48 protein-coding genes and 1 pseudogene (1 of these 49 only partly in view) are annotated in these 57,177 nt (G+C 64.2%); 28 read left to right on the top strand and 21 right to left on the bottom strand.

The window, feature by feature from the left end; all coding sequences use genetic code 11:
• Nucleotides 1–91 precede the first annotated feature (91 nt).
• Complete coding sequence (locus ABD842_RS16220) at nucleotides 92–781, top strand: ATP-binding cassette domain-containing protein (protein ID WP_345116244.1); 690 nt, start codon at nucleotides 92–94, stop codon at nucleotides 779–781.
• Between the two features lie 21 nt (nucleotides 782–802).
• On the opposite strand, the gene ABD842_RS16225 is transcribed toward ABD842_RS16220, so the two are convergent.
• From ABD842_RS16225 to ABD842_RS16245, 5 genes are all read right to left on the bottom strand, one after another.
• Nucleotides 803–1,525, bottom strand: a complete 723-nt coding sequence (locus ABD842_RS16225; RefSeq protein ID WP_345116247.1) for a tRNA1(Val) (adenine(37)-N6)-methyltransferase — start codon at nucleotides 1,523–1,525, stop codon at nucleotides 803–805.
• A gap of 15 nt (nucleotides 1,526–1,540) precedes the next feature.
• Entirely contained in the window at nucleotides 1,541–2,011 is a 471-nt protein-coding gene (rnhA, locus tag ABD842_RS16230) for a ribonuclease HI (RefSeq protein ID WP_345116250.1), read from the bottom strand.
• 115 nt (nucleotides 2,012–2,126) lie between these two features.
• Nucleotides 2,127–2,687: a MarC family protein gene (locus ABD842_RS16235; protein WP_345116253.1), complete on the bottom strand. Its 561-nt coding sequence runs from the start codon at nucleotides 2,685–2,687 to the stop codon at nucleotides 2,127–2,129.
• 105 nt (nucleotides 2,688–2,792) lie between these two features.
• Complete coding sequence (locus ABD842_RS16240) at nucleotides 2,793–3,863, bottom strand: aminotransferase class V-fold PLP-dependent enzyme (protein WP_345116256.1); 1,071 nt, start codon at nucleotides 3,861–3,863, stop codon at nucleotides 2,793–2,795.
• Between the two features lie 217 nt (nucleotides 3,864–4,080).
• Complete coding sequence (locus ABD842_RS16245; protein WP_345116259.1) at nucleotides 4,081–4,527, bottom strand: type II 3-dehydroquinate dehydratase; 447 nt, start codon at nucleotides 4,525–4,527, stop codon at nucleotides 4,081–4,083.
• 73 nt (nucleotides 4,528–4,600) lie between these two features.
• Between ABD842_RS16245 and ABD842_RS16250 the strand changes: the two genes are divergently transcribed.
• From ABD842_RS16250 to ABD842_RS16310, 13 genes and pseudogenes are all read left to right on the top strand, one after another.
• Entirely contained in the window at nucleotides 4,601–5,182 is a 582-nt protein-coding gene (locus tag ABD842_RS16250) for a Riean_0653 family protein (protein ID WP_345116261.1), read from the top strand.
• A 173-nt stretch (nucleotides 5,183–5,355) separates the two neighbouring features.
• A complete protein-coding gene (locus ABD842_RS16255; RefSeq protein ID WP_345116263.1) occupies nucleotides 5,356–5,919 on the top strand; it encodes a Riean_0653 family protein in 564 nt (187 codons plus the stop codon).
• A gap of 21 nt (nucleotides 5,920–5,940) precedes the next feature.
• The gene (xerD, locus tag ABD842_RS16260) at nucleotides 5,941–6,846 is read left to right on the top strand and encodes a site-specific tyrosine recombinase XerD (RefSeq protein ID WP_345116265.1); all 906 of its coding nucleotides are present in this window, start codon (nucleotides 5,941–5,943) and stop codon (nucleotides 6,844–6,846) included.
• A 301-nt stretch (nucleotides 6,847–7,147) separates the two neighbouring features.
• Nucleotides 7,148–7,651, top strand: coding sequence for a hypothetical protein (locus tag ABD842_RS16265; RefSeq protein ID WP_345116267.1), 504 nt, complete (start codon nucleotides 7,148–7,150; stop codon nucleotides 7,649–7,651).
• Nucleotides 7,652–7,699: 48 nt separating this feature from the next.
• Nucleotides 7,700–7,888, top strand: a pseudogene (locus ABD842_RS16270) (tyrosine-type recombinase/integrase); the annotation flags it as partial.
• Nucleotides 7,889–8,251: 363 nt separating this feature from the next.
• A complete protein-coding gene (locus tag ABD842_RS16275; protein WP_345116269.1) occupies nucleotides 8,252–9,964 on the top strand; it encodes a DUF6044 family protein in 1,713 nt (570 codons plus the stop codon).
• Between the two features lie 73 nt (nucleotides 9,965–10,037).
• A complete protein-coding gene (locus tag ABD842_RS16280; protein ID WP_345116271.1) occupies nucleotides 10,038–12,998 on the top strand; it encodes an FtsK/SpoIIIE family DNA translocase in 2,961 nt (986 codons plus the stop codon).
• 120 nt (nucleotides 12,999–13,118) lie between these two features.
• A complete protein-coding gene (gene lolA1 / locus ABD842_RS16285; RefSeq protein WP_345116274.1) occupies nucleotides 13,119–13,763 on the top strand; it encodes an outer membrane lipoprotein periplasmic chaperone LolA1 in 645 nt (214 codons plus the stop codon).
• A 133-nt stretch (nucleotides 13,764–13,896) separates the two neighbouring features.
• Entirely contained in the window at nucleotides 13,897–15,189 is a 1,293-nt protein-coding gene (locus tag ABD842_RS16290; RefSeq protein ID WP_345116277.1) for a DUF2851 family protein, read from the top strand.
• Nucleotides 15,186–16,451 (top strand): hypothetical protein, encoded by a 1,266-nt coding sequence (locus ABD842_RS16295; RefSeq protein ID WP_345116279.1) that lies wholly within the window; start codon nucleotides 15,186–15,188, stop codon nucleotides 16,449–16,451. Before ABD842_RS16290 ends, ABD842_RS16295 begins: the two co-directional genes overlap by 4 nt.
• A gap of 91 nt (nucleotides 16,452–16,542) precedes the next feature.
• Entirely contained in the window at nucleotides 16,543–17,175 is a 633-nt protein-coding gene (locus ABD842_RS16300; protein ID WP_345116282.1) for an LbetaH domain-containing protein, read from the top strand.
• A 6-nt stretch (nucleotides 17,176–17,181) separates the two neighbouring features.
• Entirely contained in the window at nucleotides 17,182–18,135 is a 954-nt protein-coding gene (trhO, locus tag ABD842_RS16305) for an oxygen-dependent tRNA uridine(34) hydroxylase TrhO (protein WP_345116284.1), read from the top strand.
• A gap of 104 nt (nucleotides 18,136–18,239) precedes the next feature.
• A complete protein-coding gene (locus ABD842_RS16310; RefSeq protein WP_345116287.1) occupies nucleotides 18,240–19,112 on the top strand; it encodes a nucleoside phosphorylase in 873 nt (290 codons plus the stop codon).
• Between the two features lie 198 nt (nucleotides 19,113–19,310).
• Here the strand turns inward: ABD842_RS16310 and ABD842_RS16315 are convergent, their stop codons facing one another.
• Nucleotides 19,311–19,610: a hypothetical protein gene (locus ABD842_RS16315; RefSeq protein ID WP_345116290.1), complete on the bottom strand. Its 300-nt coding sequence runs from the start codon at nucleotides 19,608–19,610 to the stop codon at nucleotides 19,311–19,313.
• A gap of 121 nt (nucleotides 19,611–19,731) precedes the next feature.
• A complete protein-coding gene (locus ABD842_RS16320) occupies nucleotides 19,732–20,745 on the bottom strand; it encodes an acyl-CoA reductase (protein ID WP_345116293.1) in 1,014 nt (337 codons plus the stop codon).
• 210 nt (nucleotides 20,746–20,955) lie between these two features.
• On the opposite strand from ABD842_RS16320, the gene ABD842_RS16325 reads away from it, so the two are divergent.
• Nucleotides 20,956–21,306 carry a 4Fe-4S dicluster domain-containing protein gene (locus ABD842_RS16325; protein WP_345116296.1) on the top strand — a complete coding sequence of 117 codons (351 nt, stop codon included), beginning with the start codon at nucleotides 20,956–20,958 and terminating at the stop codon, nucleotides 21,304–21,306.
• Between the two features lie 121 nt (nucleotides 21,307–21,427).
• Here ABD842_RS16325 and ABD842_RS16330 read toward each other — a convergent pair whose 3' ends face one another.
• Both ABD842_RS16330 and ABD842_RS16335 read right to left on the bottom strand, forming a co-directional pair.
• Nucleotides 21,428–22,591, bottom strand: a complete 1,164-nt coding sequence (locus ABD842_RS16330; RefSeq protein WP_345116299.1) for an N-acetyl sugar amidotransferase — start codon at nucleotides 22,589–22,591, stop codon at nucleotides 21,428–21,430.
• A 54-nt stretch (nucleotides 22,592–22,645) separates the two neighbouring features.
• The gene (locus ABD842_RS16335) at nucleotides 22,646–23,473 is read right to left on the bottom strand and encodes a carbon-nitrogen hydrolase family protein (protein WP_345116302.1); all 828 of its coding nucleotides are present in this window, start codon (nucleotides 23,471–23,473) and stop codon (nucleotides 22,646–22,648) included.
• A gap of 318 nt (nucleotides 23,474–23,791) precedes the next feature.
• Between ABD842_RS16335 and ABD842_RS16340 the strand changes: the two genes are divergently transcribed.
• Together ABD842_RS16340 and ABD842_RS16345 are read left to right on the top strand one after the other, a co-directional pair.
• Entirely contained in the window at nucleotides 23,792–26,473 is a 2,682-nt protein-coding gene (locus ABD842_RS16340) for a valine--tRNA ligase (RefSeq protein WP_345116304.1), read from the top strand.
• Nucleotides 26,474–26,623: 150 nt separating this feature from the next.
• Entirely contained in the window at nucleotides 26,624–28,669 is a 2,046-nt protein-coding gene (locus ABD842_RS16345) for a S9 family peptidase (protein ID WP_345116307.1), read from the top strand.
• A gap of 94 nt (nucleotides 28,670–28,763) precedes the next feature.
• Here ABD842_RS16345 and ABD842_RS16350 read toward each other — a convergent pair whose 3' ends face one another.
• The 3 genes from ABD842_RS16350 to ABD842_RS16360 all read right to left on the bottom strand — a co-directional run bounded on the left by ABD842_RS16350 (nucleotide 28,764) and on the right by ABD842_RS16360 (nucleotide 31,947).
• Entirely contained in the window at nucleotides 28,764–28,976 is a 213-nt protein-coding gene (locus ABD842_RS16350; protein WP_345116310.1) for a hypothetical protein, read from the bottom strand.
• A 152-nt stretch (nucleotides 28,977–29,128) separates the two neighbouring features.
• Nucleotides 29,129–30,514 carry a dihydrolipoamide acetyltransferase family protein gene (locus ABD842_RS16355; protein ID WP_345116313.1) on the bottom strand — a complete coding sequence of 462 codons (1,386 nt, stop codon included), beginning with the start codon at nucleotides 30,512–30,514 and terminating at the stop codon, nucleotides 29,129–29,131.
• Nucleotides 30,515–30,684: 170 nt separating this feature from the next.
• Nucleotides 30,685–31,947, bottom strand: a complete 1,263-nt coding sequence (locus ABD842_RS16360) for a competence/damage-inducible protein A (RefSeq protein WP_345116316.1) — start codon at nucleotides 31,945–31,947, stop codon at nucleotides 30,685–30,687.
• A 100-nt stretch (nucleotides 31,948–32,047) separates the two neighbouring features.
• On the opposite strand from ABD842_RS16360, the gene ABD842_RS16365 reads away from it, so the two are divergent.
• Nucleotides 32,048–32,866, top strand: coding sequence for a DUF4197 domain-containing protein (locus ABD842_RS16365; protein WP_345116319.1), 819 nt, complete (start codon nucleotides 32,048–32,050; stop codon nucleotides 32,864–32,866).
• A gap of 159 nt (nucleotides 32,867–33,025) precedes the next feature.
• A complete protein-coding gene (locus ABD842_RS16370; RefSeq protein ID WP_345116322.1) occupies nucleotides 33,026–33,799 on the top strand; it encodes a DUF4197 domain-containing protein in 774 nt (257 codons plus the stop codon).
• A 117-nt stretch (nucleotides 33,800–33,916) separates the two neighbouring features.
• Here the strand turns inward: ABD842_RS16370 and ABD842_RS16375 are convergent, their stop codons facing one another.
• The 6 genes from ABD842_RS16375 to ABD842_RS16400 form a co-directional block, all read right to left on the bottom strand.
• The gene (locus tag ABD842_RS16375) at nucleotides 33,917–34,273 is read right to left on the bottom strand and encodes a hypothetical protein (RefSeq protein WP_345116325.1); all 357 of its coding nucleotides are present in this window, start codon (nucleotides 34,271–34,273) and stop codon (nucleotides 33,917–33,919) included.
• Nucleotides 34,274–34,561: 288 nt separating this feature from the next.
• On the bottom strand, nucleotides 34,562–35,194 hold the full coding sequence (locus tag ABD842_RS16380; RefSeq protein WP_345116328.1) for an ABC transporter ATP-binding protein: 633 nt from the start codon (nucleotides 35,192–35,194) through the stop codon (nucleotides 34,562–34,564).
• Nucleotides 35,195–35,197: 3 nt separating this feature from the next.
• On the bottom strand, nucleotides 35,198–35,995 hold the full coding sequence (lpxA, locus tag ABD842_RS16385) for an acyl-ACP--UDP-N-acetylglucosamine O-acyltransferase (RefSeq protein WP_345116331.1): 798 nt from the start codon (nucleotides 35,993–35,995) through the stop codon (nucleotides 35,198–35,200).
• A gap of 111 nt (nucleotides 35,996–36,106) precedes the next feature.
• The gene (locus tag ABD842_RS16390) at nucleotides 36,107–37,504 is read right to left on the bottom strand and encodes a bifunctional UDP-3-O-[3-hydroxymyristoyl] N-acetylglucosamine deacetylase/3-hydroxyacyl-ACP dehydratase (RefSeq protein ID WP_345116333.1); all 1,398 of its coding nucleotides are present in this window, start codon (nucleotides 37,502–37,504) and stop codon (nucleotides 36,107–36,109) included.
• Nucleotides 37,505–37,624: 120 nt separating this feature from the next.
• Complete coding sequence (lpxD, locus tag ABD842_RS16395; protein ID WP_345116336.1) at nucleotides 37,625–38,665, bottom strand: UDP-3-O-(3-hydroxymyristoyl)glucosamine N-acyltransferase; 1,041 nt, start codon at nucleotides 38,663–38,665, stop codon at nucleotides 37,625–37,627.
• 132 nt (nucleotides 38,666–38,797) lie between these two features.
• Nucleotides 38,798–40,030: an HD domain-containing protein gene (locus tag ABD842_RS16400; RefSeq protein ID WP_345116338.1), complete on the bottom strand. Its 1,233-nt coding sequence runs from the start codon at nucleotides 40,028–40,030 to the stop codon at nucleotides 38,798–38,800.
• Between the two features lie 361 nt (nucleotides 40,031–40,391).
• Here ABD842_RS16400 and porX point away from each other — a divergent pair, with 361 nt between their 5' ends.
• Nucleotides 40,392–41,957 carry a T9SS response regulator signal transducer PorX gene (porX, locus tag ABD842_RS16405; RefSeq protein ID WP_345116341.1) on the top strand — a complete coding sequence of 522 codons (1,566 nt, stop codon included), beginning with the start codon at nucleotides 40,392–40,394 and terminating at the stop codon, nucleotides 41,955–41,957.
• Nucleotides 41,958–42,193: 236 nt separating this feature from the next.
• Here the strand turns inward: porX and ABD842_RS16410 are convergent, their stop codons facing one another.
• Both ABD842_RS16410 and ABD842_RS16415 read right to left on the bottom strand, forming a co-directional pair.
• Entirely contained in the window at nucleotides 42,194–42,676 is a 483-nt protein-coding gene (locus ABD842_RS16410; protein ID WP_345116343.1) for a TonB-dependent receptor, read from the bottom strand.
• Nucleotides 42,677–43,315: 639 nt separating this feature from the next.
• Nucleotides 43,316–44,263, bottom strand: coding sequence for an isoaspartyl peptidase/L-asparaginase family protein (locus tag ABD842_RS16415; protein ID WP_345116346.1), 948 nt, complete (start codon nucleotides 44,261–44,263; stop codon nucleotides 43,316–43,318).
• Nucleotides 44,264–44,622: 359 nt separating this feature from the next.
• Between ABD842_RS16415 and ABD842_RS16420 the strand changes: the two genes are divergently transcribed.
• The 8 genes from ABD842_RS16420 (at nucleotide 44,623) to ABD842_RS16455 (ending at nucleotide 55,745) form a co-directional block, all read left to right on the top strand.
• Nucleotides 44,623–45,459: a hypothetical protein gene (locus ABD842_RS16420; protein WP_345116349.1), complete on the top strand. Its 837-nt coding sequence runs from the start codon at nucleotides 44,623–44,625 to the stop codon at nucleotides 45,457–45,459.
• 94 nt (nucleotides 45,460–45,553) lie between these two features.
• Entirely contained in the window at nucleotides 45,554–46,507 is a 954-nt protein-coding gene (locus tag ABD842_RS16425) for a hypothetical protein (RefSeq protein ID WP_345116352.1), read from the top strand.
• 3 nt (nucleotides 46,508–46,510) lie between these two features.
• Nucleotides 46,511–47,875 carry a hypothetical protein gene (locus ABD842_RS16430; protein WP_345116355.1) on the top strand — a complete coding sequence of 455 codons (1,365 nt, stop codon included), beginning with the start codon at nucleotides 46,511–46,513 and terminating at the stop codon, nucleotides 47,873–47,875.
• Entirely contained in the window at nucleotides 47,853–49,910 is a 2,058-nt protein-coding gene (locus ABD842_RS16435; protein WP_345116358.1) for a hypothetical protein, read from the top strand. Before ABD842_RS16430 ends, ABD842_RS16435 begins: the two co-directional genes overlap by 23 nt.
• A 121-nt stretch (nucleotides 49,911–50,031) precedes the next feature.
• Nucleotides 50,032–51,180 (top strand): PLP-dependent aminotransferase family protein, encoded by a 1,149-nt coding sequence (locus ABD842_RS16440; protein WP_345116361.1) that lies wholly within the window; start codon nucleotides 50,032–50,034, stop codon nucleotides 51,178–51,180.
• Entirely contained in the window at nucleotides 51,158–53,503 is a 2,346-nt protein-coding gene (locus tag ABD842_RS16445) for a peptidoglycan-binding domain-containing protein (protein ID WP_345116364.1), read from the top strand. The genes ABD842_RS16440 and ABD842_RS16445 overlap by 23 nt, the downstream gene beginning before the upstream one ends.
• Nucleotides 53,504–53,571: 68 nt before the next feature.
• Complete coding sequence (locus ABD842_RS16450) at nucleotides 53,572–55,005, top strand: dipeptidase (RefSeq protein WP_345116367.1); 1,434 nt, start codon at nucleotides 53,572–53,574, stop codon at nucleotides 55,003–55,005.
• Nucleotides 54,927–55,745 (top strand): amidohydrolase family protein, encoded by an 819-nt coding sequence (locus tag ABD842_RS16455; RefSeq protein ID WP_345116369.1) that lies wholly within the window; start codon nucleotides 54,927–54,929, stop codon nucleotides 55,743–55,745. The genes ABD842_RS16450 and ABD842_RS16455 overlap by 79 nt, the downstream gene beginning before the upstream one ends.
• A 226-nt stretch (nucleotides 55,746–55,971) precedes the next feature.
• Here ABD842_RS16455 and ABD842_RS16460 read toward each other — a convergent pair whose 3' ends face one another.
• Nucleotides 55,972–57,177, bottom strand: the 3' portion of a protein-coding gene (locus ABD842_RS16460; protein WP_345116372.1) for a sigma 54-interacting transcriptional regulator. The gene runs 165 nt beyond the window's last position; the window shows 1,206 of its 1,371 coding nt (coding positions 166–1,371); its start codon lies off the right edge, out of view; the stop codon is at nucleotides 55,972–55,974.

Below are 57,177 nucleotides of genomic sequence, written 5' to 3' on the forward strand. Positions count from 1 at the left end.
CACAAAACGCTTCCAAATCCAAGCCCGTCAACGCCCGCATTTGGCGGTCGTCTGTAATCGTATTCACATCTAGCATGCCCAAAAATGCTATTTGGGAACAACTCTAGTAGCTAAAGCGTTCGGGCCGAAGGTCGTGCTGCACGAGGTGAGCCTGCAGCTGCGGCCGGCTACCATCCATGGCCTGGTGGGTGTAAACGGGGCGGGCAAGACCACCTTGCTCAACTGCATCTACGGCCTGACCGCGCCCGACGCGGGCACCATCGGCGAAGCCAGCGGGCGGCGCGTGCGGGAGCTGACCGGCGTGCTGCCCTACGAGCCGTACTTTTATCCCCGCCTCACGGGCCTGGAGTATCTCACCTTCTGCCGGCAGGCCCGGCGGCAGCCCATGGTGGATGTAACCGGGTGGAACCAGCTGTTTGAGCTGCCGCTGAACCAGTACGCCGAGCAGTATTCGGCCGGCATGAAAAAGAAGCTGGCCCTGCTCGGGCTGCTGATCCAGGATTTCCGCTACCTCATTCTGGATGAGCCTTTCAACGGGCTGGACCTGGAAACCAACCTGCTGCTGCGCGAAATTCTGCTGGGCCTGCGGGGGCAGGGCCGGGGCATTCTGCTCACCTCCCACCTGCTGGGGGCCCTGACGGAAGTGTGCGACGAAGTAACCGTGCTGGCCGCGGGCACCGTGCAGCGGCACTACGCCGCCGCCGAATTCGGCCAGCTGGCCGCGGATCTGCAGAGCGGGGACTACCAGCAGAAGCTGGCCCTGCTGCGGCAGCTGCTGTAAGGGGCCGGATGCCCGGGCGGGCTAGAAAGCCAGATAAAACTCCCCCAGCAGCGCCCGAAACTCCGCTGAGTAGGCGGCACTTTCCGCTTCGTGAATCGCCAGCTCCCGGGTAGTGGCGGGCTGGGGCTGGCGGCCAAAGCGGGTGATGTGGCGCAGCACCTTGCTGCCCGGGCGGTGCTGCAGCAGGAGCCGGTCGGCGACGAACAGGCCCACCCGGGCCGCTTCCCGCTCGAAGTGCAGCATCTCGGGCGGCGGCAGCAGCACGGTCAGCCGGCCCGCGGGCGTCAGAAACCGGGCCGCAAACTGGGCCAGCTCCGCAAAGCTCAGCGTGTCGGGCGCGGTGTGGCGGGCGGTGGTGCGGGCCGCATCCGGGGAGCGGAGGGAGTCCCGGAAGAAGGGCGGGTTGCAGAGGATGTGGTCGAAGGGGGCGGGGGCGGCAGCGGCGTAGTGGGAGAGGCTGTGCGCGTGCACCCGCAGGCGGCTGGCCCACGGGCTGCGGGCCGCATTTTCGGCCGCCTGGGCCGCGGCCGCCGCATCCAGCTCCACGGCCTCGACCACCGCGGCGGGGTTGCGCTGGGCCGCCATCAATGCCAGCAGGCCCGTGCCGGTACCGACATCCAGGATGCGGGCGGCGCCGCTGAGGTCGGCGGCCGCGCCCAGCACGCAGGCATCGGTGCACACCTTCATGGCGCAGGCCTGCTGCTCGATGCGGAAGTGCTTGAACTGAAAGTAGGAGTTGGCCATCAGCTGCTTGCGGGGCTAGGCCGAGCGCCGGGCCTCCAGCAGCTCGTAGCCTTCGTCGATAAGCAGCCCCTTGCCCAGGGCACTGCCCACGGCCAGCTGGTCGCACCGCTCGTTTTCGGGGTGGCCGTTGTGGCCGCGCACCCATTTGAATTGCACCTGCCGCTGGGCGTAGATCTTGAGAAAGCGCCGCCACAGGTCCTCGTTGGCCTTCTTGCCGAAATCGGGCTTTTTTACCCAGCCAAACACCCACTTCTTCTCCACCGAGTCGACCACGTACTTCGAGTCGGTGACCACGGTAATCGGGATTTCGGGGCGCGTCACGGCTTCCAGGCCCACAATGATGGCCAGCAGCTCCATGCGGTTGTTGGTGGTGAGGCGGAAGCCCTGGGTGATTTCCTTTTCGTGGGGACCAAAGCGCAGAATGGTGCCGTAGCCACCCGGACCGGGGTTGCCGCGCGAGGAGCCGTCGGTGTATAAATGGATCATTATGGGGTCTTGGGGACTTAGGGTCTTGGGGACTTGGTTAGCAGGCTCCGGTTCACCGATGGCAGTTGAACAAAAACCAAGACCCTAAGTCCCCAAGTCCCCAAGACCCTGGAAATCAAAAATTCGCTTTAAACAGCTTGATGGCAATGGCCAGCAGAATCACGCCGAACACGCGGCGCAGGATGTCTTCGCCGGCTTTGCCCAGCTTGCGCTCAATCCAGGCCGAGCTTTTGAGCACGATAAACACAAACACCAGGTTCAGCCCGATGCCCACCAGCACGTTGGGCAGCGAGTAGGCCGCCCGCAAGGAAAGGAGCGTAGTCATGGTGCCGGCCCCCACGATGAGCGGAAACGCCAGCGGCACGATGGAGCCGGAGGCCGCCACCGGGTTGTGCTTGAAGAGCTCCACGCCCAGCACCATTTCCATCCCGATAAGAAAGATGATAACGGCTCCCGCCAGCGCAAACGACTGGTAGTCGACGCCGAACAGACTCAGGATGCTCTGGCCCAGAAACAGGAACACCACCATCAGCACCCCGGCCACCAGCGTGGCCTTCTCGGAGTGGATTTTGCCCTCGCGCTGCCGGATCTGGATGATAATCGGGATGGAGCCCAGAATATCAATCACGGCAAACAGCGTGAGCGTGACGGAGAAGATTTCCTTGAGACTGAGCATGGCGGAATAATTCTGAATGTTGAAGTATGAATTCTGAATTGGGGCCGGGCAGCGGCCGTCATGGCTAAATCAATTCATAAGTCAGCATTCATACTTCTGAATGCCTCAGGCAAACTCGCGGGCGAAGAACTGGACCAGCTGCTCGTAGGCCGCGTCGGGGATGGCGGGGAAGTTGGCGATGCGCAGGCTGCCGGCCTTCCAGGTGCCGTAGCCGTTGCCCAGCTGCAGGCCCTGGGCCTGAGCGCGCCGCTTTACCTCGTCGATGAGGGCCGGGGCGCCCTGCAGGGCCACCACGGTGGTAGAGCGGGTTTCGGGGTTCGTCACCAGCGGGGTGAGCTGGGTGGCCTGCTCGAAATACTCGTAGAGCTTGGCCGCGCGGTCCTGCAGGTGCTGGTGCACCACCTTGATGGGCTCCCGGTCGGCCAGCACCCGGCTCAGCAGGTAGAGGCCGAGCACGTTGGGCGTGTGGGTGGTCTGGAAGTTGAGCATCTTCTCGTACTGGGCCGTGAGCGAGTTGTAGTGGCCGCGCTCATTGATGCTGCGCGCCCGGGCCAGGGCCCGCGGCGACAGCACCATGATGCCCAGGCCGGCGGGCAGCCCGAAGCACTTCTGCACCGAGCCAAACCAGATGTCGGCCTTGATGTACTTGAGCTGGATGCCGGCCATCGACGAGGTGGCATCCACGGCCAGCAGGGCGTTGCCCAGGCGGTTGTAGAGGTTCAGGATGAAGCCGTCGCGCAGCTGAGTGGCGTTGGAGGTTTCGTTCTGGGTGATGCAGACCAGGTCCGTGTCGCCCGACTCGTCGGGCAGGGGCAGGGTGTAGATTTCGGGCAGCTCGTCGAGGCCGAACAGCTGGCCGGTGGAGGCGGGCCGCAGGGCTTTGGCGTACTCAAACCACTTCTCGCCGAAGGCCCCGCTGTAGAGGTGAAAGCTTTTGGTGGGCGTCAGGCTCTGGGCCAGCACCTCCCAGCACTCGGTGGCCGAGCTCAGAAAGAAGATGGTGTAGTCCTGGGGGATGTTGAGCTTGGCTTTCATGTCGGCCACGGTCTGGCGCAGCAGGCCCGTAAACCGCTCCCCGCGGTGGGGGGCCGACAGCCAGCCCTCGTCGAAAGCATCCTGCAGGTAGCCGCGCACGGCGGGGTACACCGCGGAAGGGCCGGGATTGAACGTATACATAGGTGTGGAAAGTCAGATGGGGAAGCGCAAAGGTAACGGCCCCGCCTGTCATTGCGAGGCGTAGGCCGAAGCAATCCGTCCCGTGCATTGCGAACCGCTTCGTTTTCGCCGCAAGCCCCGGTGGTAGCGTACCTCAGGGCGTGGCAGCTTCACCAAGCTTGGCTCCTTGTTCAGGACGGATTGCTTCGCCCTTTGTCCTCGCAATGACAGACGCTTGCTACACCTTAAACCCCACGCGCTTGGGCTTCAGGCCTTCGAAGTAGTGCAGGGCCAGGCGGTAGCTATCCAGCTTGAAGCCGCTGATGCTGCCCACGCAGTTTTTGCCGAGCAGGCTTTTTTGGCGGAACTCCTCCCGGGCGTGCAGGTTGCTCAGGTGCACTTCCACCACCGGGGTGTTGATGGCGGCCACCGCGTCGGCCAGGGCCACGCTGGTGTGGGTGTAGCCGCCGGCGTTGAGCACCACGCCAGCGTGGCTGAAGCCGACCTCGTGGAGCTTGTCGATCAGCTGGCCTTCGTGGTTGCTCTGGAAGTAGTCGAGGGTGAAGTCGGGGAAGGCGGCGCGCAGCTCGGGCAGGTAGTCGTCGAAGGAGCGGAGGCCGTAGATGCCCGGCTCGCGCTGCCCGAGCAGGTTGAGGTTGGGGCCATTGAGAATCAGAATGTGCATGGGGCGAAGATGGCAGGAAAGTCGGACACGGGCGCGGCCCGGCCCAATCCTTAAATTTTCTAACTTGCCGCCTATGAAAACCCTATTCACTACCCGCCGCCGCTTCGGCCCGGCTTCTATTGTTCTCGCCCTGGCCTTGCTGACGGGCAGCGGCTGCAAAAAAGTCGAAGATATCATCACTCCCAAGCTGCCCGAGGTCACCCAGGAAGGCAAGGGCACCTTCGGCTGCATGGTCGATGGCAAGCTGTGGCTGCCCTACGTGCAGCACACGCTCGACAGCGAGCTGGAAGCCGAGTATTCGTCCACCGGGGGCGGTATTTTTCACCTGCGCGCCGAGCAGGAGCCCGAAGGCAAGCCCTACCAGTACATTCACCTCAGCGTGCTCAACCAGCCGGGGGTGCTGCTCAAGCCCGGTACCTACACCGCGGCCACCGGCTTTGAGGGGCGCCTGCAAGCCGGCAACGAGTACGTGACGACGGCATCCGGGCCGGCCACGCTGACCATCACCAAGGTGGAGCCGCGCACGGTGAAGGTGCCCGGGGGCGGGGAGTCGCGCTCTACCATCGTGTCGGGCACGTTTTCGTTTGAAGCCACCCACGCCGGCGGGCACAAAGCCACGCTCACCGAGGGCCGGTTCGACGTACAAGCCTTCTAGGGTCCGCGCTCTAGCCTGTCCGGCCGGAATATGCGCATCGGGCAGTTTGCGGGCTGCTCAGCCGGGGGTACCCTTGCGGGAGCTGGTTGTATCGTCATCGTGTAAGATGAACGATTCGAGGTGAAGGGAGTGACTGATTGCGGTAGTAAGTCAGGAGTAAGCAGCTGTGCCCGATGAAAAGTATCTTCTGTCTACTGGTTTTGCTTGGTGGACTAACCGCCTGCAAAAAGGACGCGGCCTCCGGGCTGCCCAAGGCTACGCAGGAAGGCAAAGGCACCTTCGGCTGTCTGATAAACAATCGGCCCTTCATCCCGAGTCCAGGGGGAATATTCTCCAGCCGCCCGGTCAGTATCTGGTACTGGGGCGACAATCTGTTTCTGATGAAGGTGCGGGTGTGCCGGATGACGGAAGAGGGCAACCATTCCAGCAACGACGTGAGCTTCGTGCATCTGTACGTAAGCAAGCTGCTCGGTCCGGGCCGCTACCCGCTGGCCAGCACCACTGCGGTGCCTCCCTACTACCAGAATGGCGAGAACTACGGCATGTACGAGTTCCGCAACCCGAGCAAGGAGTACCATACCAACCGGGGACCGATGGGCTGGGTGGAGATTACCAAGGCAGGCAACCGGCAGAATGATATTATCAGCGGCACGTTTGAGTTCAAGGCCTTTGAGCCTGGCTCCGGCGAGGAAGTAAACATTACCAAGGGGCGGTTCGATTTGCGCAACGGGCAGTAAGCTTCGCCGTATCTTCGCCCCATGTCCGCCATCTGGAACACCAGCATCAAGCAGTTTGAGGGCTACCTCCAGCTCGAAAAGTCTTTGTCGGCCAACTCGGTGGAGGCCTACTCGCGCGACGTGTCCAAGCTGCGTCAGTACCTGGACATCTCGAAGCTGCCCGCCAGTCCGGCCCAGGTGACCACGCGCATCCTGCGCGACTTTCTGGGCTGGCTGGGCGAGTTGGGCCTGAGCGCCACCTCCCAGGCCCGTACGCTGTCGGGCATCAAGGCCTTCTACAGCTTCATGATCATGGAGGACTTGCTCACGCTGGACCCCACCGACACGCTGGAAGCCCCCAAAACCGGCCGCAAGCTGCCCGACACGCTCAGCTACGACGAAATCACCCAGCTGCTGGAGGCCATCGACCTGAGCACCAACGAGGGCACCCGCAACCGGGCCATGCTCGAAACGCTGTACTCCTCGGGCCTGCGGGTGAGCGAATTGATTACGCTGAAGCTGTCGAACCTGTACGCCGACCAGGGCTTCGTGCGCGTGACGGGCAAGGGCAACAAGGAGCGGCTGGTGCCCATCGGCCGCGACGCGCTCAAGCACATTGGCTTTTATATCAGCGGGGTGCGCTGCCACCTCGACATCCAGCGCGGCGCCGAGGACGTGGTCTTTCTGAACCGCCGCGGCACCGGCCTGTCGCGGGTCATGATTTTTACCATCATCAAAACGCTGGCCGCGCTGGCCGGCATCCGCAAAACCATCAGCCCGCACACGTTCCGCCACAGCTTTGCCACCCACCTCATCGAGGGCGGGGCCGACCTGCGGGCCGTGCAGGAGATGCTGGGCCACGAAAGCATCACGACCACCGAAATCTACACCCACCTCGACCGGGACTACCTCAAGCAGGTCATCACCGAGTTTCATCCCCGCAGCTGAGGCAGTCAGCCGCCACCGCCAGAAACAGTGGAATCGAGCTGTAGTCGCCAACTTAAACGGCCTGTTCAGTAAGCTGAGGTCACGCAGCCAGTAGCATATGATGCTGGAAAAAGCTTTTGCTGCAGCAGAAAATACTGCTTCCAGGCACCTGGCTAAGTCGGGGCGCAACAGCAGGCAGCAAATAAGTCAAACATCGGAAAGGCAGGAGAGAGTAGGACCGGAATCAGGAAATAAAACGTATTTTAGTGCAAGTTAATACCAGAAATGTGCTGATATTTTTTTACTCAACCCCCTCCTGGCTATGAAAAGCGTCCTTGTCCTCTGTCTTTTCTCTTTGCTGCTGGTATTGGGCTCCGCCATCAAGGCCCAGGCCCCCAAAGGCACGTTGCTGCGCGCTGGCACGCTGATAGTGCTCGAAACCACTAATCCGCTTTCTTCCCGGGATGCCCAAATGGGCCAGAATGTGTCGTTGCGGGTGAAGTATGATGTCATGGTGAGTGGCCGCGCCGTTATAAAGGCCGGGGCGCCGGGCAGCGCCCAGGTCATTAATGCTGAGCAACGCAAAGGCATGGGCAAGGAAGGCAGCCTGGCCATCCGGCCCAGCGTGGTGCAGGCCGTGGATGGCCAGATGATTCCGCTCACGGGCAGCGGTACCAGTAGCGCCGGTACCGATACCAAAGGGGCCGCTATTGGCCTGGCCGTGGTAGTGAGCCCGCTCTTTCTGCTAAAAAAAGGGAAAGACGCTACTATTGCTGCCGGCTACGAGCTGCAGGGCAGCGTGGCCTCCGAAACAACGATAGAATAACCGCCCGCGACGTGTAGCCGGCCGCTGGCTGCGCTCTACTGGCAGGAGTACTCCTGCGGGCTGCGGGTGTCGGAGCTCATTACGCTGAAGCTGTCGAACCTGTACGCCGACCAGGGCTTCGTGCGCGTGACGGGCAAGGGCAACAAGGAGCGGCTGGCGCCCATCGGCCGCGACGCGCTCAAGCACATTGGTTTTTATAGCAGCGGGGTGCGCTGCCACCTCGACATTCAGCGCGGCGCCAGATGGAGCATGACGTTCTTTTTCCTGTTCGGATAGGCGCTTAGTGGGACAGCCCGGCCTTTTAGCAGGAGGGAAGCAGCTTTTAGAGCTTCCGCAGGATCTTTTGCTTCCTGCGCAGCTCTTTCTACCAGCTCGCCAGGACTTTTTGCCGCCTCCGCACGACCTTTTAGTCGGTCTGCCCTGCTTTTTACTCCCTCCGCAGGACCTTTTACTGGGTCCGACCCACTTTTTAGGGCCTCAAAGGAAGTTTTTACTCCCGGGCTGGAAACGGGGGCGGCTCCCGGCGGGCCTTTTGGGGACGGGGCAAGGTAGGCCCGGGCCGGAAACCGTACTTTTGCCGGCTCCCGCTTCTGTCTGCCCATGCCCGCTGCTTCCCGTTTGCGCACGCCCCTGGCCGGGGCGCTGCTGGGGTTACTCCTGTTTCTACTCCCGGTGCTGCTGCTGCAGGAGCGCAGCTACGTGCTGATTGACGACAATCTGGACGTGGAGCTGACGATTCCCTACCTGCTCACCCGCCACCACGTCGCGCTCGACTACCGGGCATCCACGGTGCTGGCCCCCATTATGAACGGGCTGCCGCGCAATGCCCTGCGCCCGGGCCTGAGCGCCACGGTGCTGCTGTTTGGGCTGTTGGAGCCGCTGCCGGCCTACTGGGTGCAGCAGCTGCTGGTGCGGCTGCTGGGGCTGCTGGGCCTGTACGCGCTGCTGCGCCGCCATTTTCTGCCCGCCCCCGCCCAGCGCCGGCTGGTGGCGGGGCTGGCCCTGGGCTGGGCCGTGCTGCCCGCCTACACCATGTACGGCCTCACCGTGCTGGGGCAGCCCTGGCTGCTGCTGGCCTTCCTGAACCTGCGCCGGGGCCCCGCCCGCTGGACCGACTGGGCCATCCTGGCCGCTTTTCCGCTGTGGTCGATGTTCGTGTTCGTGGGGCCGTTTGCGCTGGCGGCCGGCGCGGCCCTGCTGCTGCTGGACTGGGCGCGGGGGCGGGGAGTGGCCTGGCGGGCGGCGGCCGGTCTGGCGCTGCTCACCACGTCATACCTGGTGGTCGAGTACCCGATGTTCTACTCCCTGCTAGTGGCCAAGCAGTTTACGCCCCACCGCCTGGAGTTTGACCTGAGCCGGCTCGGTGCGCCCGGCCTGCGGGCGGGGCTGCTCAGCGCGGGCCGCTACTTTTTTATGGGCCAGTACCACGCCAGCCAGTTTTTTCGCGGGGCGGGGCTGCTGGCGCTGGCCGTAGCCGGTTGGGCGCTATGGAACCGCCGGGCGGAGCGCGGACCCCTGCTGGAGCTGCTGACCGGGCTGGCCGGGCTGGCGCTGTTCTGCGGCTTCTACCCGCAGTTTGTGGAGCTGGTGCAGGACCGGCTGCCGCTGCTGCGGGCCTTCAACCTGAGCCGCTTTCACTTTCTTACCCCGCTGCTCTGGTTTGTGGTGCTGGCCCTGAGTCTGCGCGTGGTGCCGGCCGGCCGGCTGCGTGCCGGGCTGGTGGCCCTGCAGCTGCTCATCGGGCTGGGCATGAATACGGAGTGGACCAATAACCTGCGCGAGCTGGCCGGCCGGCCCCGGCCCACGGACCCAAACTACGCCGCCTACGTGGCCCCGGCGCTGTTTGCACAGGTGCAGCAGCGCATCCGGCAGCAAACCGGCCTGCCGCCCGCCGCCTACCGCGTGGCCTGCCTGGGCCTGCCGCCCGCCGTGGCCCAGCTCAACGGCTTCTACACCCTCGACAGCTACCAGAACAACTACCCCATCGAGTACAAGCACCGGTTCCGGCCCCTTATTGCCGGGGAGCTGGCCAAAAGCGCGGCCCTGCGCACTTACTTCGATGCCTGGGGCAACCGCTGCTACCTGTTTTCGGCTGAGCTGGGCAAGAATTTTCGGGTGGGTGCGCGGCCCCCCCGGGTGGTGCAGGATTTTGCCTTCGACGCCGCGGCGTTCCGGCGCCTGGGTGGGCGTTACGTGGTGTCGGCAGCCCGGCTGGCCACGCCGGCCCGGAGCGGGCTGGTGCCGCGCGGCGAGTTCGGGGCTAGGACGGCGTACTGGCACCTGTATCTTTACGAAGCGCCGCCCAAATCCTAGGGCGGCATTCCGGCCGGGGCGAGGCCAAAAAAACCGCTGAAAATCCCTAGATTTGGCCTTTTAGTGCGGGATAATGGCAAAGAATACCTACAGACAACCTTCCTCTCCGGAGCCGGCCCGGGCCAATGAGCCACGGCCGGTTCGCAACCAGCCCCGGCAAAACGCGGAGCCCGCGCGCGAACCGCGCCGCAACGATGCCAAGGCGGCCCCGAAGGCGGCCCCGAAAGCGCCGCGTCAGCCCCTGAAGCTGCCCTCAGTTTCGCTGGGCGGCATGTTCGGCTTTCTGCGCGACCGGCGCTTTCAGCTGTTTCTGGGCTTCTTCTTTCTGCTGACTTCCATCTACCTCACCATTGCCTTCGTCTCGTTCCTGTTTACGGGGCACGCCGACCAGAGCGTGGTAGAAAGCCTGGGCAACACGCCGGTGAAGGAGGCGGGCCAGGAATCCGGCAACTGGCTGGGGCTGCTGGGCGCCATGCTGGCCCAGCTGCTGATTCACAAGGGCTTCGGCGTCGCCGCGTTTGCCGTCATTCCCATTGTGTTCTTCCTGGGCTACAAAATCGTGTTCCGCCGGGCGGAGCTGTCCCTGAGCTACGTGCTGGCGCTGTGCCTGTTTACCATGGGCTGGCTGAGTCTGCTGCTGGGCTACGTGGTGCTGACCCTGGAAGCCCCCGACGCCGACCCCACCATGGCCCACAGCCTCGACTTTCTGAGCGGCGGCATCGGCTACGAAGCGGCCCTCTGGCTCGACAGCCTCATCGGCTGGGGCACGGTGCTGCTGCTGGCTTTCCTGCTGATTTCCTTCGTGGTGTACTTCTTCAACGTTACCAGCCTGAACCTGATGCGCAGCCGGGACGACGAGGAAGAGTCCGTATTTGGCTCGGAAGAGCAGGCCCACAACGCGGCCACCGCCATTCACAACTTCAACTCGGTCGTTTCGGACGACGAGGAGGAAGAGGCCGCCGCGGCCCCGGAAATGACCCTGCGCCGCGTGGGTCCCGTCGCCACGCCGGCCACTGCTGCTTCCCCCCAGCCCGCAGCTATTGCCCCGGAGCCGGAGCCGGAGCCGGACGACGAGCAGGAAGAGGAGGAAGAGCGGCCCACCCTGGCGTCCGGGCCCATCAACTCGCCCGCGCCGGCCTTCGGGTTGGCCGCGGCCGTGCCGCTTTCCGTAGCCTCGGTGGCGGGTACTTCCCTGGCCAGCGCCTCCGCCACCCTGGCGGCCGCCGGTGCGGCCGTGGCCACGGCTGCCGCCAGCGGCCCGAGCTTTTCCTTCGAGACGGCCGCCGACCCCGAGCCGGTAGCTGCCCCGCCGTCCCGGGTGCCCACACCGCTGTCGATGGCCGACCTGGCCGACGACGACGCCCCGCTGCCCGCCCCCACGCCCCGGGAGCCGGCCGCGGCAAGTCACACCCCGGCCCTGCAGATTGAAAGCAAGCCCGGCGAGCTGGACCCCGCCGCCGGCGCCGACATGGCCCGCATTGCCGACGACGACGAGGACATGGAAACCATGCCCGCCGTCAACTACGACCCCACGCTGGACCTCTCGCGCTACCAGTACCCCACGCTGGAGCTGCTCAACGACTACGGCGTGGCCAAGGCCCAGGTGAGCAAGGAGGAGCTGGAAGCCAACAAGGACCGCATCGTGGAGACGCTGGGCCACTACGGCATCAACATCGCCAGCATCAAGGCCACCATCGGGCCCACGGTCACGCTCTATGAAATCGTGCCCGACGCCGGGGTGCGCATCTCCAAGATCAAGAGCCTGGAAGACGACATTGCCCTGAGCCTGGCTGCCCTGGGCATCCGCATCATTGCCCCCATTCCGGGCAAGGGCACCATCGGCATCGAAGTGCCCAACACCAAGAAGGAAATGGTGAGCATCCGCTCGGTTTTCGCCACCGAGAAGTTTGCCAACACCGAAATGGATTTGCCCATCGCCTTCGGCCGCACCATCACCAACGAGGTGTTCGTCGTCGACCTGGCCAAGATGCCCCACCTGCTGATGGCCGGGGCCACGGGCCAGGGCAAGTCGGTGGGTCTGAACGTGATTCTGGCCTCGCTGCTCTACAAGCGCCACCCGGCCACGCTCAAGTTTGTGCTCGTCGACCCCAAAAAGGTGGAGCTGAGCATCTTCAACAAGATTGAGCGCCACTTCCTGGCCAAGCTGCCCGACACCGAGGAGGCCATCATCACCGACACCAAGAAGGTGGTGAACACGCTCAACTCGCTGTGCATGGAGATGGACAAGCGCTACGACCTGCTCAAGGACGCCGGCTGCCGCAACCTGAAGGAGTACAACCGCAAGTTCATCGAGCGGCGGCTCAACCCCAAGAAGGGCCACCGCTTCATGCCCTTCATCGTGCTGGTGATTGACGAGCTGGCCGACCTGATGATGACGGCCGGCAAGGAGGTCGAGACGCCCATTGCCCGCCTCGCCCAGCTGGCCCGCGCCATCGGTATTCACCTCATCGTGGCCACCCAGCGGCCGTCGGTGAACGTGATTACGGGTATCATCAAGGCTAACTTCCCCTGCCGGATTTCCTTCAAGGTGACCTCCAAAATCGACTCCCGCACCATCCTCGACGCCGGCGGCGCCGACCAGCTCGTGGGCCAGGGCGACATGCTGATTTCGCAGGGCTCCGACATTATCCGGGTGCAGTGCGCCTTTATCGACACGCCCGAGGTAGACCGCCTCTGCGACTACATCGGCGAGCAGCAGGGCTACCCCGACGCCTACCTGCTGCCCGAAGTGGTGGGGGAGAGCGGCGGGGGCAGCGGCGACGCCGAAGACTTCGACCCGTCCTCGCGCGACGCCATGTTTGAGGAAGCCGCCCGCGTTATCGTCACCCACCAGCAGGGCAGCACCTCGCTGCTGCAGCGCCGGCTGAAGCTGGGCTACAACCGCGCCGGCCGCCTGATCGATCAGCTCGAGCATTTCGGCATCGTGGGGCCGTTTGAGGGCAGCAAGGCCCGGGAGGTGTTAATTCCGGATGAGTACAGTTTGGAACAGTTGTTGAATACCCTGCCCAAATAGCGGGGACAACGCGGAATAAAACCGTGAAAAGCGACTTTTTTACCTGTTTCAGAGTTGCCGACTAAACAAACCGCCGATTCGTACGTCTCTTTACTAACTCCCGTATCACCTTTGATTGCAATGAAAAAAATCCTCTCCCTGCTGGCCCTTTCCGTGTCGCTCATCTCGACTGCCTCGGCGCAGCAGGACCCCAAAGCGGGCAAGATTCTCGACCAGATGAGCGCCAAGTACCAGGCGCTGAAGGCTTTTAAGGCCAACTTCACCCAGACCCTGGAGAATGATGCGGCCAAGCTGAAGGAGAATATCACCGGCGACATCACCGTGAGCGGGCAGAAATTCCGGGTGAAGCTCAACGGCCAGGAAATCATCAACAACGGCCAGACCATGTGGACCTACATGAAGGCCGAGAACGAGGTGAATATTTCCGACTACGATCCGGAAGACCAGGACGTGTCGCCCACGCAGATCTTCACGCTCTACAAAAAGGGCTACAAGTACGCCTACATCCAGGAAACCAAGGAAGCCGGCGAGGCCTGCGACGTTATTGAGCTTTCGCCCGAGAACAAGGACAACCCCGTGTTCAAGGTGCGCGTGACGGTCAGCAAGGTGGATAAGTCGGTGAAAAGCTGGAAGATGTTCAAGAAGAACGGCAACCGCTACACCTACACCATCCGCAAGTTCCAGCCCAACCCGCCGATTGACGCCACCACCTTCAACTTCGACAAGACGAAGTACAAAGGCGTGAAAGTTATCGACCTGCGCTAGTCCTCAAGACGGCCCCCGCCGTTTTGACCGGCCCGCTTCCGCTTCGTGCGGGGGCGGGCCGGTTTTGTTTCTGGGGCTGAATAGATTTCTTATCTTACCTGCCTGCCTTCCTGTTACCACTATCCTATTCGTTATGAAAGAAGATTTCCTCCATTACGTCTGGCAGCACCAGTATTTCGACAAGACCAGCCTGCAAACCGAAACCGGGGAGCTGATCACCGTGCTGCGCCCCGGCTACCGCAATGCCGATGCCGGCCCCGACTTCCTCAATGCCCGGCTGCAGCTGGGGGAGGTGGAGTGGAACGGGGCCGTTGAGATTCACCTGCGGGCTTCCGACTGGCACCGCCACCAGCACCAGACCGACGCCAAGTACGACCAGGTGGTGCTGCACGTCGTGTACACCGCCGATCAGGACGTGCGGCGCACCAACGGCTCCGTCATCCCGGCGCTGGCGCTGGCGGCGCGCATCTCGCCCGGCATGCTGCTCACCTACCAGCGGCTGATGGGGCCGCCCGCGCCGGTGGCTTTGCCCTGCGCGCCGCTGCTGCCCGTGGTGCCCGATATTACCCGCACCATGATGATGGAGCGGGCCCTGCTGGAGCGGGTGGAGCAGAAAGCCGGGGTGGTGGCCGCGCTGCACGAAGCCCTGGGCCACGACTGGGAAGCTACCGCCTACCACGCGCTGGCGGCGGGCTTCGGCTTCCGCAAAAACAGTGAGCCCCTGGCCCGCCTGGCCAAAGTTCTGCCGCTGGCCGTGCTGCGCCGCCACCGCCACGACCTGTGCCAGACCGAAGCCCTGCTGTTTGGGCAGGCCGGCTTCCTGGCCGAACAGGACGCCGCCGACGAATACCTGCTCCGCCTGCGGGAAGAGTACGCGTTTCTGCGGCACAAATACGGCCTGCCGGCCGGGCTGGCCGAACACGAGTGGAATTTTCTGCGGCTGCGGCCGGCCAACTTTCCGCCGGTGCGCCTGGCGCAGCTGGCCGCCCTGCTCCACGCGCGGCCGACGCTGTTTGCGGCGCTACTGAGCGCGCAGAGCGTGGCCGCCCTGGAACAGTTTTTCCAGGCTCCCGTGTCCGACTACTGGCGGCAGCACTACCGCCCCGGCAAGCCCGGTAAAGTGCCCGCGCTGGGCCGCAGCAGCGTGCAGCTGCTGCTAATCAACGTGGTGGTGCCCCTGCGCGTGGCCTACGCCCGCCACGTGGGGCAGCCCGACCTGGTGGAGGCGGCGGTGGGGCTGCTGGAGCAGGTGCCGGCCGAGCACAACCACCTCACCGCACCCTATGAGGCGCTGGGCTTTTGCCACCGCACCGCCGCCGACTCGCAGGGGCTGCTGGCGCTGAGCCATTTATACTGCCAGCCGCGGCGTTGTCTGCATTGTGCGGTGGGAAGCCGTATTTTGCAGCCAAATAGCGTTGTTAGATGAGAGTATCCCTGGCCCTGTGGCTCAATATCGGCCTGCTGCTGCTGCTGGCCAGATGGCTGCAGCAGCAGCGGCAGACCTCGCCCCTGCGCCAGTGGCTGCTGCCGCTGCTGGCCCTGAAGGTGCTGGCCGCCGCCGCCGCCTACCGCCTGGTGACTGCCGATGCCGCCTACGTGCACTACTGGGCCCACGCTTTATCCTACCAGTACTGGGAAAAACCGCTCGACTGGCTGCGTATGCTACCCACCGACGCGTACCACTACAAGCGGGGCACTCTGGTGTTCCACGGCTTTTCCAACGCTTTTTTCGTCATCAAGCTGATGTCGGTACTGCGGCTGGCTTCGAATGGCAGCCTGTTTCTGGAAGGGCTGTACCTGTCGCTGTTCAATTTTGTGGGCTGCTGGCAGCTGGTGCGCAGCCTGAGCCGGGTATTCCCGACTGCGCCCCGCGGGGCCCCGCTGATGGGCTGGCTGCTATGGCCCACGGTGGTGTACTGGACGGCGGGCCTGACCAAGGAAAGCCTGCTGGTGGGCAGCGGCGCGTGGCTGCTGGCGCTGGTGCTGCCCTGGCTGTACGGCGGCGAAAAGCCGCGCCCGGCCTCTGTCATCGGGGCCGTGCTGCTGGCTGTGCTGCACTTCAAGATTCGCTTTTTCTTCGCCCTGCCGCTGTTCGCCGTCCTCACCGGCCTGGCGGCTATCCGGCTGGCGCAGCACCTGGGCGGCGCCCGCAGCCGCATCATGCAGACCCTGGTGTTTGCCGGCGTACTGGGCGGCGGCATCTGGCTGGCCAGTGAAATCAGCCCGGTGTTCCGCTTCAACAAGTTCAGCAGCCAGCTGATCCAGATCTACTACGACATCCAGGCCAGCACCGGCAACCGGCCCCGCATCGAGTACGCGCATCTGGCGCCCACCCCGGAAAGCATTGCCCGCAACACGCCCAAGGCTATTGGCAGCGCGCTGGCGCGGCCCTGGCTCGGGGAAAGTGCGCGTCCGCTGTACGTGGTGGCCGGCCTCGAAAACGCGCTGCTGCTGCTCATTATGGCGGTGGCGGTGGTGGCGCAGGCGCAGGGGCGGGGCGGCCGGCTGCCGTTTGCGCTGGTGCTGGCCCTGCTGGTGTACTGCCTGAGCCTGGCGGCACTCATGGGCCTGAGCACGCCCAACCTGGGGACGCTCAACCGCTACCGCTCGTCGCTGCTGCCCGTGCTGCTGCTGCTGGCCCTGCAAAACGACTACGCGGCCCGGCTGCTGCGGCGGGTGGGGTTGTAGGGAGCCGGGCGCGGCGCTTGCTGCCGCGCGCTGAGGGTCGTACCTTTGTGGTTTCGCCAAAACCGCCGCCCGCCGGCGCTCTGCTGTCCCTATGGAAAATCCGGTTATCATTCTGGGCGCTCAAAGCCTGGGTATCAACGCCCTCGACGCCTTCACCAGCAACGACGTGGTGGTATACTGCCTGCTCGACGACGACGCCAAGCTCCAGAACACCGAGCTGAACGACGTGCCCGTGATGGGCAACACCGAAGACAAGCAGCTGCTGCAGCTGCTGGGCAAGAAGTGCGAGGTCTTCGTGGCCACCGAGGATACGGCCAGCCGCCGCAGCCTCACCAGCATGCTCCACGACGAGTACCAGGCCGTGCCCGTGAATGCCATTCATGCCCGGGCCAGCGTGTCGGCGCACGCCTGGCTGGGCCACGGCAACCTGATCAGCGCCGGGGCCGTGGTAGCCAGCAACAGCAAGCTGGGCAACGGCTGCCTCGTGGGTCCCAACGCCGTTATTGACGTGAAAGCCGAGCTGGCCGACTACGTGCAGGTGGGGGCGGGCGCCATCGTCAACGCCGGGGCCGTCGTGGCCGAGCAGGCTTTCATCGGACCCGGGGCCATTATCGTGGCCGGCGTCAAAATCGGCGCCAAGGCCCGGGTGGGCGCCGGCTCGGTCGTGGTAGCCGACGTACCCGCCAACCAGACCGTGTTCGGCAACCCGGCCGCTAAGATTTAATTCACAATGGACTACCGCGTTCTGCTTTACTACTGCTACTCGCCCATTGCCGACCCGGAAGATTTTCGGGACGAGCACCACCGGCTGTGCCTGCGCCTGCGCCTGCTAGGCCGTGTCATCGTGGCCCACGAGGGGCTGAACGGGACGGTTTCGGGGCTGACGGCCGACTGTGAAGAGTACATGCGCCTTGTCAAGGCCGACCCGCGCTTCGCGGCCCTGGAATTTAAGGTGGATGCCGTGCCGGCCCACACGTTTCAGAAGCTGCACGTGCGCGTGAAGCCCGAAATCGTGCACAGCAGCCTGCACCACACCCGGCCCCACGAGAAGACCGGCCAGCACCTCTCGCCCCAGGAGTTCAAGGCTCTCAAGGACTGCGACGACGTGGTGATTGTGGACGTGCGCTCCGACTACGAGTACAACGTGGGCCGCTTCAGGAACGCCGTGACCCTGGACATGGAAAACTTCCGCGACTTTCCCGAGCGGATCGAGAAGCTGCGCGCGTTCAAGGACAAGAAAATCCTGACCTACTGCACCGGTGGCGTGAAGTGCGAGAAGGCCAGCGCCTATTTGCTCGAGCAGGGATTCGAAAACGTGTACCAGCTCCACGGCGGTATCATTAAGTACGGCATCGAAACCGGCGGCGAGGACTTTGAGGGCAAGTGCTACGTGTTCGACAACCGGGTGACCGTGGACGTGAACCGCGTCAACCCGACCATCATTTCCCAGTGCCAGCACTGCGCCACGCCCTCCGACCGGATGGTGAACTGCGCCAACCCGCACTGCAACGCCCATATTCCGCTGTGCGAAGCCTGCAGCCAGCAGCTGGCCGGCGCCTGCTCGGCCGAGTGTCAGCAGCACCCCGACAAGCGCCCCTACGACGGTACGGGCACCTACCCCAAGCTCAGCAACAACTACAATCCCGAGCAGGGCCTGCTTTCGTACCGCGCCCCGGCCCGCTGATTTTCAATGATTTTTAGTTGTTGGTTTTCGGTTTTTGGTCCGACCAAACCAAGCAACAACGAACAGCCAAAAACCAAAAACCACCCACCAAAAACTGAATTCCCATGCCCATTCCCGAGTCCGAGCTGATTCTCAACAAAGACGGCAGCATCTACCACCTCAACCTGCTGCCCGACCACCTTTCCGATACCATCATCACCGTCGGCGACCCGGAGCGGGTGCCGCTGATCAGCCAGCACTTCGATTCCATCGAAACCATGATCAGCAAGCGCGAATTCGTCACCCACGTGGGCTACTACAAAGGCAAGCGCCTGACGGTAATTTCCACCGGCATGGGTACCGACAACATCGACATTCTGCTCAATGAGCTCGATGCGCTGGTCAACATCGACTTCGTGAGCCGGGAGCCGCGGCCACAGGAGGAGCGCATCCAGCTGCGCATCGTGCGCGTGGGCACCAGCGGCGCCCTGCAGGCTGATATTCCCGTGGGCTCCCACCTGGTCACGGAGCATGCCGTGGGCCTCGACTCGCTGATGCAGTTCTATCCGCTGGTCGAAACCGGGCTGGAAGTGGAAGTGGCCACCGGCATTCAGCAAACCCTCGATTTGCCTTACCGCCCTTACTGCGTGCGCGGCGCCGACCTGATCCGCGAGCAGCTCGGGGCGGGCATGATCGTGGGCAACACGCTTACCTGCCCCGGCTTCTACGGCCCCCAGGGCCGGGTGCTGCGCCTCGACCTGCGCCAGCCCGACCTGATCAGCCGGTTCCAGAATTTCCGCCACCAGAGCGCCGAAGGCGAGTTCCGCCTTACCAACTTCGAGATGGAAACCGCCGGCTACTACGGCCTGGGCCGGATGCTGGGCCACGAAATCGTGTCGCTGAACGCCATTGTGGCCAACCGCGCCACCGGCGAATTCGCCACCAACGCCGAGGCCACCGTCAACGATTTGATTGCCAAAACCCTGGACCGCATTTAAGCTATCCGGCCGCTTGGCGTGCCGGCACTGGTCGGGACGAGGTATAACACAAAGCACTCTGCTGCCGAGATGCGCAGTGCGCCAAACTGAAAAAAGCCCCAACGTACGCTAACGTTGGGGCTTTTTAGGTTTGGAGCGCTGCTGGTTGTTGTGCGGGACGGCTTGCTTCGTCCTGGCAATAAGTAAAAAACAGCCAGCTTAGTAGAATTCGAACCGTAGCACGGCCCGTACGGGCAGGGCGCCCCCGGCCTTCAGGGCCAGGTACTCTTCATCGGCGGCCCACACGGTGGTGTACACGCGTTTGGTGGCGCCGTCGGCCGTCCGGAAGTAGATGTCAACCTTGCCGTGGTAGCTGTTGCCGAGGAGGGCGGCCCGCGCTGCGTCGTGGTGGCGCTGCTGGCGGGTAACGGGGTTGGTCAGAACGTCGGTGGCGGGGTAGTGGAGGGTGGAGAGAACTTCTTTTTCAACGGTTTCAACAAGCTGCAGGTCAGAGGACATGGGGCAATAGGCGGTTGTAAGGGGCGGGGTGGAAACCAGGAATCCGAGCAGATTACATCCTGGCGCTGAGGAAGGAAACTTACGGCAGAGCCGTAGGAGTGGATGGTATTGAAGTCGGAAATTACACTAATTCTGCCAGAAAGGCCATGGTGTCAATGCCATCGGCGTAGTCCAGTACGGTCGGGCTCTGGGCCTGGCCGAAGGCAAAGCTGCCCGGGTACTGGTGGCCATCCGACACGATGCACTGAATCTGCTCGGCCGCGTCGGTGAGCTGGTCGGCCAGGTCCACTTCGCTGGTGTAGGTGCCGTAGTGGAGCACCGAAATGGGGGACACCAGCGCCGTGCCCGCCGTGAGCAGCAGAAAGCCGTTGTCGAAGTGGGGCACGGCATTCACGAGCAGAATGCTCTTGTTGTAGTCGTAGTTGTTCTGGTAGCGGTTGTGGTGCAAAACCGTGTGCCAGGGCTCCAGCGCGTCCAGCAGCGGGGTGAAGCTGTAGCCCTCGGGCACGTAGAGCTTGCTCACGTTGCGGCAGCCCAGGCCGTAGTACTGAAACAGGTCGCGCCCCAGCGCCGCCAGCGCCGTCGCCGGCTCCCGTCCGTTGAGAATCGCCAGGCTGGTGCGGTTGCGGCGGATCAGGTGGGGCTTCTTGCTGAAATAGTACTCGAAGTAGCGGGCCGTATTGTTGGAGCCGGTGGCAATGAAGGCATCGGCCTCGTTGAGGCGCTCCACAAAGGCCACGCGGTCGGCAAAGCGCGGCTCCAGCCGGATCAGCTCGTCGGCCGCCCAGCGCATCAGCAGCTTGTCTTCCGAGCTGGGCTTGGCCAGCAGCTGGTGCCCGCTGAGGAGCACGCACAGCAAATCGTGGAAGCCGACCAGCGGGATATTGCCGGCCATGACCACGCCCACGCGGCGGCTGGTGGTCGGCTCGGCCGGGTAGCGGCCGGCCCACTGGCGCAGGGTCGGCTCGTCGAGCAGCTGAGCCACGCCCAGCAGCGCCGCCCGCACGTTGGGCTCGTCAAACCAGTTGTTCTGGTTGCGGGCCCGGGCGGCCAGGTCGGTGATTTCGTCGGCGGTAAGCTGGTGGATGCGGTGGCCCAGGGCCACAAAGGCCGCAAGACGGTCAGATTGATTCATGGGAGAAAAGCTAGGGGAAGGGCTGGGGCCGCCACGGAAGCGGCGCTGCAAAAGTGGCAGGAAACCGGGAAAGAGCAGCCGGCGCTAAAAAACTCGGAAGAGTAGTCGTTAGTTTCTACTTTTGCCGGGCTGTAGCGGTTCCCGGCGGCCGGTTTTTTCGTAGGGAATGACGTAAGCAAATAGTATCACCAAAAAAAGAGGACAGCGGCAATGGCCATCATGATAACCGACGAGTGCATCAACTGTGGTGCCTGCGAACCAGAATGCCCCAACAATGCCATTTACGAGGGCGGGGCGCAGTGGCGCTGGGCCGACGGCACGGCGCTGAAGGAAGTACAGGTTGACGGTGGCGCCACCGTGGCCGGTACAACCCCGCAAACCCCGATTTCGGACGAGTACTACTACATCGTGTCGGACAAGTGCACCGAGTGCGTGGGCTTCCACGAGGAGCCCCAGTGCGCCGCCGTGTGCCCCGTCGACTGCTGCGTGGATGACCCCGACTACCGGGAAAGCCAGGAGAAGCTGCTCACCAAAAAGCAGTGGCTGCACGCCGAGGCCTGACCCTGCGCCGTCGTTGCCCAGGGCCAGGTACTCCGGCTTAGGCAACCAATGTCAGATCAAAAAGCCCCAACGTAGCACACGTTGGGGCTTTTGGTTGAACAGGCCGTGCGCCTGGGCCGCTTTAGGTGCCGCAGTTGAAATACTTGTCGTAGGCTGATTCGGGCAGCATGTTCAGGCGGCTGAGGACTTTGATGGGCCAGCGCAGGCGGCGGATGATGCGGTAGTTGTTGGGGTAGTCGCGGAAGGTGCGGGGTGGCGTATCCACGATGACGTCGAACTCGGCCCGGGTCAAGCCCAGGCGCTTGATGCACAGGTCGATGACCCGCTCATCCTCGATGGTGTTGATGCGGCTGACTTTGTCCAGGGCCACGGCCCGGCTCATCTGCCCGGAGCGGACCAGGGCCGAATAGTTGAACAGGCGCCGGTCGATGTTGAACTTGATGCGGTTGAGGTAGTAGATGACGCTCTGGTAGAGGTCGTCGAAGTAGTGGGCGCCGGGGTTCTGCCAGCCCAGCTCCCGCTCCAGCAGCACATCCACGTCCGTGCGCACGTAGTCGATGTGGTAAAGCAGGGTGACGGTTTTGATGCGCCGCAGGAAGGTGTAGTAGAACATTTCCTTCAGGTCCAGATTGAAGCCCGGGTCGTTGGGCGTCCAGGGCCGCAGGGGTACGGTGCCAAACTGCTTGTGCACGGCCTTGAGGTACTTGCCGTCGAGGAAATTCCAGGAAAGCGGGGCAATGCCTTCGGTGCGGAACGACTGCCCGATAATGATGCGTTGCACGCCCTCTTTGGCCGCTACGCCGTACAGGGCCGTGGCAATGCCCAGGTCGGTGCCTTGCTCCATGTCGGGGGTGGAGGCTTTGAGAAAGGCAAGTTTCAGGTCCTTGGATTCCCGCCAGTCGGAGGTAATGGTGCGTAGCTCCACGCCCAGCTTGCGGCAGGTGTTCACCATGTTCTCGCCGGCTACGGGGTTGCCGAAGCCGTCGTTGAAATGAACCGCCAGCGGACGCAGACCCAGCTGCGTGACGCAGTACCAGATGGTATAGGTGCTGTCGCGCCCGCCGCTGACGCCCAGAATGCAGTCGTATTTGTGCCCTTTACCCAGGCGTTTGATGTCGGCGGCGAGTTCCTGCACTTTGTGCTTGCCTGCTTCACCGAGCGGAAAGGTATGATCAAGCTTGTCATGAAGAGCACAAAAGTTGCACTCTCCGCGGGCATCAAACTGAATGCCGGGGACGGTAGTGTCCATGATACAGCGCGTGCAACAGTGGTAGCTGTGCGGCATAGGCAATAGAGAAGAAGGGAAGCGAAGGGAAATTGTGGGGAGAGGTAAGCGAAATCAGGGTTTGGGGAGCTCGTCGAAGCGGTAGCCCTTGCGGCGCAGCATGTCGCCGATGGCCGTGCCCTGCTCTGGGCGCACGGCCCGCGGCAGGTCGGCGACAATCAGCTCGCCGGCGAATTCGTTGAACGTGCCCTGGGCCCGGACGCCGGACGCATCCACGGCCAGGGAGCAGCCCACGCTTTTTTTGCCCTCGTACGGGCCGCCCACCACGTAGCCCACGGATGTGGTGCTGACCACGGTCAGGTTGTAGAGGCTGGCCAGAATAGAAAAAGGCTTCACCCATTTTTCCTGGTAGGGGTCCGACTCTTCCGTGATGGAGTAGTCGACCGTCCAGGAGGCCGGCGCCAGAATAACCTCCGCGCCCATGCGGGCCAGTACGTGCCCGATAGACAGGCCTTCGAGGTAGTTGTCGGCGCACACGTTCACGCCGATTTTGCCCAGCGGCGTGTCGACCACGTTCAGCGTGTGGCCCACGGCATAAAACGGCTGCTCGACCGTGAGAAGGTTGATTTTGTGGTACTTGATGATGATTTCGCCCTGCGGATTGATCAGGATGGCCGTGTTGTAGTTGCGGCCGTTCAGGGACTCGGTCAGGCCGGCGCACACGTAAATGTTGTGGCGCAGCGCTTCCTGGCAGAGCCGGTCGCTGAACAGGCCCGGAATCGGCTGGGCTTCGGTGAGGGCGCTGGGATGGGTCCAGGCAAAATCGAGCGTTTCGGGCAGCAGCACCAGGTCGCAGCTTTGCCGGGCAGCGTCGCTGATCATGCGGGCGGCCCGCTCCAGGTTCCGTTCCGGCTCCCCACCCTCCACCAGCAGCTGCCCCATGCCAATCCGAATGGTACTGGATGAGAAAGAAGCTGTTGTGGTAGGAGCAGGGGTAGGATCTGGTTTCCTGGTTTTCAGAAAAGAGAAAAGCGAAGCCATAGAGCAAAAGAGTGCGAAGGGGAAATAATCAGAAGTTATCCAAATCTGCTTAAACCTTCGCCGGTTTTTCTTGTCGCATCAAATTTACCTCCTTTCCTTTTACATGTACATTAAAACCATATTAATACCTGGAGCCGACGGGCTTAAGGGGGCTGGGTTTCTCACCCGGCGTGAAATGCCTACTTTTGCCGCTATTCCCAACTGCTTTTTCCCTTGACGATGTCCATCGCCAAAACCTATACGCCCGCCGACGTTGAAGCCAAATGGTACCAGCGCTGGCAGGAGCAGGGCTTTTTTAAAGCCAAAGCCAACCCCCGCAAGCAGCCCTACTCGGTCGTGATTCCGCCGCCCAACGTGACGGGCGTGCTGCACATGGGCCACATGCTCAACAATACGATTCAGGACGTGCTGGTGCGCCGGGCCCGCATGCAGGGCAAGGAAGCCTGCTGGGTGCCCGGCACCGACCACGCCTCCATTGCCACCGAAGCCAAGGTGGTGGCCCTGCTCAAGGAGCAGGGCATCGAGAAGAAGGATCTGACCCGGGAGCAGTTTCTGGAGCACGCCTTCGCCTGGAAGGAAAAGTACGGCGGCATCATCCTCGAGCAGCTCAAGCAGCTCGGCGCCAGCTGCGACTGGGACCGGACGCGCTTCACCATGGAGCCCGAGCTGACCCAGGCAGTACTGCGCGTATTCGTTGATCTGCACCAGAAGGGCCTGATTTACCGCGGCGTCCGCATGGTGAACTGGGACCCGCTGGGCCAAACCGCGCTGTCTGATGAGGAAGTAATTCCCAAGGACGTGATGGCCAAGATGTACTACCTGCGCTACGCAGTGGTAGCCTCAAGCCTCAGGCCGCAAGCTGCAAGCCAGAACGAAAGCTTGGAGCTTGCAGCTGACAGCTTGTGGCTCACTGTAGCCACTTCCCGGCCCGAAACCATCATGGCCGACGTGGCCGTGGCGGTGAACCCCAACGATGCGCGCTACACCCACCTGCACGGGGCCACGGTCCGCATTCCGCTGCTGGGCCGCGAAATCCCGGTGATTCTGGACGAGTACGTGAGCATCGACTTCGGCACGGGCGCGCTGAAGGTGACCCCGGCCCACGACCTGAACGACTACGAGCTGGGCGTGAAGCACAACCTGCCCGTTATCGACATTCTCAACAACGACGGCACGCTCAACGACAAGGCCGTGCTCTACGTGGGCCAGGAGCGGTTTGCGGCCCGCCGCAGCATCGTGAAGGATTTGGAGGAAGCCGGCCACCTGGTGAAGGTGGAGGAATACGCCAGCATCGTGCAGACCTCGGAGCGCACCAAGGCCGTGATTGAGCCGCGCCTGAGCATGCAGTGGTTCCTGAAAATGGAGCACATGGCCAAGCCGGCGCTGGAAGTGGTGGAAAACGACACCATAAAGCTGCACCCGGCCAAGTTCAAGAACACCTACCGGGTGTGGATGGAGAACGTGCGCGACTGGTGCATCTCGCGGCAGCTGTGGTGGGGTCAGCAGATTCCGGCTTTCTACCTGCCCGACGGCACCTACGTGGTGGCCCTGAGCGCTGAAGAGGCGCTGGAGCTGGCCCGGGAGCAGAGCGGCAACGCCGGGCTGCAGCTCACCGACCTGCGCCAGGATGAGGATGTGCTCGACACCTGGTTCTCGTCGTGGCTGTGGCCGATTTCGGTGTTCGACGGCTTCAAGGACCCCGACAACGCCGACATCAACTATTTCTACCCCACCAACGACCTGGTGACGGGGCCCGATATCCTGTTTTTCTGGGTGGCCCGCATGATTATGGCCGGGCTGGAATACCGCAAGGAAGTGCCGTTCCGCAACGTGTACCTGACCGGCATCGTGCGCGACGCCCAGGGCCGCAAGATGAGCAAGCAGCTGGGTAACTCGCCCGACCCGCTCGATTTGATCAAGCAGTTTGGCGCCGATGGGGTGCGGACCGGGATGCTGTTCTCGGCTCCGGCCGGCAACGACCTGCTCTACGACGAGAAGCTGGTGGAGCAGGGCCGCAACTTCTCCAACAAGCTCTGGAACGCCTTCCGCCTCACCCAGGGCTGGGAAGTGGACGCCTCATTGTCCTTCGTGAATGAAAAGGCCGTGGAGTGGTTCTCGGCCCGCCTGCAGGCTACCATTACAGAGCTGGACGAGCACTTCGAGAAGTTCCGCATTTCGGATGCCCTGATGACCGTGTATAAGCTGGTGTGGGACGACTTCTGCTCGTTCTACCTCGAAATGGTGAAGCCCGCCTATCTGGCGCCCATCGATGCCGAGACGCTCCGGCACACCACCGGCTTCCTCGAAACCCTGCTCAAGCTGCTGCACCCGTTCATGCCCTTCATCACGGAGGAAATCTGGCACGAGCTGGCCGAGCGGGGCCCCAAGGAGTACGTGTGCGTGGCCGCCTGGCCCAAAGCCAAGCCCGCCGCCGGCGCCGCCGACCTGGTTGCCCGCATGAGCAAGGCCCTCGACATCGTGGCCGGCGTGCGCGTCATCCGCAACCAGAAGGGTCTGGGCCCCAACAAGCCGCTGACCCTGGCTGCCAAAACCGACGACGCCAGCCTGCTGACCGATTACGACGCCGTTATCCGCAAGCTGGCGGCCCTCACCGAAATCAGCGTGGTCGACGCGGCCCCGGCCGCTTCCGTGGGCTTCGTCTCGGGCGGCGTGGAGTTCTTCGTGCCGCTGGAAGGCCAGATTGACCTCGGCGCCGAAAAGGAGCGCCTGGAAAAGGAAATCGACTACGCCCGCGGCTTCCGCGACTCGGTGCTGAAAAAGCTTTCGAACGAGAAGTTTGTGGCCAACGCCAAGCCCGACGTGCTGGAGCGCGAGCGGCAGAAGCTGGCCGATGCCGAAGCCAAAATCACGGCCCTGGAGCAGGGACTGACCGCGCTGTAAGTGCCTCCCGCTGGCTCAATGCGCAAGAGCCGCCTCGTACCCGGGGCGGCTCTTGCCGTTTCTGCGTTTCGCCCCATCACCTGATTCCTCCCCGGCCAATCCAGCCGCGCTCCGGCGCCCCGGTTAGGGCTGGCCCAACCCTTACTCTGCATGATGACTCCTCCCGTAGCCGCCCGCAAGCCCAAGGCGCTGGTTTCACTCTTCGGCACCCGCACCGACCATTACTACTGGCTCAATCAGCCCGAAGACCCGGCAGTGCTCAGCTACCTGAGCGCCGAAAACGCTTATTTTGAGCAGCAGATGGCCCCGGTCAAGGACCTGCAGGAAAGCCTGTTTCGGGAAATCAAGAGCCGCATCAAGGAGCAGGATGAGTCGGTGCCCTACCGCGACAACGGCTACTACTATTACACCCGCTACGAGCAGGGCGGCGAATACCCGGTTTACTGCCGCAAAAAGGGCCAGCTGACCGCGCCCGAGGAAGTGCTGCTCAATGGCAACGAGCTGAGCCAGGGCCACGACTACTTCGACATCGGCGGCCTGGAGGTGAGCGACGACAACCAGACGCTGGCCTACGCCGTGGATACGGTCAGCCGCCGCCTCTACACGCTGCGCTTCCGCAACCTGACCACCGGCGAGTTGTATGCCGAGGAGCTGCCCAACGCCAGCGGCGACGTGGTGTGGGCCACCGACAACCAGACGGTGTTCTACACCAAAAAGAACCCCGATACGCTGCTGCCCTACCAGGTGTACCGCCACACGCTCGGCGCCGACCCGGCCACCGACGTGCTGGCATATGAGGAAGCAGACGACACCTTCTACACCGGGGTGAGCCGCTCCAAGTCCCGGGAATACCTGTTTCTGCACCTGAGCAGCACCATGTCGTCGGAAACCCGGTTTCTGCGGGCCGATACGCCGGACGAGGCTTTCCGGCTGTTTCTGCCCCGCGAAGCCGACCACCTCTACGACGTGGAGCACTTCGGCCCCGACTTCTACGTGCGCTCCAACGCCGGGGCCCCGAACTTTCGGCTGCTGAAAACGCCCGTCGGTAGCCCCGCCCGCGCCGCGTGGCAGGAGGTGATTCCCCACCGCCCCGACGTGTTTCTGGAAAACATGGAGCTGTTTCAGCAGTACCTCGTGCTGGGCGAGCGGCAGGAGGGCCTGCTGCAGCTGCGCGTTATCCGGTGGCAGGACGGGCAGGAGCACTACCTCAACTTCGGCGAGCCCACCTACACGGCCTTCATCGGCATCAACCCCGAGTTCGAGACGCCCGTGCTGCGCTACGGCTACTCCTCGCTCACCACGCCCACTTCGACCTACGACTACGACATGACGGCCCGCACCCGGCAGCTGCTGAAAGAGCAGACCGTGCTGGGTGGGTTTGAGAAGCAAGACTACGTGACCGAGCGCGCCTACGCCCCGGCCACCGACGGCACCCGCATTCCCGTGTCCATCGTCTACAAGAAAGGCTTCAACAAGGATGGCCGCGCCCCGCTGCTGCAGTACGCCTACGGCTCCTACGGCTATTCCATGGACGCCACCTTCAGCTCAGCCCGTCTGAGCCTGCTCGACCGGGGCTTTGCCTACGTCATCTGCCACATCCGGGGCGGGCAGGAAATGGGCCGGCAGTGGTACGAGGACGGCAAGAAGCTCAACAAGAAAAATACCTTCACCGACTTCACCGACTGCTCCCGCTTCCTTATCGACCAGCAGTACACCGCCCCCGACCGGCTGTTTGCCATGGGCGGCTCGGCCGGCGGCCTGCTGATGGGCGCCGTTATCAACCTGCACCCGGAGTACTACCGGGGCGTGCTGGCCGCCGTGCCCTTCGTGGATGTGGTAACGACGATGCTCGACGAAACCATTCCGCTGACCACCGGCGAGTACGACGAGTGGGGCAACCCCAACGAGCAGCAGTACTACGACTACATGCTCTCCTATTCTCCCTACGACCAGGTCCGGGCCCAGGCCTACCCCAACCTGCTCGTTACCACCGGACTGCACGATTCGCAGGTGCAGTACTTCGAGCCGGCCAAGTGGGTAGCCAAGCTGCGCGCCCTGAAAACCGACCAGAATCTGCTGTTGCTGCACACCGACATGGCCGCCGGCCACGGCGGCGCCTCCGGCCGCTTCAAGTCCATCCACGACGTGGCCCGGCAGTTCGCCTTCATGCTGCTGCTGCTCGAACGAAACGCTTAGTCTAGCTGACTGACAACCAATAAGAAAGCCCCGTCATGCACGTATGACGGGGCTTTCTTATTGGGCAAAAACCGCGGCGGCGGGTCAGTGGCGCCTAGCGCGTCCGGGCGGTATCGGCGGCGGGCGTGGTACCGCGCCCGCCGCTGCCGTTGGCCTTCATCTGGAGCTGAAAGGTGACCTGCTCGCAGTCGGTAAAGCGCTGCTGCGAGACTTTCAGGGCTTCTTCCAGCCGGGTAATCTGCTGGTAGAGGTAGAGAATCAGGCCCAGAGACAGCAGCAGGGCGGCAAGAGTCAGCGCGTTTTTCATAAAGGAAGCGAAGGCAAAAAAAAGAACGTCATGCTGAGCGAAGCCGAAGCATCTCTACCGCTTGGTTGTAGTGGTGTTGATTACCAATCCAACATCAGCACGCGAGATTCCTCGGCTTCGCTCGGAATGACGTTCTGGGTTTCTAGCAGAACCTAGATGGCCGTGTTCGGGTCGAACTGCTCGAGGTAGTCGGCCACCTTGCGCACAAACATGCCGCCCAGCGAGCCATCGACCACGCGGTGGTCGTAGGAGTGCGAGAGGAACATGAAGTGACGCACGCCAATCAGGTCACCCTGAGGAGTTTCTATCACGGCCGGCTTCTTCTTGATGGCGCCCACGGCCATGATGGCCACCTGGGGCTGCATGATGATGGGCGTGCCCATCACGTTGCCAAACGAGCCCACATTGCTGAGCGTGTAGGTACCGCCTTCGAGGTCTTCGGCCTTGAGCTTGTTGGCCCGGGCGCGGTTGGCCAGATCGTTCATCTTCTTGCTCAGCCCGTTCAGGTTGAGCTGGTCGGCGTTGTGAATGACCGGCACGATGAGGTTGCCCGAGGGCAGGGCCACGGCCACGCCGATGTTGATGTCGCGCTTCTTGATGATGTAGTCGCCGTCGATGGAAACGTTGATCAGCGGGAAGTCCTGGATGGCGCGGGCTACGGCCTGGATGAAGATGGGCGTGAAGGTGAGGTTTTCGCCCTCGCGCTTCTTGTAGGCGTCCTTGTGCTTGTTGCGCCAGTTCACGATTTCGGTCACGTCGGCTTCCACGAAAGAGGTGACGTGGGGCGAAATACGCACCGAGTCGACCATGCGCTGGGCAATCATCTTGCGCATGCGGTCCATCTCGATCAGCTCCTGCCCACCGCTGACGGATGGCATCGGCTTGGAAGCGGTAGCGGCCGGAGCGGCGGCCTGCGAAGCTGCCGCCTGAGGCTGGGCCGGTGCCGCAGCCGGGGCTGGCGGAGTGGCGGCCTGGGGCGCGGGCGCGGCCTGGCCCAGCGGCTGCTTGCCGCCGGCCACGTAGTCCAGGATGTCTTTCTTGGTTACGCGGCCTTCGCTGCCGGTGCCGGGCAGGAATTCCAGGTTGGCCATCGAGATGCCCTCCTCGCGGGCAATGCTGAGCACCAGCGGCGAGTAGAAGCGGCCGGGCTGGGCCACGGCCGGGGTTTTGCCGGCCTGCGGGTCGCCCTGCTCGGGCATGTAGGGTACCGCGGCGGCCGGCGCGGCGCCGTTGACGGCCGGAGCCGCCTGCGGCGCGGCCGGGGCCGCCGCAGGAGCTGCTGCCCCGGCGGCAGCGGTATCGGTTTCGACGATGGCAATGGGCGCACCCACGGCCACTACCTGGCCTTCCTGCACCAGAATCTCCTGCAGTACGCCGGCGTAGATGGCGGGAACTTCGGTATCGACCTTATCGGTAGCCACTTCCAGCACCGATTCGTCCTGCTCAATGGCGTCGCCAACTTGCTTGAGCCATTTCAGGACGGTGCCTTCCATAATGCTTTCGCCCATCTTGGGCATCACCATTTCCACTCGTGCCATGCGGTAGTTTTCTTGGGTTGGGATTGTTGGGTGGGGAGTTTAGTGCCGCAAAGGTAGCAGAAAGCCGCAAGCCGGCGGGCTTTTCGGGCCAAGCACCAGCCGCAAAGGAAAAGTGACGGGAGCCGGCGGCGGAAAATGCCAATAGCCCAGGCACCAGGTTTGGCGGTGGGCTACTGCGCTGGCAGAGCCGGCAGGCTCAGGCGCAGCAGGTTGAGCAGGCTGTTGGTGGCGTAGTCGATGTTGAGCTGGCGGCCGCGGTTGAAGACGATCTTACGGGCTACGGTCTGGTGAGCGTCGGCGTAGGCCAGCCAGAACGTGCCGACCGGCTTCTCGTCGGTGCCGCCGTCGGGGCCGGCAACGCCGCTGGTGGCCAGGGCCACATCTACGCCCAGGCACTGGCGGGCGCCTTCGGCCATCTGCCGCACCACTTCCTCGCTCACCGCGCCATGTGCAGCCAGGGTTTCAGGCAGCACCCCCAGCTCTTTGATTTTGATGTCGTTATGATACGAAATGATGCTGCCCAGAAAGTAGCGGGAGCTGCCCGCGACGCTGGTGAGCTTGTGGGCCACGTAGCCGCCGGTGCAGCTCTCGGCGGTGCCCACCGTAAGGCCACGCTCGGCCAGCAGCAGCCCCACAGCCTGCTCCAGCGGAATGTCGGTTTCGGCGAAGATGTGGCTGCCGAGCCGCTCGCGGAGCGTGGGCAGCAGGGCTTGCATGCGGCCGCGCAGGTCGGGCTGCCCGTCGGCCTGGCCGGTCAGGCGCAGGCGCACGGCCCCCAGTGAGGGCAGGTAAGCCAGCTTGATATTGGGCGGCAGCGCATCTTCCCAGTCGGCAATCAGCTCGGCCAGAAACGACTCGCCCAGGCCCACGGTCTGCACCACGATGTGCTCGATGGGCGGCACCTGGAAGTGGCGGGCCAGCCGGGGCAGCACCGTGTCGGTCATCATGCGCTTCATCTCGAAGGGTACGCCGGGCATGCTCACGAACACGGTGCCCTTATCCTCAAACCACATGCCGGGCGCCGTGCCTACGCTGTTGCGGACGGGCGTGCAGGTGGCGGGCAGAAAGGCCTGCTGGCGGTTTACTTCCAGCATGGGCCGGTTGAAGCGGGCAAAGATGGCCTCCACGTCGCGCAACGACGACTCGTTGAGCACCAGCTCGGTGTTGAAGTACCCGGTAAGAATGTGCTTGGTCAAATCGTCCTTGGTGGGGCCCAGGCCGCCGGTAGTCAGCACCAGGTCGGCCCGGGTGCGGGCCAGGTCCAGGGCCGTCACGATTTCGTCGGCCCGGTCCGACACGCTGGTAATCTGCCGGACCCGAATCCCCAGCTTGCCCAGCTCCTGGCCCAGGAAGGCCGAGTTGGTATCGATTACCTGTCCGTAGAGCAGCTCGTCGCCGATGGTGATGATTTCCGCGTGGGGCAGCTTAGGCATAAGGCTCGGGTTAGGAAGGAGGGCGAATTTGGTGCAATTTGTGCCCTTGAGCGAATAAGACCACCACAAAGGGCGTCTGGTTTTCGTTTTTTTTATGACAATGACCCGTTTTCGTATCCTGCTGGCCGTCGCGGCCCTGTCGTTGGCTGGTGCTCCCGCGCTGCAGGCCCAGACCAAGAAGACCACGACCACCACCAAAAAGACTACCGCCAGGAAGCCGGTAGTCAAAAAGCCCGTAGCCAAGCCCGCCACCACGACCAAGACCACGGTGAAAACAACCGTGCCGGTAGTGCCCGTGCTGCCGCCTCTCACCGCCGACATAGCCAGCGCGGCCCTGCACGAAGCGCTGACTACCAGCATCACCAAGGCCGTGGCCGAAGCCAGCGCCCCCGACGGCTTCAACGCCAACGCCGACATCCGCCTGGCCACGCCGCCCGAGGCCGAGCTGGTCTCGACCACGCTGCGTACGCTGCGCCTGGGCGCCCTGGTTGATAACTTCGAAGTGGCCCTGAACCATGCGGCCGAAGCCGCCTCCGCCGAGGCCAAGCCGATCTTCGTGAATGCCATTCAGAACATCACCTTCAACGACGCGCTGAGTCTGCTTACCAGCCGGGAGCCGGACGCGGCCACGCTCTACCTGAACGAGAAAACCTCGCCCCAGCTGGTCGCGGCCTTTACGCCCATCATGCAGGCATCATTGGAAAAGGCCGGTGCCACCAAGCTTTACGCCGAGATGGTCGCCCGCTACAACAAGATTCCGCTGGTCACCAAGCTCGACCCCAGCCTGACCACCTACGCCACCCAGCAGACCGTCAATGGCCTGTTTTCGTTGATGGCCGCCGAGGAAGGCCGCATCCGCCTGAACCCGGCCGCCCGCACTTCCGAGCTGCTGAGCCGCACGTTCGGCCGCAGCAAGTAGGTCGCCGCAGCACTGGCCTGAGTTGAACGGTCCGGGAAGCCCCTTGTGGTCTTGCCGGACCGTTTGTCGTATAGCGCGGAAGTAGTAACTTTTTGGTCCGGTTTCTGTCTGATCAGCTATGCCGGCCGCGTTGGTCGCTTCCCCTTTCTGCTTCCGGATATGAAAACTCTGCGCTATTCTCTGCTTGCTGCCGCCGTGCTGGGCCTTCACCTGAGTGCCGCTGCCCAGGTGTTCAACCTGCCCAAGATTGCCGACCTCATCAAGGCCAGAACCGGCACGACCACCACGACGACGACGACGACCACCAAAACCTCCAAAGGCAGCCTGAGCCAGAACGAAGCGGCTCTGGGGCTGAAGGAGGCGCTGACTCAGGGCATTTCCAAGGGCGCCGACCAGGCTTCCCGGCAGGATGGCTTCTACCTGAACAAGCTGATCCGCATTCCCTTCCCGCCCGATGCCCAGCGCGTGGCCACCACGCTCCGCGCCATTGGCCTGGGCTCCCAGGTCGATAAGTTCGAGCTGTCGTTGAACCGCGGAGCCGAAGACGCTGCCCGGAGTGCCAAGCCCATCTTTATCTCCGCCATCAAGAGCCTGACCTTCAACGATGTGTGGGGTATCCTGACCGGGCAGAAGGATGCGGCCACCAACTACCTCAAGCGCACGACCACCGCCCAGCTCACCACGGCCTTCAAGCCCATCATCCAGCAGAGCCTGGATAAGGTGAGTGCCACGCAGTACTACACGGGCCTGGTCACGCGCTACAATCAGATTCCGATGGTGAAGCCGGTTAACCCCGACCTGAACCAGTACGCTACCGACAAAGCCATCGGCGGCCTGTTCACCCTCATTGCCCAGGAAGAAGCCAACATCCGCGAAAACCCGGTGGCCCGCACCACCGAAATCCTGCGCCGCGTGTTTGGGTCGCGAGGCTAGGTCAGAGGCAAGGGGCAGCGCACTGGCTTCGCCCGGCAAAACAGGAAAAGGCCGCCGGTAGTGCTACCGACGGCCTTTTCCTGTTTTGAGGGCGGACAACGAAGTTCTGATGCCCGGCTAATAATCGTCGTCGTCGTAGCGGCCTTTGCTGCGGCCGCGGCTGGTGTAGGTATCCTCATCATCGTCGTCGTCGGCGAAGTCATCGTCATCGTCGAGGCTGGCGAAGCCGCGGCGGGAGTCGGGGTCTTCGGCGGCTTCCGCGGTGGTAAATTCCTCCTCCGTCATGGTTGCCAGGTCCAGGGCTTCATCGTGGGAAGAGCCCGTGTCGCGCCACATCAGGTAGTCGGCGTACTTGGCCGAGAGGCGGTCTTCGGAAGTGCCGCGGGTAGCGCTGCCACCCGATTTGGCGAAGTTATCCAGCTCGTCATCGTCGCCGAGCAGGTCATCATCCTCGAAGTCGTCGTGTTGTTTCATAGCCGGGTCAGGGCGGTAAGGGGTGAAAGATGGGGAATGCAGCCAGCGTGCTTGCCGCTGCGAAGATACGGCGGAAGCCCTTTGCGGTTAATTGCGGAGGCGGAAAATAAGTTGCCGCAAGGCCCGGAAATTTACGCTGACCGGTGAGTGAGCCCGCCAAGCTGCCTTCACCCCGGGAACGGCCGCCCCAAATCCGGAAGCAGCTGCCCGGCTCCGATAGCCGGGTATTGCTGAAAAAGCTCCCTGCCAGCCCATGAAGTCATAGCTGGCCCGCCTCAATCCGCCGGATCAGCGGGCAGCCTTGGCGCCAAAATCTGTGACGCTGAGCTGCTGGGGGCAGAAGTCGTACTCTTCCGGCACGTTGGAGCTGACCAGCACCAGGCGGCCGGGCGCGGTGGCGCGCACGTGCTCGCGGTACCAGTCCACGCCGGTGCGGTCCAGGTTGGTGGTGGGCTCGTCGAGCAGGAGCAGGGGCGTATCGGCGTACAGGGCCAGGGCCAGCTTGAGGCGCTGCTTCATGCCGCTGGAAAAGTCGCGGATCAGCTTGTGACGCGACTTTTCCAGGTACATCAGCGCAATCAGGTCGGCCGGGCTGAGGCCCGGCCGCAGGGGCTTGAAGCGGGTGTGGAAGTGCAGCAGCTCAGCCAGGGTGAGCTCCTCAATCAGCTCCAGGTAAGGCGCGCAATAGGCCAGCAGTTGGGGCACGTCTTCCACAGCCACGGGCTGGCCGGCGTGCTCGTAGGCCAACGTGCCTTCGGAGGAAAGCAGCTGGCCGGAGAGGGTGTTGAGCAGGGTGCTTTTGCCCGAGCCGTTGGGACCCAGGATGGCCGTGGCCGTGGCGGGTTCAAATACGTGGGTCAGGCCCCGAAAGATCCACTCCCGCTGGAAGCGCTTGCCCAGCCCGTTGGCAGCAATGCGCACGGGTTACTCGGCGCTGCTGCCGTTGCGCGAATAGCCCTTAATCACGCCGCGGCCCGAGTTGCGTACGAAGTTGACCACTTCGTCGCGCTCCGGCGAGGGCAGCAGCTCCAGCTCGATTTTGTCCAGCGCGTCGTTGTTGTTCAGACCGCTCAGAAACAGCAGGCGGTAGAGCTGCTGGATCTCGCTGATCTTGGGGTCGGAGAAGCCGCGGCGGCGCAGGCCGATGGAGTTGATGCCGCTGTACGTCAGCGGCTCACGGCCGGCCTTCACGAAGGGCGGCACATCTTTACGAATCAAAGAGCCACCCGAAATCATGGCGTGCTGGCCTACTTTCACGAACTGATGCACGGCCGAGGTGCCGCCGATAATGGCGTAGTCGCCGATTTCGACGTGGCCGGCCAGCTGTACGCCGTTGGCCAGCACGCAGTGGTTGCCGATGATACAGTCGTGGGCCACGTGCACGTAGGCCATCAGCAGGCAGTTGGCGCCCACCACGGTTTTGAGTCGGTCCACGGTGCCGCGGTTCACGGTCACGCACTCCCGGATGACGGTGTTGTCGCCGATGATGACGATGGTTTTCTCGCCGGCAAACTTCAGATCCTGGGGCATGGCGGCAATGACGGCGCCGGGAAAAATCTTGCAGTTCCTGCCAATGCGGGCGCCCGACATAATCGTCACGTTCGGGCCGATCCAGGTGCCTTCCCCGATTTCAACGTCCTTGTCGATGGTCGTAAACGGCTCCACCACGACGTTTTGCGCAATCTTGGCTTCGGGGTGGATATAGGCGAGCGGCTGGTTCATTCTTTGATTAATTCTGAATTATGAATTCTGAATTATGAATTGGGAAATGTGCAGTGGCAATTATCAGGCCCTGAACCATTCAGAATTCATAATTCAAAATTCAGAATTTGATTAGGCTTCCTTCTTGACGATGGCGGCGCTCATCTCGGCTTCCATCACCACTTTACCGTTCACGAAGGCCTGGCCTTTCATTTTGGCAATGCCGCGCTTGACAGGAGCTAACAGCGCACAGCGGAAAATGATTGTGTCGCCGGGCTTCACCATCTTCCGGAAGCGGCAGTTTTCGATGCCGATGAAGTAGGGGGTGTAGTTTTCCGGGTCGGGCACGGTGTTCAGCACCAGAATGCCGCCGGTCTGGGCCATGGCCTCTACCTGCAGCACACCCGGAAAAACCGGGTTGCCGGGGTAGTGGCCCTGGAAAAACGGCTCGTTCATGGTCACGTTCTTGATGCTCGTGACGGTGGTGGAATCCAGGTGAATCACCTTGTCGATCAGCAGGAAGGGGTAGCGGTGGGGCAGCACCTGCATGATCTGGTTGATGTCCATGACCGGCGTGCGGGCCGGGTCGTAGCTGGGCACCGAGGAGGCCGCGTTAGCCTCCAGCATCTTCTTCTTGATTTTCTTGGCAAAGGCCACGTTGGCTGCGTGGCCGGGGCGGGCCGCCAGAATCTGGCCTTTCAGCGGGCGGCCCACCAGGGCCAGATCACCCACCAGATCGAGCAGCTTGTGGCGGGCGGGCTCGTTTTTGTAGCGCAGGTCGACGTTGTTGAGGATGCCTTCCTTTTTCACTGCCACCCTGGGCTTGCCCAGCATGGTGGCCAGGTCGCTCAGCTCGTCCTCGCTCACCACGCGGTCGACCACTACAATGGCGTTGCTCAGGTCGCCGCCCTTGATCAGGTTTTGCTTGTAGAGGGCTTCGAGCTCGTGCAGAAAGCAGAACGTGCGCGACGAGGAAATCTCGGCCGTGAACTGGGCAATGTCGTTCAGCGAGGCGTGCTGCGAGCCCAGGACCGGGGAGTTGTAGTCCACCATCACCGTCAGGCGGTAGTCGTTGAGCGGCAGGGCGGCAATTTCCACGGCCCGGCCGTGCTCCACGTAGCGGATTTCCTCGGGAATCTCGAAGTAGTTGCGCAGCGCGTTCTGCTCTTCCAGGCCGGCTTCCATGATGGCCTTGATGAACTCGTAGCTGGAGCCGTCCATGATGGGCGGCTCGGGGCCGTCGAGCTGAATCATCACGTTGTCGATCTGCAACCCGACCAAAGCGGCCAGCGTGTGCTCCACCGTATTGACCCGGGCGCCGTTCTGCTCGATGGTGGTCCCGCGGCTCAGGTCTACCACGTTGTCCACGTCGGCATCCACGATGGGCTGGCCGGGCAAGTCGATGCGCTGAAACTTGTAGCCGTGGTTGACCGGGGCCGGGCAGAAGGTCATGGTGGCCGTGACGCCGGTGTGCAAGCCAATGCCGCTGACGGTCACGGAAGCCTTAATCGTGTGTTGCTTGTCGTTCATTTGGGGTAGCTGCAAGCTGTAAGCCGCAAGCTGCAAGCGAGAAGTCGGAGAAAAATTAAATACAAGGCTTCAAGCTTGCAGCTTGCGGCTGACAGCTTGTGGCTCTTCCAAAAGGCAAAGCTAGGACTTTTCCGGCGTCTGCTTCGTATTCTCCAGATCACTCAGGCGGCGCTCGATTTCGGGCAGGTGGCGGAAAATGGCGTTGGCCCGCAGGCTGTCGCGCAGATTGAAGGCCGGGGAGCCCTGCAGCAGGATGCCTTCGGTTTTGGTCGACTTGCCCACGCCCGACTGGGCCGTGACGGTGGTGCGGTTGGCCAGGGAGATATGGCCGGCAATGCCGGTCTGGCCGGCCAGCACGCAGAAGTCACCGATTTTGGTGGAGCCCGAGATGCCCGTCTGGGCCGCTACTACCGTGTGGCGGCCGATTTCCACGTTGTGGGCAATCTGCACGAGGTTATCGATTTTGGCGCCCTCGCGGATGAGGGTCGAGCCCAGGGTGGCGCAGTCGATGGTGGCGTTGGCGCCCACGCTCACGTTGTCTTCCAGCACCACGTTGCCGATCTGCGGGATGGTGCGGTAGGAGCCGTCGGGCTGGGGCGCGAAGCCAAACCCATCGGCGCCGATGATGACCCCGGAATGGATGGTGCAGCGGGCCCCGATGACGGTTTCGGCGTAGATCTTGGCCCCGGCGTAGATGATGGTGCCGTCGCCAATCACGCACCGGTCGCCGATGTAGGCCTGGGGGAAGATGACCACGTCGCGGCCGATGCGGCAGTTTTCGCCGATGTAGGAAAACGCGCCCCGGTAGTGGTTGTCGCCGATTTCGGAGCCGGCCCCCATAAACGCGGGCTCCTCCACGCCGCGCCGGCCGGTACGCGTGGCCTGCTGGTAGAATTCGAGCAGGGCGCTGAAGCTGGTGTAGGGGTCGTCGACGCGGATCAGGGCGGCCGTTACGGGCTTGTGCAGCACCTGGGTGCGACTCACGATAACGGCCGATGCGCCGGTGGTGTAGAGGTGGGGCTCGTACTTGGCATTGGCCAGAAACGACAGCGCGCCGGCCTGGGCTTCCTCAATCTTTGCTAACCGGTCAATGCGTTGGGAGGCGTCGCCTTCGACTTCGCCGTGCAGCACTTCCGCAATCTGGCCTACGGTAAATTCCATGGGGGCAAAAGTAGGGGTTGGTTTTTGGTTTTTAGTTTTTGGTTTTTCGTTATAAAGCTAGAACGTTGCTGCATTGAACCTAAGCCCAGGAAGGCCTACCCAAAAACCATCAGCCAAAAACCAAAAACCAGCTCACCCCGCAATTTCCTTGGGGTAGCAGATGTAGTGCTTCTCTACCCGCTGGCCCAGGGCCCGGATGTTGGGCAGGTCGGAGGCTTCGGCCACGTTGACGACGTGCCCGCGCTTGGTGAGCACCTCAATGGCGTCCTTGCCGTCGGCATCGTAGGCGTTGTTGCTGATGCGGCCCGAGAGCATAAGCTGGCCGGCATCCTCCAGGGAAAGGGCAAAATGCTCGGCAATGAGCTCCACGACGCCTTCCTTGAACTCCTTATCGAAGGGCTCGGTCTGGAGGATGATCTTGAACAGCTTGCGGTCCAGGATGCTGCGCGACATGTAGCTGAGGACCTTGTCGGGGTGGCTGACCCACATCTTCACGCCGCTCCACACGTCGGTGTCGTCGAGCTGCACGAAGCGCTGCAGGATGGTAGCGTCCTGCTCGAAATCGGTGATGGTGACGGGCTTGGAGAGGAAAAAGTGCAAATCCGGGGAGGCGGGCACTTCGTGGCCGGAGCGCACCAGGTCGCGGGCCCGCTGGATGATGCGGATAATCATCTGCTCGGCGCTGGTCACGGTCTTGTGCAGGTACACCTGCCAGTACATCAGCCGGCGGCTGACCAGGAAGTTCTCGATGCTGTACACGGCTTTTTCCTCCAGCACCAGCTTTTCATCCACCACGGTGAGCATCTTGATGAGGCGGTCGGCGCCGGGGCGGCCCTCCTGCACGCCGGTGTAGAACGAGTCGCGGTTGAGGTAGTCGAGGCGGTCCATGTCGAGCTGGCTGCTCACGAGCTGGTGGAAAAAGGGCCGCTCGTAGGTGCCCCGGAAGATGCGGATGGCCAGGTCGAGCCGGCCTTCGTGCTCGGCATTGAGCTTCTGCATCAGGTACAGACTCAGGTGCTCGTGGTGGACTTCGTGAAAAATGGCGGTTTCCAGGGCGTGGGAGAGCGGGCCGTGGCCGATGTCGTGGAGCAGGATGGCAATGAGGGCGGCCTCGCCTTCCTTGGCCGAAATCTTGACGCCCTTGTCCTTGAGCGTGCGCAGGGCCAGCGTCATCAGGTGCATGGCGCCCAGGGCGTGGTGAAAGCGCGTGTGCAGGGCCCCGGGATATACGAAGGCGGTGAGGCCCAGCTGCTGAATCCGGCGCAGGCGCTGAAAGTAGGGGTGCTCAATGAGGTCGAACAGCAGCTCGGTGGAGATGGTGACGAAGCCGTAGACCGGGTCGTTGAAGATTTTTTTCTTATTCAAGGGAGCAAGGCTGAGGACAAACTTTTCGGCGGGTGTAGGGTCTAACAATCGGGGGAGCGGGAAAACCGCAATACGGAAGCCCGGGCCGGCCGGCCGGTCCGGCTCTGGAACTCAACCCAACATTTTTCGGCTTCTTTACGGCGGAGTCGGCGCGGAAATATCGGCGCAACGTAATTTTTCACAACCAAAAACCAGGGATTGGGAGTAAAGCTACTTATTGAACCGCGTTTGCAACTTGCCCGGGCCCTTTCGCTTCTATTAGGGAGCTAAGTCGGGCCGGGTTCCGCAACGGCGGCTGGTTTCACCCGAACGTACGGCCGTGGCCGCCGCGTTACCATTTAAGTCTTCCCAAAATCCCCATATGCAACGCTACTCCATTCTCTGGGCCGATGACGAAATTGACCTGCTCAAGCCCCACATTCTCTTCCTGACCGAAAAAGGCTACGACGTGACCGGCGTCAATTCCGGCGCCGACGCCATCGAGCAGGTGCAGGAGCAGAACTTCGACATCGTGTTCCTGGACGAGAACATGCCCGGCCTCTCGGGCCTGCAGACCCTGACCGAAATCAAGGCCGCCAAGCCCACGCTGCCGGTCATCATGATTACCAAGAGCGAGGAAGAGCACATCATGGAGGACGCCATCGGCTCCAAGATTGCCGACTACCTCATCAAGCCCGTCAACCCGAACCAGATTCTGCTCAGCGTGAAGAAGGTGCTCGACAACAAGCGCCTGATTTCGGAAAAGACCAACAGCAGCTACCAGCGCGACTTCCGCCAGCTCGGCATGCAGCTCGGCGACCGGCTCAGCCCTTCGGAGTGGACCGACGTGTACAAGAAGCTGGTGTACTGGGAGCTGGAAATCGACGAGACCGAGGGCAAGAGCATGGCCGAGGTCTTCAACATGCAGAAGGACGAGGCCAACAACTACTTCTCCAAGTTCATCATGGAGAACTACGAGGAGTGGGTCAACAAGGAGGTAAAGGATGCGCCCCTGATGTCGCACGAGCTGTTTAAGGAGCGCGTATTCCCGTATCTGAAGGAAACCGGCGACACGCCCGTCTACTTCCTGCTCATCGACAACCTGCGCTACGACCAGTGGAAAACCCTGGAGCCCATCATTGCCGAGCTGTTCACCGTGGACCAGGAGGAAATGTACTACTCCATCCTGCCCACCACCACGGCCTACGCCCGCAACGCCATCTTCTCGGGCATGATGCCCGGCGAGATTCAGAAGAAGTATCCCAACCTGTGGGTGACCGACGACGACGACGAGGGCAAGAACCTCAACGAGGCTGAGTTCATGGAAATCATGTTCCAGAAGGCCAACCAGAAACACAAGTTCAGCTACCACAAGGTAACTAACCTGCAGGCCGGTAAGGACCTGGTGGGCAAGATGAGCAACCTGCACAACAATTATAAGTGCAACGTCATCGTGTATAACTTCGTGGACATGCTCAGCCACGCCCGCACCGACATGGCCATGATCCGGGAGCTGGCCGCCGACGAGTCGGCCTACCGCAGCCTGACCAAGTCGTGGTTTCTGCACTCGCCGCTGTATGAAATCATCCAGCAGATTGCCGAGAAGAAGGGCAAGATGATCATCACCACCGACCACGGCACCATTCGGGTGAAGCGCCCGTTCAAAATCGTGGGCGACCGGAACACCAACACCAACCTGCGCTACAAGCACGGCAAAAACCTGGGCTTCACCGACAAGGACGTGTACGTGGTGCGCAAGCCGGAGCGCATCTTTCTGCCCCGCGAAAACGTGAGCACCGCCTACGTCTTCACCCTGGGCGACTACTTCTTCGCCTACCCCAACAACTACAACTACTACGTGAACTACTACAAGGACACGTTCCAGCACGGCGGCATCTCCCTGGAGGAGGTCATCATCCCGTTCGTGACGCTGAGCCCGAAGGGGTAGTAGCAGCAGAGTTTGAGCACATTCGCAGCGGCGGGCATCTTCGGAGGCCCGCCGCTTTTGTTTTCGCCGTTTCCCGGCTGCCCGGCCCGCCCGGGGCTGTACAAGTCATTTAGGTTTTTTTAAATCACTCATACAAGCGTTGTATGAGTGATTTTGGATTTTTGAAAACGGTCATACAAGGTTTGTATGAGTGGTTGCGGGTAATTGAAAACAGTCATACAGCGGCCGCGGGCCTGCTAGGGCGCAGCCACCGCCTCCATCGGCCGTTGGGGGTAGGGCTTGGGGAGCTTGGCCGCGCGCTTGGTCGTTATCTGGATGGCCCCGTACTGCCCCCGGGAGCCATACAGCGCGGTAGCTGCCGCCCCTTTCAGCACGTTTATCTTCTCGATATCATTCGGATTCAGGCCCGACAGCTTATCGTCGGGGGCAAGCAGGCTGCCGTCAACTATAAACAGGGGCTGGTTGTGCTTACCGTGGAGGGGGCAGTCTAGGCGGCAGCTTAAGCGGATAATCTTGGCTGAATCCCGTGGCTGAGGCACCGGGGCCCGGCGAACCGTAACGCCGGGAATGTTCGGCAGCGGGCTTAGCGCAGTTGAATCCTGGCGTTGAAGCGTCGGCACCTTTTGTATAGTGATGCCGGGAATACGCTGGGCCTGGGCTGTGAAGCCCGCCGTAAGCAGCAGGGCGCCGGTGAAAAGAGGGAGTGGGAAGCGTTGCATAAGAGAGCAGTGAAATAAGCAATAGCGGCTGCCAGGGGAAAGTAGGGGGATGATGCCGGTCAGGGGCCGTTTGCACACGGCGCCCGAATAATAATTTCACCTGCCAAACAAGGCCTCTGGCCACCGGTGCCGGCCTCACGCTGAACCTGAAAGGCGGACAGTCAGGTTTTGAATGTACGCGTAGCGGCGGGCTGCTTCGGCGGCCCGCCGCTGTTGTTTCCGCCGTTGCGTAGGTGCCGGGCGCGCCCGCGCCTGTACGAGTCTTTGTGGATTTTTAAAAAAGCTCGTACAAACCTTGTACGAGTCATCCAGGTATTTTGCAAAAGGTCATACAAGCTTTGTACGACCTTTTGCCGCTTCTCAAAAGAAGCCGTACAACCGCCGCGGCGGGCTGCTTCGGTGGCCCGCCACTTTTTTGTGGCTGGCCGGCCAGCTCCGGTAGCCGGCCAGTTCAGGTCCGGCCCAAACCAGTTACCCAGAAAGACGAACCAGCTCGGGTCGCACCCAAGCCAGTTGGCCTCGGAGGTGAACCAGTTCAGGTTCGACCCGAACCAGCTGGCTTCGGAGGTGAACCAGTTCGGGTCAGACCCGAACTGCCTGCCGGCTCAGCGCCACTAGCTGCCGGCGGCCCGGGGCGACTTACTCGATAATCATGTGGCACACGTTGACGTGGGCGGTTCCATCGGCCTGCACGTAGGCCCAGAACAGGCCTTCGGTGCTGTGCGGCATGGCTATATTTCCTTGGGCATCGAGGGCAATGACGCCGCCCACGCCGCCGGCCGCGGCCACTTTCTGCATCACCAGCGCGGCAGCTTCCGATACGGAAAGTCCCTTGTACTCGACCAGCGCGGCAATATCGTGGGCCACGGCGTGGCGGATGAAAAACTCGCCGTGGCCGGTGCCCGACACCGCGCAGATGGCGTTGGCGTAGGTGCCGGCCCCGATAATGGGGGAGTCGCCGACGCGGCCGAACTTCTTGTTGAGCATGCCCCCGGTGGAGGTGCCCGCCGCCAGGTGGCCGTGCTGGTCCAGGGCCACGGCGCCCACGGTGCCGTACTTGGCGGGGGGCGGGGCGGGCTGTCCGGCCGGGGCTGCCCGCTGGGCCTGCTTGAGCTGCTGAATCTGCGCCCACCTTTCCTCGGTCCGGAACCAGCCCGGGTCCACGATTTCCAGGCCCGCCTGGGCGGCAAAGGCATCGGCCCCAGCGCCCGTCATGAGCACGTGGGCCGACTGCTCCAGCACGGCCCGGGCCGCCAAAATGGGGTTGCGCACGGTGCGGACGCCGGCCACGGCCCCGGCCCGCAGCGTGGCCCCGTCCATGATAGACGCGTCCAGCTCATTGACCTCGTCGTGGGAGAAAACCGCGCCCCGGCCGGCGTTGAACAGCGGCGAGTCTTCCAGAATCCGCAGGCTGGCTTCCACGGCGTCGAGGCTGCGGCCGCCCTGCTGCAAAATAGCGTAGCCGGCCTGGGCGGCCTCGGTGAGCTTGGCGGTGTAAGCCGCTTCCTTAGCCGCGGACATGGGCTCGGGGTACAGGCGGCCGGAGCCCCCGTGGATAAGGATGGTGAAAGGCGAGGGAGTGGGCATGGCCAGCAGAAAAGGGGAGAGATGGGAAGGAGCAGAGCGTAGAGCCGGGTCCGGCGGGCCCTAAAGTAACGACCGGGCGGAGTTCGGGGCCCCGCCTGCCGGGCCGCGGCCGGTACCGGCCAGCAGGGAGCCGGCCCTTGCCGGCCGTGCCGGTGCGCCACGGGGCCACCGGCCGGCCGATGCCCCTACCTGGGCCGGGGCGCGAAACTCTTTTCGCCAAAGAGGCCGGATTCGGGGCCGGCCGAAACGAATTTCGGGCGCACCGGCCCTGGCGGGCTGGAAACGGGCTTCGGCAGGCTGGCCCGGGGTTTGGAAAAAGGCAGGGGCAAGCATCTTTCACCCTAACCCCCTTGTCAGCCATGCACAACATTGATCGGACCCTCCAGGAATTGGAGACGGGCGCCCTCAGCGGCGAGTACGAAAACAACTACGAGTTCGAAGCTCAGGGTGAGTACAGCCAGGAGTTTGAGCAGGAGTACAGCCACGAGTTCAACGGCGAAGCCAGCCAGCAGGAAAACCAGGAGCTGGAAATGGCCTACCAGCTGCTCGAAGTCTCGAACGAGCAGGAGCTCAACCAATTCCTGGGCGACCTGATGAGCAAGGCCGCGGGGGCGGCCCGCAGCGCCGCCGCCAGCTTCGTGGCTTCGCCCACCGGGCAGGCCGTGGGCAAGTACCTGGTCAACGTGGGCCAGAACACCCTGCCCCAGCTCGGCGCCCAGTACGGCGGGCAGGCCGGCGGGTCATTGGGCACCCGGGCCGGCACGGCCCTGGGCGGCCGCCTCGGGCCGCTGGGCGCCCGGGCCGGGGGCTGGCTCGGCAACAAGGCCGGGCAGGCCGCCGGCAGCGCCCTGGGCGGCTGGGCCGGCACCCGGGCCGGCAGCTTCGTGGCCGACAACGCCAAGCGCATCTTCAACCTGGAGCTGGAAGGCCTCAACCCCGAAAGCCAGGAGCTGGAAATTGCCCGGGCCTACGTGCGCTTCGCCAACGACGTGACCCGGCGCACGGCCCGCCTGGCCAAGCAGAACCCGCGGCTGAGCCCGGCCCAGGTCGGCAAGCAGGTGCTGGGCGTGTCGGTGCCCCAGCTGGCCCCCGGCCTGCTCAACGGCGGCCTGGCCGAGTCGGGCGGCCCTGCCGGCGCGGGCCGGCGCGGCACCTGGGTGCGCCGCGGCACCACGCTCGTGCTCTACGACGCCTGATGCCGGGCGCCCGGGCCGGCGCCGGACGAGGGTCTGGCGGCGGCGGCCTGCCTTTTTCCACCAGTCAACCTCTTTACCCTAAATCCCTTTCGCCATGTACCAGAACGAATTTGCGCAGGAGTTTGAGCAGTCCCTCGGCCAGGAGCAGGAGTACGGCAGCTCCCAGGAGATGTACGAGTTCGACCCCGAATACCTGGGGGAGCTCAACGGAGAAACCTACGAGATGAACGGCGAGTCCTACGAGATGCACGGGGAGCTCAACGAAACCCAGGAAATGGAGCTGGCCCACGAGCTGCTCGAAGTTACCAATGAGCAGGAGCTCAACATGTTCCTGGGCAAGCTGATCCGGGGTGCCGGCCGCGCCGTGAGCAACTTCGCCAAGTCCTCCATTGGCCGCACCATTGGCGGCGCTCTTAAGTCGGTGGGCAAAACCGTGCTGCCCCTGGCCGGCAAGGCCCTGGGCTCCTTCGTGGGCGGCCCCATCGGCGGCATGATCGGCGGGCAGCTGGGCTCGGCGGCCAGCAACCTCTTTGAGCTGGAGCTGGAAGGGCTGAGCCCCGAGGACCAGGAGTTTGAAACGGCCCGGGCCTTCGTGCGCTTCGCCAACTCGGCCGCCCGCCGCGGGGCCGCCATTCAGCGGCAGAGCCCCGGCATCAACCCCCAAACGGCGGTGCGCACGGCCCTGGGCCAGGCCGCCAAGCGCCACGCGCCCGGCCTGCTGCGCACGGGGGGGCGCAACCGCGACGCCAGCGGCCGCTTCACGTCCCGCGGGGGGCGCCGTCCGGGAGCCCCGGGCTTCGGCGGCCGTCGCCCCGTGCCGATGAACCCCGGCACCGGGCCCAGCTTCAGCAACTTCAACTTTGGCGGCGGTAGCAGCGGGGCCGCGGGCGGCAGCAACGGCTACGACGCCGGCAACCAGGGCTACGACCCCGGCTCCGACGCCAGCGACGATGGCCAGGGCTACGCCGGTAACGGCAACGGCAACGGTGCCGGCGCCACGCGGGGTACCTGGCAGCGCCAGGGCCGCACGCTCATCGTTCAGCTCTGAGTGATGCGCCGCGCCGCCGATACCCGGTTTCTGGTGAACGAGGCCCTGGGCCTGTTCAGCCGCCTGCAAACGGTCCGCTCGTTCGCGCTGGGCATGCCCATGGTGTTGGCCGCGGCGGTGTCGGCCCCGGCCCAGGCGGCCATTAACGCCCACCTGGCCCGCGTCGCCTTCGACCTGCGCCGCCGCCTGCTCGACTTTGTGGGCTGGGTCCGCAGCCCCGACAGCCAGAGCCTGACAGCCGAGAAGGCCCAGGCCCGCTTCGTGCTGCTCAAGCTGCGCTTCAACAACCTGCTCGACCAGGTCGACATCTTCGCCGACGTCTTCAGCCAGCGCGGGGAGCACGTGACGGGCGTTTTCATCGCCGGCCTCGACGCGCTGGCCGAAGATGCCCTTGCCCTGCCGGGGCACTACTACGAGCCGCCGCCGCTGATCTGCTTCGTGGAGCGCGGGCACGGGGCCGCCATCCGCCGGGCGCGCACCCGCCTGCCCGGCGGCGACGACAACCCGGTGGGGGTCATCCAGATTCCGCGGGAGCGGATGGTGGGCAGCGGCATTGCCTCGTCGCTGATTCACGAGGTAGGGCACCAGGGCTCCGAGCTGCTGAACCTGACGACCACCCTGCGGGCCGAAATCGACCAGCGCGTGGCCCAGGGTGGGCCCCGGCAGGTGGGCTGGCAGCTGTACAGCCGCTGGCTCAACGAAATCCTGTCCGACTTCTGGGCCGTGGGGCACCTGGGAATCTCGGCCACCTACGGGCTGATGAGCGTGGTGAGCCTGCCCAGCTACTTCGTGTTCCGCATCGGCACCGACGGCCCCCACCCGTTTCCCTGGATCCGGGTGCAGATCAGCCTGGCCCTGGGCGAGCGGCTGCACCCGCACCCGCAGTGGGCGGCCCTGGCCGAGCAGTGGCAGCTGCTGTACCCCACCACCGGGCTGGCGGCCGACAAGCAGCAGCTCATCGGCCTGCTGCTCGGGCTGCTGCCCGACTTTGCCCAGCTGGTGTGCAACCATACCTCCCCCGCGCTGCGGGGGCAGCGTCTGGCCGACATCATGCCCGCTGCGGAGCGGCAGCCGGCCCGGCTGCAGGCCCTGTTCGGGCAGTGGCAGGCGCAGCCGGCCCTGCGCGAGCAGGTCGCTCCCTCCCTGGCCTTTGCCGTGGTGGGCCAGGCCAAGGCCGACGGCCGGATTACGGCCCCGCAGGAGTACCAGCTGCTGACCAGCCTGCTCACCCGCTGGGCCCTGAACCGGGCCCGCACTTACGGCCTGCCGGCCCCCATGCCCGCCCTGGCCCGGCCGCTGCTCTCCACCAACGGCACTCATTTTCACTCTCTAATTCCCTCTACCCATGAACCGCGAACTAATAATTGACGCCAGCCAGGTGTCGTTGGGCGACAACTCGCTGCTGACCCTGGAGCTGAGCACCGAGGACAACGAGAAGTTTGTCAGCGACGTGCTGGGCAACTACTTCTCCATCCACTTTGTCTTCGACAGCCTGCAGCCCAACGGTCCGACGGTGGAATACCGGTGGGACTACACGCTCAAGGACGGCAAGCTGGTGCCGCCCCGGAAAGTGGCTTCCGAGTACGCCCTGTTCATCGACATCACCTACCCCGAGGCCAGCATCACGCTGCACCAGAAGAAGGGGCTGACGCTGACCTGGAACGTGAATACGTGGGAAGAGCTGGGCTCCAAGCTGATCAGCGGCTACTTCGTATCCCGCAAGTACAACGACCAGGACCAGCCCCGGGACGGCGACGACGCCGTGCCGGAGCAGTTCCGGGCCCTGGATTTCGGGCCCATGAAGGTGCGCGTGGTGGACGACACCACCGTGCGGCCCACCAAAGTGACCATGCAGGAGGCCCGGCGCGAGGACAGCCCCGACCAGGCCTTGTGGGTGCTCATCCGCAACCGCACCGTCAATTTCTCCCGCTACCGGGCCTTTATCGACAAGGTGATGTGCTCCCAGGAGCAGGACATGGTGGACCTGCGCCAGGATGCCCGGGCCCAGTACCTGCCCTTCTCCCGGGTGGCCTCCTACAGCCTGCTCAAGTATGCCACCGAAGCCTTCCTGATGCAGGAAACCGGCCTGGCCATCGACCGCACCACCTTCGGCCAGGACCGCGACGGGGGGGCGGGCAACCTGAACAAGGCCCCGGTGCGGGGCCTGGCCGCCCGCCGCGGCTCCGACTCCGGCCGCCTGGCCGGGGCCCGCATCGACATCAACTCGCTCCGCAACGACTACCTCGAGCAGCTCGGCAACGACGACGGCAATGCCCAGGTGCTGCCCTACTTCAAGCTGATCCGGGAAAAGCTCTCCGAGGTGCCGCTGAAAACGGCCGACGAGCTGAACGGGGGGGCCTGCTACGGCATTCTTAAGTCGCGGCTGCAGGCCCCGCCGCTGATGGAGCTGATCTGGTCTTACTGGCACGAGGAAGGCGGGCTGGTGCAAACCATGAACGCCATCAGCCTGCGCTTCCAGAACGTGCGCCGCAACGGCGCGGGGCCCGACCCGCTGGCCAACCTCAACCTCGACCCGCTGCGTCCGCTGAGCAACCTGATCTGGGGCTTCATCGAGGATGAGCGGTTCCGGCAGACCATCAACCGCCGCAACCAGGAGTACAAGTACGAGTACGGCTACTCCCTGAAGGGCCGGGCCGTGCAGGACATTCCGGCGGCCGAGCACCGGTCCAACTTCCAGCGCGGCTTTCACAGCCTGCTGCGGGTGGCCATGGAGTTCTACCAGCAGGCCAACTTCACCACCGTCATTCCCGATGGCTTCCCCATCCTCAACCACCTGCGGGAAGTGCACCTGACCCTGGCCGAAGGCGCCCACAACCAGTACGGCGACCTGCCCTGGGCGGCCCGCGTGGAGATGCTGACCCAGCAGTGGCTGCTGGCCCGCCCCGAAATGCGGGAGTTCCTCGGCGGCCGCATCATGGTGCCCTACGCCGAGCCGTGGATGGACCGCGTCGACAACATGAAGCAGCTGCAGGGCTGGAACTCGACCAACATCTCCCACTTCCGCGACCTGGGCGTGTTTGGCGAGCAGCTGCTGCTCAGCATCCGCCACGGCGCCTGGAACGACCCCACGGTGGGGGCGGTGAATGCGGCCAACTGGGCCCACTACTGGCGCGAGGAAATCCAGCGCTACATCCACGCCTACCAGGCCGTGACAGGCATCGACATTGCCTCCGACATCGTGGATGCCCGCGTGACCGTGCCTTCCAACGAGGACCGCTACCTGCAGCCCTCGGACCTGATTGACCGGCAGGTGGCCCAGCAGCAGCAGAAGAACGCGGGCCGGGGGCAGCTTTCCGCCGCTCCGCTGGCCAACGGGCTGGGGCAGATGCGGCCCGCCGCCGTGCCCATGTCGCGCAGTAATGGCAACGGCTACTCGGAATAAGGCCCCGCGGATAACAAAACCCGGCCCGGCGGCGGTGCGAAGCCGTCCGGGCTGGGTTTTGGTGCCCGGCTCCCCGCCGCTGGCGGCCGAACCCAGCTCTGCTGCCTGCCCACCCGACCTGATGCGCTCATCCCCCCGCCCTGCTGCCATGCTCGACTTCACCTCGGCCCTCTATCTGGGCACCCCGCGCTTGTCGGTGCCGGCCGGGCTGGCCCTGACCACGGGCTACCCGGCCGCGCTGCAGGAGCCGGGCTGGCACCGGCGGGTGGCGGCGGCAGTGGCCCGGCGTCAGGGGCTGGAAACCGGGTTGCTGGCGCCCTCCACGCTGCATTTGTTCTGGGACGTGCTCACGCTGGCGCCCGCCGCCGCGGTGATATTCGTAGATGAAGCCATGTACCCGGTCGGCCAGTGGGGAGCTTCCCGGGCCTTGCTGCGGGGCCTGCCGGTGGTGGCCTTTGCCGCCGACAACCTGCCCGACCTGCGCCGTCGCCTGCTCACCTACCGCCAGCAGGGCCGCACGCCCTGGCTGCTCACCGACGGCTGGCGGCTGGCCCAGGGTCCTGCTCCGCTAAGCGCCTACCTGAACCTGCTGCGTCCCGATCCGCGCAGCGTGCTGCTGCTCGACGACACCCAGGCGTTTGGGGTCGTGGGGGCGGCGCCCACGCCCGAACGGCCCCTGGGGCAGGGTGGGGGCGGCACGCTGCCGTACCTGGGCCTGCGGGGGCCGGGTATTCTCAGCATCACTTCCCTGGCGAAGGGACTCGGAGTGCCCGTGGCGGTGCTGGCCGGCAGCCGCGCCTGGCTGGCGCGGTTTGGCCGCCACGCCGCCACGCGGGTGCACAGCAGCCCGGTGTCGAACTGGCACGCCTGGGCCGCCGGACAGGCCCTGACGCGGGATGCCGCCGGGGCCGGCGACCAGGCCCGGCACCAGCTGGGCCGCCGTATCGGGGAGCTGCGCGCGGCGCTGGCGGGCTGGCCGCTCAGCGGGGGCTGGTTTCCGGTGCAGAAGCTGCTGCTGCCCACTGCCGGGGCCGTGCTGTGCCTGCAGCACTACCTGGAGCAGCGCGGTGTCCGGGCCCTGCTGCTGGCCGATGCCCGGCGGCCCACTGTGCCCCAGCTGGCGTTCTGCCTGCGCGCCGACCATTCCGCCGCCGACGTAGCCCGCCTGGCCGGTCACCTGCTGGCCTGGGCCGCCGCCCCGCCGCCCCCGGCCCCGTCTTCTTCGAATTCTCTCAACTCTCTTCGCCATGAATACGACGCTCAATCGTGATGCTGCAGCGGCCGCCGGAGTGCTGGCTACTGTTTATACCCGGGCGGGCCGCGCGCTGCGGGTGCCGCTGCAAGGGGCCGGGCCGGGCCGCCCGCCGGGGTGCGTGCGCCACCCCGAGCAGCAGTTTATGCGCTGGTTCAACCGGCAGGTGGCGGCCAACCCGGGCTTTTCGCAGCAGGTGAAAAGCATCCTGCTCGTCGTCGGCCACCAGGAGTGCACCAGCTGCCAGCAGGCCCTGGTGCGGTTTCTGCGCCGCTTCAAGCTCGGCCACCGTCTGCGCCTGCTGGCCGCCGACGCCGCGGCGGGCTGCGGCTGCGCCCACTGCCAAACGCCCGGCTCCCGACCCCCGCAGGAGGAAGAGCTGAGCGGCGAAGTCGGGCGCCCTGGGCGGGTCGTGGGCCGGGGTATCGGGCTCTTGGGGCGCCGGGCCCGCACCCGAACGCTGGTGCGGCCGGGTGGGCCCGTGATGGGAGGGAGGCGCGCCCTGTTTGCCGCCCCGGCGCCGGCTGCCTGCGCTACGCCGGCCGGACCCCGGCCCACGCTGCGCCTTGGGGCCCGCGGCGAGCTGGTGCGCCACCTGCAGTGCCGCCTGAATTTTCACCGCGTCAACCTCCCCCAGCCCCTGGTGGAAGACGGCGACTGGGGCAGCAAAACCCAGGCCGCCGTGCGCCGCTTCCAGCAGGGCAAGGGCCTGGCCGCAGATGCTGTGGTGGGCCCCCAAACCTGGGCTCAGCTGGATGGCAGCCCCCCGGTAGCGCCCCCGGTAACGCCCCCAGCTCCCGGCACCACTACCAGCGTGAGTCAGGTGCGCTTCCGCAGCGGGGCCGATATCAACGCCTTTTTTCTCGCCAAAACCGGGCAGGACTTCGTCGACTGGTTTCGGGGCCGGGTGGGTGGGCGCGGAGCCTGGGTTAACCGCCACCAGAGCGCCGTGACGATGCCCGCCACGGCCGCGGTGAAGCAGCGGTTTGAACGCTTCTGGGACGGTATTCCGCTGGTCTTCAACTCGCCCCAGATCAACTTTGCGCAGTTTGCCGCCCTGCAAAGCATCATCATCAACGAAACCGGCGGGCAGATGCAGCCCCTGGCCGAGCGGGTCGGCACCGCCGGCCATCCCGGCATTGCGTACGCCTTCGACCAGATTCCGAAGCGGAAGGTTTCCTACAATAAAAAGCCCAACAACACGGCCTACGCGCTGTTCAATGACCCGGACTACATCCGGGCCCACGGGCAGAAGGCGCTGGCCAGCCGCCTGGTGAGCACCCAGGACGGCCGCTGGGCCGGCGCGGCGTATCCGGTCGGGGACTTCCCGACCAGCCCCGACCCGGCCGTTACCGGCTTCGTGCTCGAAGCCGACTTCTACAAGTTCCGCGGGCGCGGCTACATCCAGACCACTTGGCGCAACGCCTACGAGCGGCTGATTCGCACCCTGCAGGGCTACACCGGCTCCGACGCCATTATGCTGGGCTACCGTCGCGCGTGGCAGAACCTGGCCCCGGCCGCCGCGGCCACCAAATCTTCGAACGACGACTGGGATACGCTGTTTATGCAAAGCCCCGAGTTTAGCCTGACGGCCCTCAGGGTGTTTTTCGGCAGCAAGTCCGATAGCATCAACCACGCCGCCGTGGGCGACTGGACCAGCATCCGGCAGGTGGCCCGCGACGTGATGGGCACCCAGGCCTACATGAACCTGTTTGAGGCCCGGGTGCGCCAGCTCTTCGCTACGCTCGGGGCAGCCCCGGCCCCGGTTGGCCCAGCACCCGGGCCCGGAAGTGGTACGGTACCGGTACCCGCGGCCACTACGGGCGAAACGGCCCGGCGCGAGGCCATCATCCACCACGCCCGGCGCATGATGGCCCCGCCCACTATTGAAGCCAAGCTGCGCGACGAAAACGGCTTCCGCAAGGGCTGGCGGCAGCTCAAGGCCATTTTTGAGCTCGCCGCCCCGGCCTATATCCGGCCGGGCTGGGAGGAAGCCAACCTCAAGCGCAGCGTGAGCGTGAGCAACCAGGCGGGCATTCCCCACTGGTGCGGGATTTTTGCGGTGTGGGCCACCAGGGCCGCCGGGCTGAACGTGGGCACCTGGCAGATTGGGACGGGCATCAGCCGCACGCCGGGGTTCCGCCAGATCAGCCCGGCCCAGGTGAAAAAAGGGGATGTGGGCTATGTCAACCAGCCGTTTCAGCACCACTTTCTCGTGCGCGAAGTGCACCCCGACGGCACCATCGACACCATCGACGGCAACTCGGCCGGCACCAGCACGGTGAGTACCAAGAGCCGGGTGCCCCTGCGCAGTATCGACCTGTTTTTCTCCGCTTTCTAGCGAAAGCAGCCCTGTTGCCGCCCCGGCATCCCCGACTTCTTTACCCCGCTTTTGTAGGTCCGAAGCCCATGAATACTCAGTTTGTGCGGGAGCTCCAGCAGCTGGTGGCTTTTCCGAGCATCAGCACCGACCCGCAGTATACCGGGGCCGTGCGGGCCTGCGCGGCGTGGCTGGCCGGCCACCTGCGCGGCATCGGCCTCGACGGCGTGCAGCTGTTTGAAACGCCGGGGCACCCCATCGTCTTCGCCCAGAAGCTGGTGGGTGCCCACTGCCCCACGCTGCTCATCTACGGGCACTACGATGTGCAGCCCGTGGCGCCGGCCGCCGCCTGGACGGTACCGCCCTTCGGAGCCGTTATCCGCGGCCCGCGCCTCTACGGCCGCGGGGCTTCCGACGATAAGGGGCAGCTGTTTACCCACGTCAAGGCCCTGCAGCTGCTGCTGGAAAGTGGCCGGCCGCTGCCGCTGAATGTGAAGCTGGTGCTGGAAGGAGAGGAGGAAATCGGCAGCCCCAACCTGGGCGCTTTCGTCCGCCGGCACCGCCGCCTGCTCCGGGCCGACTGGGCCGTGCTTTCCGACACCAATCTGCTTTCCCTCGACCAGCCGGCCCTGACCTACGGCCTGCGCGGGGCCTTTGCCGCCGAGCTCACCGTGCGGGGGCCGCGCGCCGAGCTGCACTCGGGCGTGTTCGGGGGCGCCGTGCTCAACCCCTTGCAGGCCCTGGCCGGAATGCTGGCGGCCCTGCACGACGAGGCCGGCCGCGTGGCCATTCCCGGCTTCTATGATGCAGTGGTGGCAGCTTCCGCCGCCGAGCGGGCCTACCTGCGCCGCTACGGCCCGGCCGATGCCCGGCTGCTGCGCGACGCCGGGGTCGAGCAGGGGTGGGGCGAGGCTGGCTACAGCCCGTATGAGCGGACCGTGCTGCGGCCCTCGCTCAGCATCACGGGGCTGAGCGGCGGCTACCAGGGGGCGGGGCTGAAGTCGGTGGTGCCGGCCCAGGCCAGCGCCAAGCTCAGCTTCCGGTTGGCGCAGGGACAGGACCCGCACCAGGTAGAGCAGCAGCTGCGGGCCTTCGTGCGCCGGCACACGCCCCCGCCGGTGCAGGCCACGCTCCGCGCCCAGCTCTACGCCCCGCCCTACGCCGTGGCCCCGGCGCACCCGGTGATGCGGGCCGCCGGGCGGGCCTATGCCGAGGGCTTTGGGCGGGCGCCGGTGCTGCAGCGCTCGGGCGGCACCATTCCGGTGGTCAGCCTTTTCGAAGAGCACCTGGGCATTCCCACGGTGCTGATGGGCTTCGGCCTGCCCGACGACGGGAAGCACGGCCCCGATGAGTTCCTGCACCTGACCAATTTCTGGCGCGGCATCCGCACCAGCCTGGCTTTTTTGCGCCAGCTGGGCCAGCTCACTCCTTCTTTTTCTTCGCCATGCTCATCATCGACTGCCACTGCCACGCCGGCCAGGGCGACGGCCTCACCGGCCCCTGGGACACCGACGCGCCGCTGAAGCCCTACCTGGGTTGGGCCCGGGAGGCCGGCATCCAGCGCACCGTGCTCTTCGCCGCCTTTCACTCCGACTACGCCGTGGCCAACCGCGAGGTAGCCCGGCTGGTGCGCCAGCAGCCGGAGCGCTTCTACGGCTTTGCCTTCGTGCACGCCCAGCGCGACCGGGGCCGGGTGCTCGAAATGGTAACCACGGCCGTGCAGCAGTACGGCTTCGTGGGCATCAAGTGCCACCGCTACGACGCGCGCATCAGCCGCGAAATCTGCGACGTGGCCCGGGCCTTCCGCCTGCCGGTGCTCTACGACGTGGTGGGCGAGATTTCGGTGGTCGAGCTGCTGGGCGAGCAGTACCCCGACGTGAACTTCATCATTCCCCACCTGGGCTCCTTTTCCGACGACTGGCGCGCCCAGGCCGGCCTCATCGACCAGCTCGGGCGCTTTCCCAACATCTACACCGACACCAGCGGGGTGCGCCGCTTCGACATTCTGCAGCGGGCCGTGGGCCGGGCCGGGGCCCACAAGTTCCTCTTCGGCTCCGACGGGCCCTGGCTGCACCCGGGCGTGGAGCTGGCCAAAATCGCCGCCCTGCACCTTTCGGAAAAAGACGCCCGCCAGGTGCTGGCCGGCAACCTGCTGCGCCTCATCGGCCAGGTCCGCCCCGAGCCGAGCCGCCCGCCGCACGTAGCCGTGGCCGCCGAAACCGCCGGGGAATGGCGCGACCCGTGGCTGCTGGCCAAGGCTTGATACAGTACCAGCCCTTGCGAGGAGGACCGCCGTTGCGCGGGGCAAGCGGCCGTAATCCATCCGCTGAAACGGGCCGCCCTTGTTTGGCTTAAAAAAGCCCCGATGCACGGCAGCGTCGGGGCTTTTTAGGTTGACGAAGCTTTCGGTAGGGCTCCGCACGGATTGCCGCCGCCTGCGCCGCCGCCTGCGCGGCTTGCCATAACCGCGGCTTCACAACCGGGCAGACTCACGCCTTCAGCAGCACGGGCTCGGGCTCGGCCCGGCGGTGCATCTGCAGGATTCTCTCGCTGCAGCCCAGGCGGTGGGCGGCCATTTTCAGGTTGCCGTTTTCGTGGCGGATGGCTACTTTCTTGGCTATTTCCGTCACCTGGTCCTTGATTTCCTTCAGGCCCAGGCCCTGGTAGAGCAGGTTTTTTACGCCCGTTTCCAGGTCGCTGCTGTCGGGCGCGTCGCCCAGGCGGGCAAAGTCGGGCCAGTCAGAGCGGGGAATATCGCCGATGGTGATGGGGCCTTCGCCAAGGTGCTTACTGGCAATGCGGTTGATGAGCTGCTGCAGCTCGCGCACGTTGCCGGGGTAGTCGCGCAGCAGCAGAAAGTCGTACACCTGCCGGTCGACGGGCTGGCGGATATGGTGCTGGTGGGTGAAGAAGTGCTCGGCCAGCACCACGATGTCTTCTTTCCGCTCGCGCAGCGGCGGCAGCCGGCAGGTCCAGCCCGAAATGCGGTAGTACAGATCCTGGCGAAACGTGCCCTTGTGCACCTCGGCCAGCAGGTCGCGGTTGGTGGCACTCACCAGGCGGAAGCTGGCCCGGCGCCAGGTGTTGCTGCCCACGCGCTTGTAGGTGCCTTCCTGCAGGGCGCGCAGCAGCTCGGCCTGCAGCGGCAGCGGCAGCTCGCCCAGCTCATCCAGGAACAGCGTGCCTTCGTGGGCCAGGGCCAGGGCGCCGTCGCGGGTGCTGATGGCGTTGGTAAAGGCGCCTTTCTCGTGCCCAAACAGCTCGGAGCCCGACAAGCCCGGAATCAGGTTGGTGCAGTCTACCACCACGCAGTCGCGCTTGTCGGGGCGGGGGTCGAGGGTGTGGATTTCCTGGGCCACCAGCTCCTTGCCGGTGCCGCTTTCCCCCATTATCAGCACCTGGCAGTTGGACAGCGCCATGTCGACCACCTGGCGCAGCGTGTGCTGCCAGCACCGGCTCTGGCCCACCAGGCGCTGCTGCAGATACGCCACCTTAGTTTCCAGGCACTGCCAGTACTGCAGGCGGGAGCGAATGATCTGCACGGGCTTTTCGACCTCAAACCAGGAGAAAACCTCCGCCACGCCACTACGCAGCAGGGCCCAGGTGCTGGTAGTAGGCAGCGGGCCCAGGGCTACGGCAATGATTTTGGTATCGGCGTAGAGCGTGTAGGCTTCCAGGGTCTCCTGCAGGTCGGG

Origin of the sequence: Hymenobacter algoricola (assembly GCF_039539525.1) — a bacterium.
Classification (GTDB): Bacteria; Bacteroidota; Bacteroidia; order Cytophagales; family Hymenobacteraceae; genus Hymenobacter; species Hymenobacter algoricola.

Coding starts and splice junctions, on each gene's coding strand:
- ABD842_RS16225 (WP_345116247.1), bottom strand. CDS start 1,525: ATGGCCAACTCCTACTTTCAGTTCAAGCACTTCCGCATCGAGCAGCAG.
- rnhA (WP_345116250.1), bottom strand. CDS start 2,011: ATGATCCATTTATACACCGACGGCTCCTCGCGCGGCAACCCCGGTCCG.
- ABD842_RS16235 (WP_345116253.1), bottom strand. CDS start 2,687: ATGCTCAGTCTCAAGGAAATCTTCTCCGTCACGCTCACGCTGTTTGCC.
- ABD842_RS16240 (WP_345116256.1), bottom strand. CDS start 3,863: ATGTATACGTTCAATCCCGGCCCTTCCGCGGTGTACCCCGCCGTGCGC.
- ABD842_RS16245 (WP_345116259.1), bottom strand. CDS start 4,527: ATGCACATTCTGATTCTCAATGGCCCCAACCTCAACCTGCTCGGGCAG.
- ABD842_RS16250 (WP_345116261.1), top strand. CDS start 4,601: ATGAAAACCCTATTCACTACCCGCCGCCGCTTCGGCCCGGCTTCTATT.
- ABD842_RS16255 (WP_345116263.1), top strand. CDS start 5,356: ATGAAAAGTATCTTCTGTCTACTGGTTTTGCTTGGTGGACTAACCGCC.
- xerD (WP_345116265.1), top strand. CDS start 5,941: ATGTCCGCCATCTGGAACACCAGCATCAAGCAGTTTGAGGGCTACCTC.
- ABD842_RS16265 (WP_345116267.1), top strand. CDS start 7,148: ATGAAAAGCGTCCTTGTCCTCTGTCTTTTCTCTTTGCTGCTGGTATTG.
- ABD842_RS16275 (WP_345116269.1), top strand. CDS start 8,252: ATGCCCGCTGCTTCCCGTTTGCGCACGCCCCTGGCCGGGGCGCTGCTG.
- ABD842_RS16280 (WP_345116271.1), top strand. CDS start 10,038: ATGGCAAAGAATACCTACAGACAACCTTCCTCTCCGGAGCCGGCCCGG.
- lolA1 (WP_345116274.1), top strand. CDS start 13,119: ATGAAAAAAATCCTCTCCCTGCTGGCCCTTTCCGTGTCGCTCATCTCG.
- ABD842_RS16290 (WP_345116277.1), top strand. CDS start 13,897: ATGAAAGAAGATTTCCTCCATTACGTCTGGCAGCACCAGTATTTCGAC.
- ABD842_RS16295 (WP_345116279.1), top strand. CDS start 15,186: ATGAGAGTATCCCTGGCCCTGTGGCTCAATATCGGCCTGCTGCTGCTG.
- ABD842_RS16300 (WP_345116282.1), top strand. CDS start 16,543: ATGGAAAATCCGGTTATCATTCTGGGCGCTCAAAGCCTGGGTATCAAC.
- trhO (WP_345116284.1), top strand. CDS start 17,182: ATGGACTACCGCGTTCTGCTTTACTACTGCTACTCGCCCATTGCCGAC.
- ABD842_RS16310 (WP_345116287.1), top strand. CDS start 18,240: ATGCCCATTCCCGAGTCCGAGCTGATTCTCAACAAAGACGGCAGCATC.
- ABD842_RS16315 (WP_345116290.1), bottom strand. CDS start 19,610: ATGTCCTCTGACCTGCAGCTTGTTGAAACCGTTGAAAAAGAAGTTCTC.
- ABD842_RS16320 (WP_345116293.1), bottom strand. CDS start 20,745: ATGAATCAATCTGACCGTCTTGCGGCCTTTGTGGCCCTGGGCCACCGC.
- ABD842_RS16325 (WP_345116296.1), top strand. CDS start 20,956: ATGGCCATCATGATAACCGACGAGTGCATCAACTGTGGTGCCTGCGAA.
- ABD842_RS16330 (WP_345116299.1), bottom strand. CDS start 22,591: ATGCCGCACAGCTACCACTGTTGCACGCGCTGTATCATGGACACTACC.
- ABD842_RS16335 (WP_345116302.1), bottom strand. CDS start 23,473: ATGGGGCAGCTGCTGGTGGAGGGTGGGGAGCCGGAACGGAACCTGGAG.
- ABD842_RS16340 (WP_345116304.1), top strand. CDS start 23,792: ATGTCCATCGCCAAAACCTATACGCCCGCCGACGTTGAAGCCAAATGG.
- ABD842_RS16345 (WP_345116307.1), top strand. CDS start 26,624: ATGATGACTCCTCCCGTAGCCGCCCGCAAGCCCAAGGCGCTGGTTTCA.
- ABD842_RS16350 (WP_345116310.1), bottom strand. CDS start 28,976: ATGAAAAACGCGCTGACTCTTGCCGCCCTGCTGCTGTCTCTGGGCCTG.
- ABD842_RS16355 (WP_345116313.1), bottom strand. CDS start 30,514: ATGGCACGAGTGGAAATGGTGATGCCCAAGATGGGCGAAAGCATTATG.
- ABD842_RS16360 (WP_345116316.1), bottom strand. CDS start 31,947: ATGCCTAAGCTGCCCCACGCGGAAATCATCACCATCGGCGACGAGCTG.
- ABD842_RS16365 (WP_345116319.1), top strand. CDS start 32,048: ATGACCCGTTTTCGTATCCTGCTGGCCGTCGCGGCCCTGTCGTTGGCT.
- ABD842_RS16370 (WP_345116322.1), top strand. CDS start 33,026: ATGAAAACTCTGCGCTATTCTCTGCTTGCTGCCGCCGTGCTGGGCCTT.
- ABD842_RS16375 (WP_345116325.1), bottom strand. CDS start 34,273: ATGAAACAACACGACGACTTCGAGGATGATGACCTGCTCGGCGACGAT.
- lpxA (WP_345116331.1), bottom strand. CDS start 35,995: ATGAACCAGCCGCTCGCCTATATCCACCCCGAAGCCAAGATTGCGCAA.
- ABD842_RS16390 (WP_345116333.1), bottom strand. CDS start 37,504: ATGAACGACAAGCAACACACGATTAAGGCTTCCGTGACCGTCAGCGGC.
- lpxD (WP_345116336.1), bottom strand. CDS start 38,665: ATGGAATTTACCGTAGGCCAGATTGCGGAAGTGCTGCACGGCGAAGTC.
- porX (WP_345116341.1), top strand. CDS start 40,392: ATGCAACGCTACTCCATTCTCTGGGCCGATGACGAAATTGACCTGCTC.
- ABD842_RS16410 (WP_345116343.1), bottom strand. CDS start 42,676: ATGCAACGCTTCCCACTCCCTCTTTTCACCGGCGCCCTGCTGCTTACG.
- ABD842_RS16415 (WP_345116346.1), bottom strand. CDS start 44,263: ATGCCCACTCCCTCGCCTTTCACCATCCTTATCCACGGGGGCTCCGGC.
- ABD842_RS16420 (WP_345116349.1), top strand. CDS start 44,623: ATGCACAACATTGATCGGACCCTCCAGGAATTGGAGACGGGCGCCCTC.
- ABD842_RS16425 (WP_345116352.1), top strand. CDS start 45,554: ATGTACCAGAACGAATTTGCGCAGGAGTTTGAGCAGTCCCTCGGCCAG.
- ABD842_RS16430 (WP_345116355.1), top strand. CDS start 46,511: ATGCGCCGCGCCGCCGATACCCGGTTTCTGGTGAACGAGGCCCTGGGC.
- ABD842_RS16435 (WP_345116358.1), top strand. CDS start 47,853: ATGAACCGCGAACTAATAATTGACGCCAGCCAGGTGTCGTTGGGCGAC.
- ABD842_RS16440 (WP_345116361.1), top strand. CDS start 50,032: ATGCGCTCATCCCCCCGCCCTGCTGCCATGCTCGACTTCACCTCGGCC.
- ABD842_RS16445 (WP_345116364.1), top strand. CDS start 51,158: ATGAATACGACGCTCAATCGTGATGCTGCAGCGGCCGCCGGAGTGCTG.
- ABD842_RS16450 (WP_345116367.1), top strand. CDS start 53,572: ATGAATACTCAGTTTGTGCGGGAGCTCCAGCAGCTGGTGGCTTTTCCG.
- ABD842_RS16455 (WP_345116369.1), top strand. CDS start 54,927: ATGCTCATCATCGACTGCCACTGCCACGCCGGCCAGGGCGACGGCCTC.